The sequence below is a fragment of the Pseudoalteromonas sp. Ps84H-4 genome (assembly GCF_024124645.1).
In the GTDB taxonomy this organism is placed as follows: Bacteria; Pseudomonadota; Gammaproteobacteria; order Enterobacterales; family Alteromonadaceae; genus Pseudoalteromonas; species Pseudoalteromonas lipolytica_C.
This window is the reverse complement of sequence record NZ_JAMXSK010000012.1, coordinates 57,672-115,342: the sequence shown is the minus strand read 5'-3', so window position 1 is coordinate 115,342 and position 57,671 is coordinate 57,672. Positions and strand designations below refer to the sequence as shown.

Below are 57,671 nucleotides of genomic sequence, written 5' to 3'. Positions count from 1 at the left end.
GCACAGCAACGATTGCAGGCTCAATGCTTGGTACTTCAACGACAACGTCATACATTGAATCTGTAGCGGGTGTGTCTGTAGGTGGTCGTACAGGTCTTACAGCTGTTGTTGTGGGTATTTGTTTCTTGTTAATGATGTTCTTTGCACCACTAGCCGGGATGATCCCTGCGTATGCAACGGCAGGTGCGATTTTGTATGTTGCTGTTTTAATGATGCAAAACTTAAAGCTGGTAAATTGGGATGATATGACAGATGCCATTCCAGTGAGCGTGGTATTATTAATGACGCCGTTAACTTTCTCGATTGCGCACGGTATCGCACTGGGTTTTATTTCGTATACTGCGGTGAAGTTGGTATGTGGTAAAAAAGATGAAATCAGTATTAGTGTGTGGGTGTTAACAGCATTGTTTATTGTTAAGTTCGCGTTTTTATCTTAAACACCAACTAAATAAAGAAAGCACAAAGAAAAAGTGGTTTACCACTTTTTCTTTGGTGCGAATAACACGTCTAAGTCGTCTTGCTCTTGCTCTGCTTTTTTCTTAAGTGACGTTGCATTAGATGCTTTCAGTTCAGAGCTTATCGCTTCTAAGTAATTCTCAACTTCTTGTTTTTTACTATTAACATATTCATCGCTATAACTAACAGATGATAGTGTTGCGAGTGCTTTTTCAAAGTATTGTCTCGCAGAGCCAACCATATTGGCAGAGCGAGCAGACATACCTCGCTTAATTTGGCTTTCGACATTAATACGTAATTGAAGTTTTTCCAGACGTTTATCTTCGGCAACAAAAACTTGGCTATCGACTTTGCCTTTACCATGTTCAGAGCGAAGTAAGGTACGCAGTTTCTTTATACCCTGGATAAGTGAAATAAGTTGTTTGTCGTTATCTGGTAATACTAACGCTTCTGTGTTGTTGACTTCGAGAGGAGCGGTTAAGCGTTCTTTTGATTCTTTTAAACGATTTTTTAATTCTCTTGAGTTTGGCGAAAGTTGCACCATGCTTGCTAGTGCATCATAAATACGTCGTTGAATAATGCGTAAGGTGTTTTCAGACATAGGGATGTTCGTACTGTTAAGAAGTACATCTTCTGCCTCTTCGATAATTTTTTTTTGTTTTGTTAGTTCTTTGCGGCGCTCAGCTTCTTGTTTTTCTTTGTGTTGCTGCACAGCACTTACCCACAGTGCGATTACGATTAATGCAACAATGAGCATGATGATGATAGAAACAATCATTACTAAATCTCAGTTTTAACTATCTAATTTTTTTATCTTACATTAAAAAGATTAGATCTGGATAGTTTTGCGGTTACTTATCTAGAATAAACTTCTGATGTTTACTACTTTTTAATGAGTATAGCGTTAAAGCAGCATCTTTATTGAATATTTTGCGAGTAAACACGGCTACCGAGCAGTAATTTAATGTGTTAGCCTTAGAAACAATCGATATAAATGTATAGCGCGATGAAATATCGCTTGGCATTGCGCTTTGCAGCCTTTATAAATAAACAATAACAACGTTTACAATGCAGCCATGAAACTACAACAACTCAGATATATAGTCGAAGTCCAAAATCATAAACTAAATGTCTCTGCGACAGCAGAAAGTTTATTTACCTCGCAACCGGGGATCTCGAAACAAGTTCGTATGCTTGAAGACGAATTGGGTGTACAGATCTTTGGCCGCAGTGGCAAACACCTTACCCATGTAACCAGTGCCGGTAACGAAATTATTAATATTTCACGAGAAATACTGTCGAAAGTTGAAGGTATTAAAGCGGTTGCCAATGAGCATACCTTGCCTGATCAAGGTAAACTTAATATTGCCACCACTCATACTCAGGCGCGTTACGCATTACCGAATGTTATTCAAGGCTTTATGAAAAAGTACCCGGCAGTGTCTTTGCACATGCATCAGGGTACGCCACAGCAAATTTCTGATGCGGCAGCACGCGGTGATGCTGATTTTGCCATTGCGACTGAGGCGCTGCATTTATATTCTGATTTAGTTATGTTGCCGTGCTATCACTGGAATCGCAGTATTGTTGTGGCAAAAACACACCCGCTTGCGCAAAAGGCTGATAATTTAACGGTTGCCGATGTGGCTAAATACCCACTTATTACTTATGTGTTTGGTTTTACTGGTCGTTCTGAATTAGATAAAGCTTTCAATGCACATGGACTTGAGCCGCATATTGTATTTACTGCAACAGATGCTGATGTAATCAAAACTTATGTTCGTTTAGGTCTGGGTGTAGGTGTTGTAGCGTCTATGGCGATTGATCAAATAACAGATACTGATTTAGTGTGTATTGATGCAAGCCACTTATTTGAAGCGAGCACCACTAAAATTGGTTTTAGAAAAGGCAGCTTTTTACGCAGCTACATGTATGATTTTATTGAGCGTTTTGCACCGCATTTAACGAAAGAACTGGTTGAACGAGCAAGCTTATTACGTAACCAAGAAGATGTTGATAAGCTCTTCGAAAACATTGAGTTACCAGTAAAATAAAGATAAAAAAGCCGCTTTGAAGCGGCTTTTTTATTATGCTCAAAACGTGCTGTAAATTAACACTCGATGATATTAACTGCTAAGCCACCGCGAGCGGTTTCTTTATATTTCGTTTTCATATCATTACCTGTGTCGAGCATGGTTTTAATTACCTTATCAAGGGTCACTTTTTGCTCGCCAGAACCACGCATTGCAAGGCGTGACGCATTAATTGCTTTAATTGAGCCCATCGCATTACGTTCAATACACGGTACTTGTACAAGGCCGCCAACAGGGTCACAGGTTAAGCCTAGGTTGTGCTCCATGCCAATTTCAGCGGCGTTTTCAACCTGTACAACATTACCACCCATGATTTCAGTTAGTGCACCCGCTGCCATTGAACAAGCAACGCCCACTTCACCTTGGCAACCTACTTCAGCACCCGAAATTGACGCATTCTTTTTATATAAAATACCAATTGCTGCCGCCGTTAATAAGTAACGAGTCGCGATATCACGGTCTACTTCCTTAATGAACGTGTGATAATACATTAATACCGCTGGTAAAATACCTGCAGCACCATTGGTTGGTGCGGTAACAACACGGCCGCCAGCAGCGTTCTCTTCGTTTACTGCAAGGGCAAATAAATCAACCCAATCCATAGCACGTAATGGGTCGTTGTTTACCTCAATATTTAATTTAAGGTGTAAACTAGGGGCGCGACGTTTTACTTTTAAACCACCTGGTAAGATACCTTCTGTACGCATACCGCGCTCAATACAGGCTTTCATAACTTGCCAAATATTAAACAGCTCATCTTTGATGTCTTTTTCGCTGCGCAGGGTTTTTTCGTTGTGCATCATAAGCGTTGATACACTAAAACCTGACTCACGGCAAAGTTCTAACAGCTCTTTTGCCGTGTTAAACGGATAAGGCGCTGGGTTTTCTTCGCGGATTTCGAGTGCTTTTTGTTTTTCGTTCTCGAACTCATCATCACTCACGATAAAGCCGCCACCGATTGAGTAATACACTTTACTGAATAACTTTTCGCCATTTTGGCTGGCAATGATTTCCATTGCATTTGAATGTTTTGGTAATGTTTTACGACGATGAAATACAATCGCACCTTGCTTAGGGAAATTGGCTTTATGGCTTTGGTTTAAATAAATAACCTGCTCTTTTTCGATTTTCGCGAGGATATCGTCGACTAAATCAGCATCAATGGTTTCTGGATCATAACCGGCAAGGCCTAAGATCACAGCTTTACCAGAGCCATGGCCAATGCCCGTTTGGCCTAATGAACCAAATAGCTCAACTTTAATATCGGTAACGTTTGCAAGTAAGTTTTTTTCTTCTAGTTCGTTTACAAATAAACGCGAAGCGCGCATTGGGCCAACTGTGTGAGATGACGATGGGCCAATACCAATACTAAACATATCGAATGCACTGATCATAATTTGCTACTCATTTTTCTATTAACGGCATACTACCTGCCTTTGAACGGTGCCACATGATAACGTTTAAACGTGCCTGTGTAACCCTAAAAGCAGGATAATTAAACTGGTAGGGCGAGCTGTTTGATAAAGTTATTAATAATGCTGGCTGTTGCTCCCCAAAGCAGACCGTGCGGGGTCATCAAGCCTTGCAAAGTAATGGTTTTACCATTTCGCTCAAAGGGGAGGGGTTGCCAATTTTGTTGATTACTTAAGTAAGATAAGGGCAGTAAAAAACTGGCAGCAACTTCATTGGGATCTGCTTGCCATGTTGTGCCTTCGCTAAGTACACACACAAAAGGCTCAATAGTGAAACCGGTTAGGGTCGCGTACTGATGTAATTTACCGTGGACAGTCACTTGATGTTTGCCAATATTAAGCTCTTCATTGAGCTCTCGAAGGGCTGTGTGCAGTAACGTGTCATCTTGCTCTTCATACTTTCCACCTGGTAAGCAAATCTCCCCTGGGTGATGAAGTAAATAACTAGGTCGCTTGCACAGCAATAAATGCACTTCGTCGTTAACATCAAGCAGAGGTAACATTACGGCACTAGCTCGCTTTTCGGCATTAAAGCGAATGGTAGCTGGGCGCTCTGTAGTTTGACTTAAACTAAAACGGGCAATTATTTGTTGGCTATTCAAGGTAGTTACTTCAACTTTTACTTTAATAAAGGCAGTATCTTATTTACTTTATCGTAAGTTTCTTGGTACTCCAAGTCGACCTTTGAATCAGCCACAATGCCACCGCCAGCCCAGCAATAGATTGCACCTTTGTGGCACACTAAAGTACGAATTGTGATACTGGTATCCATGTTTCCACAGGCACTTAAATAGCCAATTGAGCCGCAGTACACACTACGGCGATGCGGCTCGAGCTCTTCTATGATTTCCATAGCGCGAATTTTCGGCGCTCCGGTAATTGAACCACCCGGGAAAGCGGCATGAATTTGGTCAACGGCATCTTTGCCATCTGCTAACTCTGCGCGCACAGTACTTACTAAATGATGCACAGCCGGAAAGCTTTCAATGGCAAATAACGAGGGGACGGTGACACTACCTGGACGAGCCACTTTGCCTAAATCGTTGCGCAGCAGATCAACAATCATGACATTTTCTGCGCGGTCTTTTTCTGATTGCTGTAATCGAGTTGCTTGCGCTTGGTCTTGTTCAGAGTCAGCCAAACGAGGGAGCGTTCCTTTAATTGGCTTGGTTTCTATTTGGCCCTGATTAATCGAAATAAAACGCTCTGGTGAAATAGATAAAATAGCGCCATCAGGGTGATTTATATAGCTTGAAAATGGTGCTTTATTGGCTTCTCGAAGTTGTTTATATGCTTGCCATGTTGAACCTGAAAATTCAGCTTTAAAACGCTGTGCAAGGTTGATCTGGTAGCAGTCACCACTTTTTAAATAAGCTTGAATTTTCTCGAACTTTTCGCTGTAGCTGGCTTGACCCATGTTTGATTGCCAGTCGCTTTGTAGCGCGAACTCTGCACTTGCTGGTGTTTCGTTTAGGTGCTGCTGATATAGCGCTAAGCGATTATGATTTGGCTGACAGACGTAAAACCAGCTTTGCTGTTGCTTATCATAAATAAGAGCATCTGGATAAAGGCCTACAGCCATTTGCGGCATGTTAATGTCGTTTTCGGCAGTACTTGGCATACTTTCAATCACACGACCTAAGTCATAACCAAAATAGCCAAGCCATCCACCTGTAAAGGGTAGGTTATTAGGGTTAGCTGTGTGATTAAATTCCTGAAGACCTTCTTTCATCAAGCTAAAACAATCACTTGATTGTGCTTTGCCGTCGATAAAGCATGCATTTTCGCGCACTTCTAATTGCTTTAATGGTGCAATAGCAATGATATCGAAGCGGCTATTTACATGCTCGCTATTGGCTGAATCGAGCAACACGGCATGGGGCAAATGAGCAAAATGACTAAATAGCGCGATGCAATCACCACTTAAATCTAATTTAATGCACAAATTTTCATCGTTTATCATCTACATTGCCCTGAATAACTAGCCCGAAACGGGCGAGGAGGGTATCATAAGTTAAATTTGATTGGCAGCGTTATGATTTCCTTTATAGTGATGCCATGACTAACCCGTAGAGTAAATCTTCGTCACCGGTTTACTCAGGATCACGTACAGCGCTACGCGATAAAAACTTAAGGAACCCGTAATGAGTACAATTCGTCAGCAAGACTTCATTGATAGCATTGAAGATGCATTGCAATACATTTCTTTTTATCACCCTCTCGATTTCGTACAAGCCTTAGAAAAAGCTTACAACAAAGAGCAAAGCAAAGCGGCAAAAGATGCCATTGCGCAAATTTTAATTAACTCTCGTATGTCTGCTGAAGGTAAACGTCCACTGTGCCAAGATACAGGTATCATTACTTGTTTCGTAAAAGTAGGTATGGATGTTAAGTGGGATAAAACAGACATGACTGTTCAGCAAATGGTTGATGAAGGTACACGTCGCGCATACTTAAACCCAGATAACCCGTTACGTGCATCAATTGTTGCAGATCCAGCTGGTACGCGTAAAAACACCAAAGACAATACTCCATCAGTTGTTCATATCGACTTAGTGCCAGGCGCTGAAGTAGAAGTTATGGTGGCAGCGAAGGGCGGCGGCTCAGAAAATAAAACGAAAATGGTTATGCTTAACCCATCTGATGATGTGGCTGCATGGGTTGAAAAAACATTACCAACAATGGGTGCGGGCTGGTGTCCACCTGGCATGCTAGGTATAGGTATTGGTGGTACTGCAGAAAAAGCTGCGGTACTTGCTAAAGAATCATTAATGGATCCGGTTGATATTCACGAGCTGATTGAGCGCGGCGCAGAAACAACTGAAGAAAAAATGCGTATCGATATCTTCGAACGTGCTAATAAATTAGGTATTGGTGCACAAGGCCTAGGTGGTTTAACAACCGTAGTTGATGTGAAAGTTAAAACGGCACCGACTCACGCAGCATCAAAACCAGTGGTTATGATCCCGAACTGTGCGGCAACTCGTCACGTTCACTTCACATTAGATGGTTCAGGCCCAGCTGATCTTAAAGCGCCTAAACTTGAAGATTGGCCAGAAGTTACATTTGAAGTAGGTGAAGGTACACGTCGTGTTGATTTAAACACACTGACTAAAGAAGACACGCAAGAATGGAAGATGGGTGAAACGGTTCTTCTGTCTGGTACTATCTTAACGGGTCGTGATGCAGCACATAAACGCCTACAAGATATGATCCAATCAGGTGAAGGGTTACCTGAAGGCGTTGATTTTGATAACAAGTTTATCTACTACGTTGGCCCTGTTGATGCAGTGGGTGATGAAGCGGTAGGTCCTGCTGGCCCTACAACTGCGACTCGTATGGATAAATTCACTGATATGATGTTAGAAAAAACGGGCATCATCGGTATGATTGGTAAAGCAGAGCGTGGTCCTGCAACAGTTGAATCAATCAAAAACAATAAATCTATCTACTTAATGGCAGTAGGTGGTGCAGCTTACCTTGTATCTAAAGCAATCAAGAAAGCACGTGTTGTTGCGTTCGAAGATTTAGGTATGGAAGCAATCTACGAGTTTGAAGTAGAAGATATGCCAGTAACGGTTGCTGTTGATAGTGAAGGCGCCAATGCGCATACGCAAGGCCCTGCTATTTGGAAAGCAAAAATCGAAGAGCTTGATGGCAAATTAAAATAACCATCTTGCAACTCTCTTAAAAAAACGGCGCACCTGCGCCGTTTTTTTTCAGCTCTGACCAGTCTCAGCTATTTCTCTAACATCTCTTTAAAAGCCGATTTTACTTGGCTTGATCGGCACATTTTTCTTGTCACTTTTTCTTTACGCTATACTTTACCTTTACGTTCACGTAATAAAGTTTGTAATGTTAATATTTTGTTTTGAATTAACAATGCTTAATGCGTACATTGATTGGTATATTTTTTCCATAAAGTGTTATTTTTTGAGTTGTTATTTCGGCCTGAGAACTTTGCTTAGTTTTATCATCTCATTTAGTGGCAAGGGAGCAAACGAAGTGATAAAGTCTCGGCACTTTCAGCGCTCACACCCCTTAGGGTAAGAAAATTTCGGAGTATTTTACTGTGGCTGTATTTAATAAAGTCGACTTTGATAACCACGAGCAAGTGGTGTTTTGTTCAGATAAAGAATCAGGCCTAAAAGCTATTATCGCGGTTCACAATACCAAGTTAGGTCCAGCGGTTGGTGGTTGCAGAATGTGGAACTACACAACTGATGAAGATGCTGTTACTGATGCACTTCGTTTATCAAAAGGTATGACCTACAAAAATGCTGTGGCACGTTTACCATTTGGTGGCGGTAAGTCAGTGATCATCGGTAATGCTAAAGAAATTAAATCAGAGCAACTTTTCCGTGCATTTGGTCGCCAGTTAGAGCGTTTAAGCGGTAGCTACTATTCAGCTGAAGATGTAAACATCACTTGTGATGATGTGGCTATCATGAATAAAGAAACTAACTATGTATTAGGCCTTGAAGGTAAAAGTGGTAACCCTTCACCGTTCACAGCGTATGGTACATTCTTAGGTATTAAAGCAGCTTTACAACATCAACGAGGTCATCAAGACCTTGCAGGTATCAAAGTAGCCGTGCAAGGTTTAGGTGCAGTAGCTTATGGCCTTTGTAAACACCTACATGAAGCGGGCGCAACATTATTTGTAACAGATATCAATGAGCAAGCTGTTGAGCGTGTTGTAAATGACTTCAATGCAACGGCTGTGGGTATTGATGAAATCTACGACTTAGATGTTGATGTGTATGCACCATGTGCACTTGGCGCAACGGTAAATGACACGACTATCCCGCGTTTAAAAGCAACAATTATTGCAGGTTGTGCGAATAACCAATTAGCAGAGTCTCGTCACGGTGAGATCATCCGCGAAAAAGGTATCTTATACGCACCAGATTACGTAATTAACGCAGGTGGTATCATCAACGTTTATTACGAAACTGCGCCAGAAGGTTATAGTGCAGAAGCTTCAACTAAGCACGTTGAAGGTATTTACGATACCTTAACTGAAATCTTTGCTCGCTCAGAGAAAGAACAAAAATCAACACATTTAATTGCCGATGAACTAGCATTAGAAATCATCGAAAACGGTTTATAATTAATTAAATTAGTTGTTCAAAAAGGTGCGCAGGTCGCACCTTTTTTTGTGCTCGTAATTTGTCGCAACTAAGTGACGAAGCCATTTTAACTCGTTAAACTCGATTTTTAATCTTCGAGGGTCTCTTATGGATACAGCACTTTGTGAAATCACACCGATTGATTTAGATTCTTGGCCTCGAAAGCAACATTTTGCTTTTTTCAGTGAATTTTCTTTACCTTATTTTAATGTCTGTGTTTCGCTTGATATGGCTGCGCTTTATGAAAAATGTAAAAAATCGCCGTACTCATTTTTTCATACATATGTATACCTGACTTTGGAAGCGTGTCATGACTACGCCCCAATGCGGCAACGTATTATAGATTCTCTACCGGTACAACTGTCATCGGTACGAGGGAGTGTGGTTGAGCTTGCTGATGATGATACGTTCCGATTTAGTTATTTTGAAAAACAGACGTCGATTGAAGCGTTTTCTAAACATGCTATTGAAGTGGGAAAAAACAGTAAAGTACAAGCTTTTTTCTCTGATGCATTTGCTGCAACAGAAGGGCAGCCAGACCTAATTCATATCTCAGTGCTACCATGGTTAAACTTTACTGGTTTTTCGCATGCGGTAAGTGAAGGTCACGGACTTGGTATTCCTAAGTTTGTATTCGGCCAGTTTGATTCAAAAACTGGAAAAATGCCTCTGTCGATTGACGTTCATCATGCCTTGATGGATGGACTTCATGTAGCGCAGTTTTTAAAGGTACTACAAGAAAAAATTACAAATTTTTGTAATTGATTGTTGCTAAATGTGATTAAAGTAAGTAAAAATTGCAACTAATGTAGTATTTTAGCAATTCGCTTAATTAAGTAAGTTGGTTCCATTCGGGGTTTTGCTTAACCCTGAACCTATAAAACTACATCACTGAAAAGAATGATAATAAATATCAGGGTTTTAGTTTTATGGTGCGGGTAGTTAGTTGTATTTTTCTTTTATTGAGTTTCAGCGCTTTAGCTGATTCTGCACGCCTCTCTTTAAGTGATTATTTTACAGAGACTTGGAGCACTCGCGCCGGCCTTCCTCACAATAGCATTAATGGCGTAACGCAAACCAAAGATGGTTACATTTGGATAGCGACTTGGGAAGGGCTTGCTCGCTTTAATGGTCGCGAGTTTAAACTCTTTACTCGAACAGAAATTCCTGGCTTACCTGATTCTGGATTACGCAGCCTGATTCCGATGGATAATGGTGATTTATATATAGTTGGTGCACGAGGTGGTATTGCACAGCGAACTCAAGGGCAATGGCGCGCTTTAGCAACATCGTCAGCTATGATAAATCATGCACTTATAACTGAACAAGGTGAGATTTGGCTTGCCCTCGAAGGAGAGGGGATTGCTTATCGGGCCACAGAGCATGCACCTGAACAAAAACTACTTGATAAACTGAGTGTTTATCGCTTGTTACAAGACCAAGAGGGCGTTATTTGGGCGGCAACCAGTGATGGCTTGTATCAAATTATAGATAACAAGGTTAGTAAGGTTGGCCGAGATTCAGGGTTGCCCGACGCCTCCGTGTTTACTTTACTACTAACGAATTCGGGTACCTTAATTGTAGGCACCGAAAAAGGTGTATGGAAAAAGCAACAAGACAAGTTCACTTCTGTTGACCCCGTCCTTAATAAAGAATCTATCTCTAGCTTACTTGAAGATGCACATGGTGATTTATGGTTTGGTACCATTAATAAAGGGGTGTTTAGGTTAAGTGAATTGGGTTTAGAAAATTTAGCCGCTGACGATGGTTTACCAAATAATCGCATCTTATCGCTAATGCAAGATCGTGAAAAAAGCATTTGGGTCGGAACTAACGCGGGCTTATTTCGATTAAGAGAAGCCCCTTTTACAAATTGGAACAAGAGTAGAGGCCTGGCATCAAATTATGTTCGTACAGTGCTCTCTCACTCAGATGGCAGCTTGTGGGTGGGCAGTAGTAACGGCTTAAATCGTATTGAAAGTGGTGAGTTAACAACGCTTGAGCAAGCTAACGACAAAGACCCTTTATCAGTTTTAAGCCTTACCGAAGATAAACAGGGAGGTGTTTGGCTTGGTACTTATACTGCGGGTTTAATGAAAGTTGCAGATAACAAAATTTATCCCGTTAAAAATCGAAGTAATGGTCTTATTAGTAACGAAGTTCGCGCGGTGCTATTTGATTCGTCTGATAACTTGTGGGTTGGGACTGCAGGTGGGTTAACTAAAATAGATACCTCAGGGCAAACATATTCATATACAACAGTCGATGGTTTAGCTGGCGACTTTATCATGGCCCTTGCTGAAGATGCTTATGGCAATATCTGGATTGGCACAGGCGTTGGCGTATCTATCTTAGATTCAGCTTCTGGACAAATCAGCTCATTAAAATTTCCTGATCAGTTTAGCACTGAGTATGCATTCGGCTTTTATTTGGATGGCGATAAAATGTGGCTCGCCACAGACCGAGGGCTAGTTCGCTACAACCTCAGCACAGATCAAATGAGTTTGTTTGGCCGAGAGCAAGGTTTACCAGTTGATAAACTGTTCCAAGTGATTGAACAAGGTAACTCACTTTGGCTTACCAGTAATCGCGGTGTCATTCAGGTTAACAAAGCACAACTCAATACGTTATTAGATAACCCAGCTAAACCAATGGACGTTTCCATGCAGCTTTATGACGAAGGCGATGGCATGCTAAGTGCGCAAGCGAATGGTGGCTCAAACCCCGCTGCGGTAATACATTCTGATGGTCAAATATGGGTTGCGACCGCTAAGGGCGTTGCTATTGCAGCACCAGAGCGCTTAAAAGAGGCCAGTAAACGCCGTTTGTCGACTGTAATAGAAAGTTTTGAGGTAGATGGTAAATCAATCCCTTTGACTTCTGATACTGATTTTATTAGTTTGCCGGCAGGTGTCTCACGTGTGTCTTTTAATTACGCAGGGCTTAGTTTTATTATGCCTGCTCGGCTTAACTATCAAACTCAATTAAGTGGGTACAATCAACAATGGGTAGACCGGGGGCGTCTGACCATTACCGAGTACACAAATTTACCGCCAGGTGAATATACCTTTAAAGTGCGCGCAGGCTACCCAAATAGTGATTGGCAAAATAATGAGCAAGTATTGCATTTTAAAATTGCTCCTTATTTTTGGCAAAAAACCAGCTTTAAGTTATTTATCTTAATTGCCGTTCTTTTTACCGCGTATGTCATTTATAAATATCGGCTATATCACTATAAGCGAATTGAAATTGAATTAACGGAAAAAGTTGAACAGCAAATGCATGAACTAAAAACACAAGCTGATGCATTTGCCCACTTAGCAAACCATGACCAATTAACACAATTACCGAATAGACGCGCCTTTGATAGTTGGTTAGCAAATAACTTTAACCAGTTTCAAGATGAGGATAAAGCGCTCAGTATTGCGATTATGGATATTGATCACTTTAAACAGATTAATGATGATTTCTCTCATTTAATCGGTGATAAGGTGATTTGTGAAATCGCACGATTATTACAAATGAGTTTTCCAGATGAAGGCTATGCTGCACGATGGGGAGGTGAAGAGTTTACCTTACTATTCCCGCACAAAAATGCTGAACAAGCAGCACTGTTGTGTGAAAATATACGTTTACAGATAGCTGACTATGACTTTGCTGATATCGCAACAGGACTATGTGTTACGGTGAGCTTTGGTGTTGCAGATAATTCAAAAGTCACTGACTATGATCGATTACTATCTAATGCAGACAATGCCTTATACAGTGCTAAAAATAGCGGCCGCAACAGGGTTTTCATGCATAATAAGGGTTGCATGACACCAAGTTAAGGTTTTTGAAAATAAAAAGTGTGCAAACAATTGATCTTTTTTGGTTTGCACACATTAAAGTAACAAGACTGTTTTTTAGGCGTTAGTAATGCTAAACCTGTTGTTGTTAGTTTTTTTAATTATATTTATTGTCTGTTACTGGCGCTGGGATGACATCCGTAACCACTTTTGGCAGAAAAAATACCTTAATTACTCCCTCAATGCTCAGCAAAAAAAACTGCTATTAAACTATATGCCCATCTACCAAAAGATGACGGATGCAGACCGTGAAAAGCTGGAGCGTCACATTGTCTGGTTTTTAAATGAAAAGCGCTTTATTGGCTGTGATGGCCTTAAACTTAATGATGCAATGAAGCTGATTGTAGCGGCCGATGCCTGTGTTTTAGTGCTTAATAAGCCTTGGCCCCTGTATCGCAATGTAAAAGAGATCCTTTTATACCCAAGCGCTTATTATGCGCCGCAAACTTCCCGCGACAATGCAGGGCTCGTAAGCTATCACAATACCGTGCGCCAAGGAGAGTCTTGGCCGGGTGGAACCTTGGTACTGAGCTGGCATGATGTTCTTGAGGGCAATCGCTTACCAAGTGATGGACATAATTTGGTGTTTCATGAGTTTGCTCATCAACTCGACCAAGAAACAGGGCAAACCACAGGCACGCCATTGCTTTCGAGTAATGAGGATTACCAAAAATGGGCGAAAGTATTTAGCCGCGCATTTAATCAACTCAAAACCCACTTAGCCTATGGCATGCCTCATGTTATTCACAGTTACGGGGCAACTAATGAGGCCGAGTTTTTTGCTGTTATCACCGAAACCTTTTTAGAAAAACCTGCAGAACTCAGGCAGTTTGACCCAGAAATTTATCATTTACTGGTTGGCTTTTATCAGTTTGATCCGATTGCGTGGCATTAGTCGTCTATTTACGTCTGTTTAACACGTATTGCTGGAATCTTGCTATGCTATTTGGTGCAATCTTAAAAGTGTGCATATAAGCAAAACAATAAAAAGTGAGATTTCAATGAAGAAAATGCTTCATACAGCGCTTGCTGTATCGATTTCACTTGCTCTATCAGGGCAAGTGGCTGCAACTGAGCAATCAAATGATGACAAATGGCAAGTAGATACACCAAAAGGCCAATTCCTAGACGCTAAAATTAGTGTTGAGCAAGGCACGTGGATGAATGTTGATATTAGCCCTGATGGTAAAACAGTGGTGTTTGACTTACTCGGCGATATTTATACCATGCCAATGTCGGGTGGTACTGCAACGCAATTAACCAGTGATATTGCATGGCAAATGCAACCACGCTTTAGCCCTGACGGTAAGCACATTGCGTTTACTTCAGACCAAGGCGGTGGTGACAATATTTGGGTTATGGATGTAAACGGTGAAAACCAAAAGGCAGTAACCAACGAAACATTCCGCTTGTTAAATAGCCCAGCTTGGAGCCCGGATGGCGACTATTTAGTTGCGCGTAAGCACTTTACTGCAAGCCGCTCTTTAGGTGCTGGTGAAGTATGGCTTTACCACAAAGCGGGTGGCAAGGGTGTGCAACTAACTGCACGCGAGAACGACCAAAAAGACTTAGGTGAGCCAATGTTCTCACCTGATGGTCGTTATGTTTATTTCTCTCATGATGCAACGCCGGGTAAAACATTCCATTACTCAAAAGACTCTGTAGCGGGCATTTATAAAATTAAACGCTACGACCGTGAAACCGGCGAGATTGAAACAATTATAGATGGTATGGGTGGGGCTATACGACCGACACCTTCACCAGATGGTAAAAAACTTGCGTATATCAAGCGTGATGATTTCCAAACAAGCTTGTATTTATATGATCTCCATACCGGTGAGCATACAAAGCTTTATGGTGAGCTTGAACGCGATATGCAAGAAACATGGGCTATTCATGGTGTATACCCGACAATTGCTTGGACACCAGACAACGAACAACTAGTATTTTGGGCGGGGGGGTCAATCCATAAGTTAGATGTGGATGATAAGTCTGTCTCGACTATTCCATTTAAAGTTGAAACCAATAAGCAAATTCAAAAAGCAGTGCGCTTTACACAAAACATCGATAGCGATAATTTTGATGTGAAAATGCTGCGTAATGTACAAATTTCACCAGATGGTGAAACAGCTATTTTTGAGGCGCTAGGTCATATTTATAAGCGTGATTTAGAGTCAGGCAAAGTAAAGCGTCTGACTAAGCAAGACGATCACTTTGAATTATTCCCGCAGTTTTCTCGTGATGGTAAGAAGATTGTTTACACCACATGGGATGACAACGAGCAGGGCTCAGTACGTGTTGTGTCTGCACGTGGTGGTCGTGGCGATACTATTACCAAAGAACCAGGTAAATACGTAGAGCCAACATTTAGCCCAGATGGCAAAACGATTGTTTACCGTAAAGCGTCTGGCGGCAGTATCCTTAATCCAACATGGTCATTAGAGCCAGGTATTTACTCAGTAAGTGCTAAAGGCGGTAATTCAACACTTATCACTAAATCAGGGTATCAGCCGCAATTTGGTGCAGCGAATGACCGTATTTATGTGATGAGTCCTTGGCCAAAACCAACATTAAGTGTTGTTGAACTTGAATCAAAACAAGTTCGTAAACTTTACGAATCAGAACATGCAACAGAGTTTAGAGTATCACCAGATGGTCAATACCTAGCGTTTGCAGAGCGTTTTAAAGTATTTGTTACACCATTTGTTGAGCGTGGCAAAACCATTAATATTGGTCCGAAAGATAGCCAATTCCCAATTGAGCAGCTCTCTGTTCGCGCGGGTGAAAACATCAGTTGGAGTGGCACAAGCGATAAACTTTATTGGAGCCTAGGCCCTGAGTTATATCATGCAAGCCTAGCGGGTTTATTTGATATTAACCAAAATGCAGAGACTGACTTTAAAGTTAAAAGCGGCGATAACATCGGTTTTACAAAAACCATGGCCGAGCCTAAATCAGTATTTGCGTTAACTGGCGCACGTATTATCACCATGAACGGTGAGCAAGTCATTGAAAACGGCGTTATTGTTACTGATGGTAAGCATATTAAAGCGGTTGGCAGTAAAGACAGTGTTGCTATTCCTAAAGGCGCAGAAGTAATTGATGTAACTGGCAAGACGATTATGCCGGGTATTGTTGATGCGCATGCGCACGGCTCGCAAGGCAGCGATGAGATCATTCCACAGCAAAACTGGAAGAACTTAGCTGGCTTAGCGTTAGGTGTGACAACGATTCACGATCCATCAAACGACACCACAGAGATTTTTGCTGCAAGCGAAATGCAAAAAGCAGGCATGATTGTCGGCCCTCGTATTTTCTCAACGGGTACCATTTTATATGGTGCAAATATGCCAGGTTATACATCGCATATTGACTCGTTAGAAGATGCTAAATTCCATCTTGAGCGTTTAAAGAAAGTAGGTGCGTTTAGTGTTAAATCATATAACCAACCTCGTCGTGAACAGCGCCAACAAGTTATTGAAGCAGGTCGTGAACTTGAAATGATGGTTGTGCCAGAAGGCGGTTCATTACTACAGCACAACTTAACCATGGTAGTTGATGGTCATACGGGTATTGAACACTCAATTCCTGTTGCCAATATTTACGATGATATTCGCCAGCTTTGGTCTCAAAGCGATGTGGGTTATACGCCGACACTGGGTGTAGCTTACGGTGGTATTTGGGGTGAAAATTATTGGTACGACAAGACGGATGTGTGGAATCACCCACGCTTAAGTAAGTTTGTTCCAAAGAATCAGCTTTTACCTCGTTCAATGCGTCGTGTTAAGGCGCCCGATCATCACTATAACCACTTCAACAATGCCCGTGTTGCCAAAGAGCTGCAAGACTTAGGTGTGTTAGTAAACCTAGGTGCTCACGGTCAACGTGAAGGTTTAGCGGCACATTGGGAAATTTGGATGTTTGCGCAAGGTGGTATGACACCACTTGAAGCTATTCGTGCCGCAACGTTAGATCCTGCTAAATACATTGGTCTGGATAAAAACATCGGTTCTCTAGAGCCGGGTAAACTTGCCGATTTAATTGTTATTGACGGTAACCCGCTAACTAACATTCGTGATACAGATAAAATAGATTACACCATGATCAATGGTCGTTTATTTGATGCTGCTACCATGAACGAAGTGGGTGAGAAAAAACGCGAAAAGTTATATTTTGAAAAAATCTAACATAGCAAAAATCTAAACAGAAAGCGGCCATTGTGCCGCTTTTTTATTGTTTATTTATTGTTTTAAATAAGGGAATTGTTTAATTCCTACTAGTTTTGCTTGGCAGATCATGCCCTCAACAAGCGTCATCAAATAGTGGCTCTGTGAGTTTAGCTGCGAACTATCCATGTTGTTACAGTTTGATAAACGCTGTTTTATTAACTGCTGCACCGCTATTTTATGCTCTTTGCAGGCTTGATTAATTGGACTTGCAGGATCAGCAAATTCAGCAGCAGTGTTAATAAATAAACAGCCATTGAAATCACCTAACTCTGTTACTTCAGAGTTAAACCAAGCTTCATGGCAGCTGATCAACGTTGCTTTAAACTCTTCAACAGTGGTTTGCTTGCTGGTGGCATGCGTTAACCAATGTATAAACCTATTATGTCGCTCACTGAGGCACGCGAGTAACAATTCATCTTTACTTGCGAAATGGTGGTACATGGTTTTTTTGGCGACACCCGCCACATTAATGATTTCGTTTATTCCCACACTATGAATGCCTTTTTGATAAAAAAGTGACAAGGCGGTCAAAATAATATGTGTTCGTTTATCCATAACAAGGCCTCAATTGGAGATTAATGATAGCTTGACAGAAGTAGACCGGCTTGTCTACCATTCGCGAGGTAGACAATTCGGTCTACTTTGGGAGGTGTAATGGATAATAAAGTAACTAAAGCGGCAATCGCGGGTGTGTTTGCTTGTATGGCAATTTTTGTATTGGCCTATTTACAGCAATTAGGAAGTTATGGGGTGTGGTTGATGGCCCCCTTTGGGGCAACTGCGGTTCTGGTATTTGGTGTGCCACACAGCCCTTTAGCTAAAGCGAAGAATGTTATTGGTGGGCACTTTTTAACTGCACTAATCGGCGTTGTATTTGTAAATTATGTCGGTGTAGGGGCTGTTGAAATTGCTGTAGCTACAGGGTTGGCAATTAGCCTAATGATGTTGACAGATACCGTACATCCAGCGGCAGGCGCAAACCCTATTTTGATTATGCAATCTATGCAAAGCTGGGACTTTTTAGTGATGCCCGTATTAATCGGAGCCGTATTTATTGTATTGTTTGGCTATTTAAGTCAATGGATATTAAGCAACCAATTGAATAGCCATAAAAAAACCGCTAACGAGTAGCGGTTTTTAAAATTGCTAAGTGTAATTTGATTACACAACACCACGCGGTAAACGACAATCGTGGTCTTTTTCAGCTAGGTTAACAATCCAAAGCTCTTCAGCTTTGTAACCATCATCGTTTGCTGTAACAACAGTAAACGGTGCTTTCTTAGCTGTTTTAGCCGGTGCAGCGGTTTTAGTTTTGGTTTTTTTCGCTGGTGCTTTTGGTGCTTCTTCTGCTTTAGGCTCAGCTGTTTTACCAGAAGTGAGCTCTTCAGTCAGCGCTGCAACATCAGCAAGGCGCAAGTTTTTGCCACCATCGATGCTATACCAACCAGGTTTTGTAGTGATTTCAGGTTTCTTACCATTCGCTGCTTCGTATGCTGCTTCGAAGGCATTTAACACTTCTGTTTTGTCTAGTTTGCTCATCAGAGACCCTATACGTTGTAAACACAGATTAAGAATATATATTTATACCTATTTTCAGCTTACTTTTCAATTTTTTGCGATTTTCCTTCCATTTTTCACTCATAAACGCCAAAATTTGCACAAAATAGAGGGTTGAAGGACGATTTTCATATGCAACGCAAACAATTTACTCAATTATTAAACGACATTCTTAAACCTGATTCTATCGCTGACTTTTGCCCAAATGGCTTACAAGTTGAAGGGGCGAGTGAAGTAAAAAAGATAGTGACGGGCGTCACAGCTAGCCAAGCATTGATTGATGCCGCTATTGCAGAAAATGCAGATACGATTCTGGTACATCATGGCTATTTCTGGAAAGGAGAGTCGCAGCCAATCACGGGCATGAAAAAACGCCGCATAGCAGCGCTTTTAAATAATGATATTAATTTATATGGCTATCACTTACCGCTAGATATTCATCCTGACATTGGTAATAACGCACAATTGGCAAATTTACTTGGTATTGAGTTCACTGGTGGGCTTGAATCTGGTCCAAATAGTGTGCCGGTAAAAGGGCGTTTAAAAACACCACTAAGCGGTGAAGAATTTGCCGATAAAATTGCGAAAGTACTTAATAGAGCACCATTAACTAGTTTGGTCAGAAAAGAAAAAATCGAAACCATCGCTTGGTGCACCGGGGGTGGCCAAGGGTATATTGATTTAGCGGCTGCTCAAGGGATTGATGCTTATCTTACAGGTGAAGCCTCTGAGCAAACGATTCATAGTTCACGCGAGCAAGGCATCGACTTTTTTGCAGCAGGACACCATGCTACTGAGCGTTATGGCATTAAAGCCTTAGGCGAACTTTTAGCTGAGCAGCATGGTTTTGATGTAACGTTTATCGATATCGACAATCCAGTCTGATTAAATCTACAGCGCCTCTGGATCAATCCAGCGGCGCACACTTACCCAAGCACTGCCAATTTTTTCATGAGCGACTCTGGTAACGGCAACCAGTACATCATCATCTGGTATAAACTGCTTATACGTCGGATACTGACTAAAATCTTGGAAGTCAGTTGCAGCAGGGATCACATCAACACCTTGTGCATTAAATAAATCTTTCGCTCGTGGCATATGGCTTGCTGAGGTGACTAGGGCTGTTTTTTTATCGACTAAATAAATGGCAAGTCGCTTCGCTTCTTCAGCGGTATCCATAGCGAGGGGATTTTGCTTAATTCGGGAGCCTTTAATGCCGAGCGCTTTTGCTGTTTCAAACATGAGCTGGCTATTGGTGGTGTTAGCAAAACCGCCCCCTGATACATAGAGAGTGGCGTTTGGGTAGTGGTGGGCAAGCTTAACACCTTCAAGTAATCGAGCAAGCGCACAATCGCCTAACTGGTGATTAGCGGCAAGGCGAGAGTTGGGCATTATAGAGCAGCCAAGTACCACAATATTATCGAGTTTAGGGTGTTTTGCTTGGTTAAATTGCCATGCTGGGTTATTGCTTGCAGCTATCAGTGACTGACCAATAAATGGCGTGCTTATCAGCATTAAAGTTAAAATGCTAACAAAGCCCAAATAGAGTGCTTTGCGTTTATGGGCAATGGCTAAAAATACCATCACTAAAGTAAGCAGCCCGAGCAACGGCAGGGGCATTAATAATGAGCCAATGATCTTTTTAATTTCAAACATGTATCAGCATTATTGTTTGTAACAGATGCAGCTATGTTAATTATTTTGCCTTTCTTTAGCGACCGTTATTTTGCTTACACGTATTTAAAAAGTGGCGATAAACAGGGTTATCTTTCATATTCTTTTTCATCGCTAAATACATAGGGCGAGTAAGGCCAAGTGCACCTAACGGAATCGACTTAATGAGTCCTTGGCTTTCATAAGGGGTGACTAGCCAATCTGGTAAAGCTGCAACACCCATTCCAGCGCTCACTAATTGGAAAATCAATAAACCTTGGTCAACAGTTTTAAGCGTGCCATCAAAGCGTGCATTTTGAATAAAATGTTTAAAGATATCTTGGCGCTCTCGCGGGATAGGGTACGAAATAATAGTTTCGTTTTTTAAATCAAGGGCGGTGACATAGGCTTTTTTTGCCAACTCATGATCCGGTGCAACGATTAATTTTAATTTAAAATCAAACAGGTGAGCATACTCAAGCTGATCGGGTTCACGAATATCAGAAGTCAGCACAAGATCTAACTCATCATTAATTAAATCTGGAATGGCGTCGTAGCTAAAGCCGCGCTCATAATCAATTTTGATATCAGGCCAAAAGTTATTAAATTCTTTGATAGTTGGTAGCAACCAATGAAAGCATGCATGACACTCAACACTTAAACGTAAATTTGAAATTGGCTGATTCAGGCTTTCTTTTAAACGACACTTTGTCGCTTCAACCCTCGGTAAAACCTCATTAGCAAGCTCCAGCAGTAACATGCCTTGCGGTGTAAAACGCACAGGCTGCGTCTTACGTTCGAACAGTTGGCAATCTAGCTTATTCTCGAGATCTTTAATTTGATGTGATAAAGCCGATTGAGTTAAAAACAACTCGCGGGCGGTATTGACCAATGAGCCTGTCTCTTTAAGGGTCGCTATGGTTTTTAGGTGCTTTATATCAATCATCTTTAAAAAATCTCATGAAAAATGTGAGCCAAACTCAGATTACGAACATAGTACGCTTAAGAATTTGTTTTTTCAACGTCTAGACGTCTAAAATTAGTGATTGCTTTAACTTTTTTTTTACAATACGCTTTTTTACTGTCAATTGACATCGCTGTCATTGTTTTTTTACTTAACTTATATCAAAAAGCTATGAATATACCTCAAGTTGGTTTTTGGAGATCTCTTTAGGTTTTTGATTAGGGTTAACTCACTTCTCACTTAGGCAAAGCGACCTGACTTACAACTAAGATATTATTTTTAAAACTGTTATTATCGTGCAATCAGTACGATTTTATTTTTCAAAGGGATACCAGTGTTACGTACACTACTTTTAACCTGTGCTTGTTGGGTTATGCCTGCTCTCGCTGGCACTATTTACAGCCAGTTTCCAACAGAGATTGATCCGCATGAGCACTATGTTTTTTATTCCCATGGTTTTATCGTCGAAGGTAAAAACCCTAAGCCTGTTCACAAAACCTTTGGTGTTTATGACTTTATTTCGGTAAAAGAAGCACTTGCAGATGATAGTTATCATTTAATTGCCTATCACAGGCCAAAAGACACTGAACCATTTGCATTTGCGAAAAAACTTGCTGCAGATGTTGAAGCATTGATCAGCGCCGGTGTTGATGAGTCGAATATTAGTTTGGTTGGTTTTTCACGGGGTGGGGCATTGTCGATACTGGCAGCCAATGAGCTTAAACGCACACATATTAACTTAGTTATATTGGCAGGTTGTGCTGGCCTAATAAAAAAGAACTCATCAGTTAAAGCTTACGGCAAGGTTTACTCTATCTTTGAACGCTCAGATCAGGTTGGCTCTTGCCAGTTTTTAATTGATAGAAGTGCAGTAACTAAGTTCGAAGAACTAAGCATCAATACGGGGCTCTCCCATGGTGCATTTTATAAGCCAAAAGATGAGTGGCTGTTACCAATTAAGAAGTGGCTGAAGGATTAACTATGCCTTATTTATTGCTATTGCTCGTTTTTGTGATCAGTGTTTTCGGCGTGAGCTCAGTAAGCCATGCTGAGCCATTTACTTTGCCACGCACTAATACTGTTTTAGTTAAAGGTAAACATACCGAAAACGAATACCCCATTACAATTAAACTCCCACGCAGCTACCAAGCACAAAGCCAGAAGCGCTACCCAGTTGTTTACTTGTTAGATGCAAACTACAGTTTGCCAATTGCCTCTGGTGCTAGTCGCTTTATGATGAATTCGGGGGCGATGGAAGAGGTGATTATCGTCGCAGTAGGGTATCAAAAAGGTGTTCCGGGGCTTAATAGCCGTATTTATGACTATACGCCATTTAAAGATAAAAATTGGCAACGTAAAACTGGCGGAGCAAGCCAGTATCTAAACTTTCTAAAACAATCTGTATTGCCATATATTAAGGCTCACTACAGAACAAACCAAAAAAGTACATTAGTCGGTAACTCGCTGGGTGGTTTATTTGCTTCCTTTAGCTTATTTACCGAGCCTTCGCTTTTTTCAAGTTACATTATCGGCAGTCCTTCAGTGTGGTTTAAAGAAAACTCAATATTAGCTATGGCTGTAAAACCAGCTGCCAACACAACAAAAGTTTACATCGCAGTGGGAGAACTTGAAGAAAGCGAAGGTGAAAAAATGGTGTCGGGTGCGAGGCAATTAGCAGCTAAAATTAATAAACAAAGCGGCGCGCTTGTTACAACAAATTTATTTGTTATTCCTCAGGCACGCCATGCAACCGCATTCCCAACAACGATTACCCAAGCCCTAGACTGGATTTACCAGACCAATACCAACCCGCAATAATACTTAATTAAGCGGATTGGTATAAGAGCAATTAAAGAGCGTGACACTTTTTATATTTTTTACCGCTACCACAAGGGCACTCGTCATTACGGCCAATTTTAATATCTGCAACTGGCGTTATATCACCATCTAGGTAACGCCATAGGCCATCTTCTTTAATAAAACGCGACTTTTCGTGTAACTCACAATACAAGTTTTGGTAAAAGTAATTTGCTTTAAATTCTACAAAACCTTCTTGATCATTATGTTCTGTATCTAAAACACTGAGTTTGGTAAAACGGCAGCTATTAGCAAAATCTTTAATTTCGCGAACCGGGTTTGCGGCTTGTTGGCTTTGTGCATAGGTGCTAAATACATATTTTGCATCTTTCAGCGCGTATGCACTAAAACGAGAACGCATAAGTTGCTCTGGCGTATCAGCTTGGCTTGCACCTGTATGAAAAGGTTGGCAGCAAAGCTCGTAAGTCGATTCGCTGCCACAAGGACAAAGGGGGTGGGTGAGTGATGTCATAACAACTTACCTAAAACTATAAATTGTTATTTTAACAAGCCTATTGTGGCTGCGGTACTAAATTGTTTAATTGAGCGCTTTTTGTAAAACAATAAAACTTAGCAGATGCTTGCTCAAGATTTAGATTCATCGAATCAAGTTGATGATTGTTTACAATATCTGTCCAAGTGATCACTGCGGCAAAATTACCATTATGTAATGCAGAGCTAAGTACGTACTCAAGGTTAACTAAATGCTTTTGTCTGATCACAAGTAGTTTGCTGGTATCAATCGAACACGAATCTAATAATGCTTTGCTAGGAACATGATCAGGGGCAATTAATAGTGTCCATGCATTTTGGCTATTGTAATGATGCAATACTTTTAATAGCTCAAAGGTTGCTGATATTTCGTCTTCAATTTGAATTAAATTAACAGACGCTTTGTCGTTATCTTGTTGGTAGCTTTTAACTGTTCTTAAGGTAATTGGCTGTAACATAACTTTCACTCACTGGTTGTTTATACAGTATGTATATACAGTAGTTTATACAGTGTTTTTGCGCAAGTACTTTTTTGCTATTTTTTAACCGATTATTCAGTTTTATGTTAATTGAATTTATTTAGTTCATATTAAACAATGGGTTACTTTTTGTTTTGGAAGGTCAAAAAGGTGAAAAATTTATCATTAAAATTATACAGTATTCTATACAGTACTGTATGAGCTGCTATATTTTGCTTCTATACAGGTGTTTTGCATAAAAAAGCCGGTTTAAAAACCGGCTCTTTACCTTTGCAATTTTGCTATTTGTCTAAGTAGGTATTTAAAAACTCAAGATATGCGTTTGAGGCTTTTATGCGGTTTTCCTTTTTAGTAAAACCATGGCCTTCATCATCGAATAATACATATTCGACAGGCACACCATTTGCCTTTACAGCGGCAACGAGCTCATCGCTTTCAACTTGTAAAACGCGTGGGTCATTAGCACCTTGGATCACCATTAATGGCTTAGTGATGTTTTTAGCATGAAATAGTGGCGAAATTGCACGGTGACGCTCACTGTCTGTCGCGGGGTCGCCCATTTCATCGTACAGTGCCTTTTTAAAGCTTTCCCACCATGGTGGAATCGAGTTTAAGGTTCTAACCCAGTTTGTTACACCAAAGATATTAATGCCTACTTTGAATTCTTCAGGTTCAAAGGCAAGTGCTGCGGCGGTCATAAAGCCACCGTAGCTGCCCCCCATGATACCAATTTTATCGGCATCGACCCAATCTAGGCTTTGCAGGTGTTTTTTACCGTAAACAATATCTTGTAAATCATCAGTGCCATGTTTTTTATCATCTAAATGGAAGAAGGTTTTACCATAGCCTGAGCTGCCTCGGTTATTAACCGCAAAAATGGCATAACCATGATTGACTAGATGTTGCTGCATCGCACTATATCCAGTACGGCTTTGTCCACCAGGGCCGCCATGCACCCAAACTAAAGCAGGTACTTTATTGTTGCTGTTGGCTTGCTTAGGTTTATATAAAACCCCCGGGATTTCTAAGCCATCGAAGCTCTTAAAGCGCACAATTGTGCTCTCAACTAAGTCACTTTGATTAATTGCATCACTTAATGTGTTAGTTAATTGTTTAGCTTTCGGCTCACCGACTTGCCACACAAATAAATTGCTTGGCGAGGTGTCTGAATTTAAATAAAACGCCATAGCTTTTTCATCAGCTGAAAAATTAACACCACGTAAGTTACCTGCAGGCAACGATGGCATAGCAATACCTTTACCTGTGGTGGTATCGATTATCGACACCTTAGTGCTGGCGTCGGCATTAACACCACTTACTTGATAACGGCCAGATTTAGAGAAGTATATAAAGCTGACATCCCACTCATCTTTGAGGGCAGGGCTGTGCTCGCCGGTCGTTAAGTCATAACGCCACACTTGTGCAAACTCACCTTTAGCATCGGTTGAGTAATACAATGATTTACTGTCTCTTGAGAAGGTTTCTGGGCCATACTTAGCGTCGTCGTCATGACGGGTGATAAGCTCTGGTTTAAGGGTTTTTTTACGCGTATCGAGAATGAACACATCGCTGTCTTTGTTCGAATTGTTTTTCGATAAAGCAATAAAGCGGCCGTCAGGGCTTATAGCACCGACATCCAGCCCCATGGTATTTTGATAAACCGGCGTTACTTCATAGCTGTTAGCATCAACACGATATAGGTCCATAAACTTAGCATCACGCTGATTGCTGGTTATAAAAAAGTGTTTACCGTCTTCTGTGAAGCCTGCAAATCCTGCACGGGTTTCTTCACCTGGGGTGAGGTCTTTAACTGTGCCGTCTGTTTCGCGAACATAGATGTGATAACGCTCGTTACCGCCTGAGTCTTTAGTAAATAGTACGCGCTCATCTTTAGGGAAATAAGCCACTGCATAAGTACTGTCTTCAAAGTCTGTTAAGCGGTTTTTTTTGGCGGTTTTTATATCTACTTCATACAGGCTATAAATGCCGCTTTCATCACTGCTAACGAGTATTTTGTCGCCTTTTGGTGAAAAGCTGCTGCCCATAATTGAGGTTGTATCAAAAAAGGTTTCAGCATCATACTGTTTAACAGTTTGGCTTTGTTGCACGCTTTCGGTGCTGCTTGTTGATTGGGTTGATTGTGAACATCCTGCAAGTGCAAGGCTGAGTGCACATGCCACGGCTGCTAGTTGAAAACTCGGTTTCATTGTAATTATTCCTTGTTAATTTTTCGTTATAAAGTGTTGCCTGTTCATAATCTAAACGCAAGTTTTACCCGTTCGATATTTGTTACAAATCATGTAAATAAATAGGGATATGAGTGTGATATTATTTTTCCACTATTAAAGGAAGTAAACATGATTGCAATAAACAACCTCAATAAACGTTTTGCATCAGCCCACGTTTTTGAAAACTACAATAAGCAATTACAAGGTAAAAGAGTTTGTTTACAGGCAGCCAATGGCAGAGGAAAAACAACGCTACTGATGATGCTCGCTGGCCTAGAAGAGCCACAGTCAGGGCAGATTTTATACAATAATGAGGCATTAAAATCACCGCAAAACGATGTTTCAATTGCTAGCGACCGTATTGTGCTGCCTGATTTTTTAACTGCGAGGCAAATTATTGAACTTAGTTGCAAGGCATTAAAGAAAGACATACCAGAGCAGCTCATTACAGGTTTTAACTTTACAGAGCATCTCAACACTCGCTTCAGTTCTTTATCTAGTGGAAACCAAAAGAAATGCCAGCTCATTACTGCTTTTTTAAAGCAAGCCCCATTTTTACTATTAGATGAACCGAGTGCAGCGCTTGATCAAACAAGTATTCAATTTTTGCTGACCTTACTTGATGACTACCTAGATGATAAACCTAATAGGCAAATCATAATTACAAGCCACGAACCTCAGGTGTTTATACAGCACGGTTTTGAGTGTACAGCATTATGATTGACTCTCTTGCTAGCTACGCGTCATTCCTTGCTTATCGATACTTAGCATATACGACTAACCTTAAAAGCATGCTGTCTCAGTTAAAGAGCTTTAGCTTGTTGCTCGCACTGTTACTTGGCCCTGCATTTCTTGGTATGGTTTTACTGTTGTTTTTAGGGCTAGGGAAAATAGTCGATAGCCATGCAGAACCCGCTTCTGGCGCCAAATTAGCATTGGTTTATCTTTTACTTGAATCGGTGATGTTATGGGCCATGGCGCCAGCCATTAAAAATGTGCAAAACAGGGCATTTCAGCGAAGCCTTTATAAACCCTCTTGGCGAGTATGTGTTGACTGCAAGTTATTATTTTTAAGTAATGTTTGGCTCATTGCGAGTTTATTAATAGCTGTAGATTTATCGTTGAAACAATGGCTACAAGTGCCTCATTTTATGATTTTTGTGTTTTTGCAGTGGCTATGTGGGGTATTTGTTCTTTATAGGCCAATTGCACTTTTTTATAGCTTGTTAATAAGCTCTGTATTGATATTACTGCCTGTTAGTTTATTTTCGCTGCAATACTATCTAGGATTTATTGCTATTTTCAGCTGTTCGACTTTAATCCCTTCTGTAAGAATTAGCCATAAGTTGAAAGTACACTCGTTTGCTTTATTTTGGCTTAGTTACTTTTTACAACACAGTTGGTGTTTAATATGGCGTGGCTCAGTTTTAGTTGCATGTTTGTTTTCTTTATTACAGCTAATAACAATTCGGAGTGACTTTAGTGATCTGATACAGGCTGTAGCTTTATCAGTATGTGTGTTGCTAACTAGCTCGTTACAGTTCGATTGCATGGCTGTTTTTAAAAAATATCGGTTATTCTTTCAAAGTAATAACCAAGACAAGCAGTTTTATGTAAGCCATTTTATACCGAGTCTTATATTTTTTGCTGTGGCTTTAATGGTAGTTATAAGCATGCTTGGCACTAACTTGATTTACATACCCATTGGCGCAGGCTGGTGTTTATTACAGCAATATATAGCGCAAAAAAAACCAGCGCAATTTGCGCTGGTTTGGTTTTTCATAACAATTGGAATTGTTTTGCTAGCTTAAGCAGCGTCTGCTTTTTTATCGCTTTCACTACGGGCTACTTTACCAGCAACTAAGTCTGCTGGGTCAAAGTCGTCAACGTTAATAACGTCAAGACGGGCTTTTTCAACAGCCGCTAGTTTGTCGGCTTCAGCTTGGCTTAAAATGCCTGCTTCTAGGCCCATTTGCGCTACTTTATCAAGCTGGAAGAAAGGCAGTTTTACGCCTTTTTCACGGCATACCTTGTCAAACAGCGGCTCAACTTCAAGAATGTCTTTAAGCGTTTGCTCTTGACGACCAACAAGGTTAAGTGGCTCGTTTTTAAGGTAAATGTAGTTAGCTAAACGGTTACGAGTTTCGCTTGGTACTTGTAATAAGTGCGCAAGTTTATGCTCAAGCTTATCAGTAGGTTTACGAACTGGACGACCGAATGGGAATAACATAATTTTTAGCATTGCACGAAGTGGTGCAGATGGCATGTTATTGATTAGGTCAGCAAGAGCTCGTTGGCAGTGGTAAAGGTGATCTTGGCAGCTCCATTGAACTAGCGCAAAATCTTCTTTTTTACGGCCTTCGTCGTTGTAACGTTTAAGTGTTGCAGATACAAGGTATAAGTAGCTTAGTAAGTCACCTAAACGTGCAGAGATACGCTCTTTTCGCTTCAATGAACCACCAAAAACCGCCATGCTGATATCTGACATTAATGCTAATGATGCACTGAAACGTGACGCAACTCGATAAAACTCAGCTGTTTCGTCTTTGTACGGCGTACTTGTGAAGCGAGCATTCGTTAGTGCTAACCACTTAGTACGAACAAGGTTCGAAATAGTAAAGCCAACGTGACCCATTAATGCTTTATCGAATACTGCAAGCGCTTCTTCGCGGTCTTCAATTGCACAAGCGCCTAGCTCAGTTAACACGAATGGATGACAACGAATTGCACCTTGACCATAAATGATCATGTTACGCGTTAAGATGTTTGCACCTTCAACAGTGATTGCAATTGGCGCACCTTGATAACCGCGACCTAGGTAGTTGTTTGGACCAAGCATGATGCCTTTACCACCATGAACATCCATGCCGTGAATTGTTGCTTCACGCATTTGTTCAGTTAAGTGGTATTTGATAATCGCAGATACAACCGATGGTTTTTCACCAAGGTCAACAGCACCGGTAGACATGCTAACGGCAGCATCAGAGCTATAAGCGTAGCCTGCAAGTTTTGCCATTGATTCTTCAACACCTTCCATTTGACCAATAGGTAAACGGAATTGACGACGAATACGGCTGTAAGAACCTGTTGCAAGCGCAATTGTTTTAATGCCACCTGTTGAGTTAGACGGCAAGGTGATTGCACGACCAACAGATAAACATTCAACTAGCATACGCCAACCTTGACCAGCCATTTTCGGGCCACCAATGATGTAATCAAGTGGTACGAAGATATCTTTACCGCGAGTAGGACCATTTTGGAATGGTACATTTAGCGGGAAGTGACGACGGCCAATTTCTACTCCAGGAGTATCTGTTGGGATTAACGCACAGGTAATACCAGGTTCTTTATTATCACCTAGTAAACCGTCTGGATCTTGTAGTTTAAATGCAAGACCAAGTACAGTCGCAACAGGAGCAAGAGTAATGTAACGTTTGTTCCACGTTAGGCTAATACCAACAACTTCTTCGCCGTTCCATTGACCTTTACAAACAACACCGTAGTCAGGAATTGCACTTGCGTCAGAACCAGCTTCTGGTGATGTTAAAGCAAAACATGGGATTTCTTGACCACTCGCTAAACGTGGTAAGTAATGATCTTTTTGCTCTTTAGTACCATAGTGCTGAAGTAATTCGCCCGGACCTAATGAGTTCGGTACACCTACGATAGATGAAAGTAACGTTGATTTACTTGTTAGCTTTTGCAGTACACATGATTGTGCATAAGCAGAAAACTCTAAACCGCCGTATTCTTTTTTGATGATCATGGCAAAGAATTTATTATCTTTTAGATATTGCCAAACATCTTGCGGTAAATCAGTTAATTCGTGCGTTGCGTGCCAGTCATCTAACATGCTACACACTTCTTCAACTGGGCCATCAATAAACGCTTGTTCTTCGATAGTCAGTTTTGGTGCTGGGTATTGGTGTAATTTGTTCCAGTCAGGACGACCACAAAATAGATCCGCTTCCCACCACGTAGTACCTGCATCGATTGCTGATTTTTCAGTATCCGACATTGTCGGGGTTACTTTTTTAAATGCAGCAAAAATAGGTTTGATGATGTATTGTTGACGAATGCTTGTCACAGAAAGTGGCACAGCAATAAGTAAGAATAGTAGCCAACTGATTGCACCAAACGCGCCAGCAAAAGTGCCAACAAGTAAGGTCGCAATGGCAATACCTAAACAGGTATTCCAGCTCGATCTGTGGTAACTCGCCACACTAAGTAGCACGAGTAAACCAAGTAAAAATATGAGAGTCATTGATTATTCCTTAATAGAGGTCAGACCACCTCTTTTAGAGTAGCGCTACAACCATGAATTATCAAGAGGGGAACAAAGATAAAACGATGCTTTGTAAAACCTTTTAATGAGTAAACTGTATGAACAGTGCAAAAAAATTTACAGTGGGCTTATGACTATTTAGTTTATGTAAATGGTGCACATAAAAAGGTGTGTAAAATATGCACTATTTATCAGATAGTTCTGAAAATCTCAGCATAGCAGTTGCCATCTTTAGCGCTATGTACAACAATGAGCGCAGGCAGGGATCAGCCCATCATGCCTTTTACTTCGATTAGTTTTATAGGTTAATAGTTCTATGTGTGAGTTGCTTGGCATGTCAGCCAATGTACCAACGGATATTTGTTTTAGTTTTTCGGGCTTATTAGAGCGTGGTGGAAACACTGGCCCGCATAAAGATGGTTGGGGCATCACCTTTTATGAGGGTAAGGGCTGTCGCACATTTAAAGATCCCGAGCCAAGTTGCCAATCAGAAATTGCCAAACTCGTTAAAGCGTATCCTATTAAAAGTATTTCGGTGATAAGTCATATTCGCCAAGGGAATCGTGGTCGTGTATGCCTTGAAAACACGCATCCGTTTACCCGCGAGTTATGGGGCCGTGAAATTACGTATGCACACAACGGGCAATTATCTAATTATCATGATTTAAAGCCAGACTATTATCGACCTGTCGGTAACACTGACAGTGAACTGGCGTTTTGTTGGCTGCTCGATAAGATCCGCGAAAAATACCCTAAGCGGCCATCAAATATGGCGTCTGTATTTCGTTATGCGGCAAAGCTTGCCCATACCCTGCGCGAAAAAGGCGTATTTAATATGTTACTTACCGATGGTGTTTATGTGTTAGCTTATTGCACCAATAACCTACATTGGATCACACGCCGTGCACCGTTTGGCAAAGCGACATTAATTGATGCAGACATGGTAATTGATTTTCAAAAAGAAACCACACCGAACGATGTGGTTACCGTTATTGCAACACGGCCTCTCACTAATGATGAACGCTGGCAGAAAATGGAACCCGGTGAGTTTGCACTGTTTAAAATGGGCGAAAAAATTTAAATAAAAGATGAAGCGCTATTAAGGCGCTTCATTACTCACTTCATTTGTTACGGCGACTGGTGTGGTCACAGTGAATGAATTAAGCTGCACTTCAAATTGCTCTACGCCTTTTTCACCTTTCCACATACGCACGAGCATGTAGTCCATTTCTGGGGCAAACCAAGCAAGTGCTTGACGTTTATCGTTATCGTATAAACGTTTAACTTTAATTGCTTCTACATTACCAACAGGTAGCGAGATCACTTCGGTGCCGATGACTTCAAAGTCGTAATTGCGAAGGTTGCCTTTTTTATCAATCAATGGATACGATAATTGCGTTTTACCTTGTTTTAACTCTTCGCGCACTTGCACTTGGTAAGACAGTGAATCTTGAAAATCGTCAGACCAATCAAGCTTTAATGGGTATTTACTTTCGCTGCTTTGAACTTGCTTTTGCGCCGCATCAAATTTTAAGCTGTATTCTTTATCAGGCCCTGTGCCTGAGCGCTCCATGGTGTAACTTAGCGGAGAAATTTTTTGATCATGGTACGTAAATTTAGATGTTTCTTTTCGTGAGTCAGAAAAAATCATCCATTCGATTTCGCTGTGATAAGTGATCACGTAGTTACCGTCTGCGGCTTTTTTCAGCTCGCGGATTGCTTTACCATGGGTTTCGCCTTTACGAAGTACATCGTATTTGGCTTCATATTGAGTGAGATCGCCAGCTAAAACACTGGTAGGAAGTAATAAAGTGCCCACACAAGCGAGTAGGGCACTTAAATTTTTATTCTGGATAGTGCGCGCCGTGTGCAGGAAGTTTCTTTTCGTCAAAAACTGCATAATCTGCTTCCATCTTGAGTCGTTGTTCACTGAACCACTTGACCACCAATGGATAGATTATATGTTCTTGCTGATGAACACGTTGTGCGAGTGTCTCTGCGGTATCGTTTTCGAGTACCGGCACTTTGGCTTGAAGAACAACGGGACCGCCGTCTAGCTCTTCTGTGACAAAGTGAACACTGACACCATGAACGTCATCTTTTGCATCTATCGCTCGTTGGTGGGTATTCAGCCCTTGGTACTTAGGCAACAAAGAAGGGTGAATGTTCAACATTTTTCCCTTAAATTTTTGCACTAAGCTAGGAGTAAGAATACGCATAAAACCAGCTAATACAACTAGATTTGGTTCAAAATTGTCAATAATGTCCATTAACTCAGCATCATAGGCCTCGCGCGAGTCAAAATCTTTATGGCTAAGTACACGTGTTTGTATACCTGCATTTTTTGCTCGCTCAAGGCCATAGGCGTCGGCTTTATTACTAATTACAGCGGCGATTTCGGCTTTTATCTCACCACGCGCACATGCGTCGATGATGGCTTGAAGGTTTGAACCGCTACCAGAAATTAATACAACAAGACGACAAGGGGTCATTAGTCACGACCACCTAAAATTTCTACTTGCTCTTCGCCTGCTTTCGCATCTTGGATCTCACCGATATGCCATGCATTTTCGCCAAGATCTTTAAGGATTGTTAAGCTTTGCTCAAGTTTGTCTGCTGGAACAACTAAAATCATACCAACACCACAGTTGAATGTACGGTACATTTCGTGTGTTGTGATGTTGCCGTTTTCTTGTAACCAGTTAAAAACAACAGGCCATTCCCAGCTGTCACCTTTGATAACTGCTTTTGCAGATTCAGGAAGTACGCGCGGGATGTTTTCCCAGAAACCACCACCCGTGATATGAGATAACGCGTGTACGTCAACCTGCTTGAATAGCTCAAGTAGTTGTTTAACGTAGATACGAGTTGGTTCTAAAAGGTGATCGCCAAGTGTTTTGCCTTCAAGCTCAGCGCTCGTGTCTGCGCCAGATACTTCAAGAACTTTACGAATTAATGAGAAGCCGTTTGAGTGAGGACCACTTGATGCAAGGGCGATTAATTGGTCGCCTGCAGCAACTTTAGTACCGTCGATAATTTTTGATTTTTCTACAACACCAGTACAGAAACCAGCCATGTCGTAGTCTTCGCCGTCGTACATACCTGGCATTTCAGCAGTTTCACCACCGATTAATGCACAGCCAGAAAGCTCACAACCTTTACCAATACCTGTTACAACATCAGCCGCAGTGTCTACGTCTAATTTACCAGTTGCATAGTAATCAAGGAAAAATAGTGGCTCTGCACCTTGTACAATAAGGTCGTTTACACACATAGCAACAAGGTCGATACCCACTGTGTCGTGCTTTTTAAGATCGATTGCTAAACGTAGTTTTGTACCAACGCCGTCTGTGCCAGCAACCAGTACAGGCTCTTTATAGCCAGTTGGTAGTTCGCAAAGTGCGCCAAAACCACCGATACCGCCCATTACTTCAGGACGTCTGGTTTTTTTAACTACGCCTTTAATACGCTCAACAAGTGCATTACCGGCATCGATATCTACGCCCGCGTCTTTATAGCTAAGAGACTGTTTTTGTTCGCTCACAGGTTTTCCTCAAAAAAGTTGCATGTGGGTTGCTTAGAAACGCGCGTATTTTACAACAATTGCAATGGCGCGGCTAGTTGAAAAATCACTTTAACCGACTTGACAAGGACAGTTGTCCGGTTTTTTTGCTTTCAAGTTACAAGGCAAAAGTATCAAGTAAATGTCACTTTGGCCTTGTAACTAGAGACTTCTCACTATTTGTTAAGCTTTCGCTGTTAAAATAGCGCGTAGAGGGGCTGGGTAACCTTCAATGGTTTTGCTGGTGTCATTTGGGTCTAAAAAGTCGACCAATGATTCGTTTTCCATCCACTGGGTTTTACGTTGTTCTTCAAGCGTTGTGATTGCACAGTCTTTAACTTGTACATCTTTAAAGCCAACGCGCTCCATCCATAGTTTTAATGCCGCGGTGCTTGGGATAAACCACACATTACGCATTTTTGCATAACGGTCGGTTGGCACTAAAACTGTATGCTCATCACCTTCAACAACCAGTGTTTCAAGGACTAACTCACCGCCAGGACGAAGCTGCGCTTTTAATTGCGCTAAAAAGTCGATTGGTGAACGACGATGATATAAAACACCCATCGAAAATACCGTATCAAATGCTTTTAGCTCTGGCAGAGCTTCAACACCTAATGGCAATAAATGCACGTTTTCATCTTGGTGATAATGCTTTATCGCTTGAAATTGGCATAAGAATAAATCAGATGGATCGATACCTACCACAAAATTAGCGCCTTCACCTCGCATACGCCACAAGTGATAACCAGAACCACAACCAATATCAAGCACAGTGCGGCCTTTTAACGGTTCAATATGAGGCAGTAAACGATCCCATTTCCAATCACTGCGCCACTCAGTATCAATCTCGATACCGTGTAAGCTAAATGGCCCTTTACGCCATGGCATCATGCGCTTTAATAAATGCGTTAACTGTTTTTGCTGACCTTCAGATAGCTCATCACCGGTGCCGATTTGTACTTTATCCTGCAGGTTTACATGGTTTGTGCTTACCTCAGGTAAGTTTTTCAGCACTTTTTGCCATTTAGGTAAATCGCCGTGACTGGCTTCGAGTTCCCAGTGCTTTAATTGGCCAGGTAAAGTTTCGAGCCAGTGACTAAGCGGACTTTGTGCGATAGCAGCATAAAATTGGTTAAACCATTGAGACATGAAATACTCTTTATATCGTTGTGATGATTACTTGATTGCAATCATCGAGCAGAAGTTAAAACATTGATACCACACTTGCGTTTGGCTAAAACCAATTTCACTTAATCGGTTTAAGTGGGTAGATAAATGATCAGGGCGCATGACATTTTCGATAGCTGTGCGCTTTTGGCTGATCTCAAGCTCTGAATAGCCGTTATGACGTTTAAAATCATGATGTAAATCAATGAGCAAATTATCGCATTGCTCATTTTCACCTCTAATTTTTTCGCTCAGTAGCAAAACACCGCCTGGTTTTAAATTTGCGTAAATCTTTTCAAGCACCGCTTGGCGCTTTTCAGGTGGAATAAACTGTAGTGTAAAGTTCATCGCGACCACAGAGGCATTCTCGATAGCTAAATCATTGATATCACCCAGTGTAACCGTGACCGGCACTTCAGAGCGAAAACCTTGTAAATGTAATTTACAGCGCTCAACCATCGCTTCTGAATTATCAACAGCAATGATATTACAGTTATCAGTGCGAATATTGCGGCGCATACTTAACGTTACAGCACCAAGAGAACAGCCTAAGTCGTATAGGTTTGAATTGCTTTGCGCATACTCGCCAGCCAGTTTACCTATGGTGCTAACAATGGTTGCGTAACCCGGCACCGAGCGCTGGATCATATCTGGGAAAACTTCTACTACATGTTGGTCAAAGCTAAAGTCTTTAACCGCTTGCTCAGTGGCATAAATACTGTCTTTTTGCGTCACTTGAACAGTCTCTTTAAAAAATAATACCGCTATTTTAGCATTTTTAACTGGATAGTCAGTGATAAATTCAGTAGCTTGGCTAGAATTATCAATAACAAGTACAAAAAAGAGAAGTTTAATGACAAAAAGCAAAGTGATCAGTACAGAAGATATCTTATCAACTCTGTGTCATTCAGTGACTGGAGTTCTGTCTTCAGCAAGCGGTAACAGTATTAGTTATTCTGCTATGGTTCAAAAAATCACCCGCACCTGTATGCGCCCAGATATTGGCTGTTTTGTATTGTTCGATGGTGGCTTTACCGGTCTTGTGGTAACAAACTTCACAGCGCAAGCAGCCATGGAAATTTACCATGACTATATGCGTAACATGGGTATGCCTGAGGACGAAATTGCACAAAGCCATTTATCAGATGATGTGGCAAACGTACTTGGCGAGCTGATGAACCAAATCGTTGGTGACTTTACGTCAAAAGTACGCGACCAGCTGCATACTTCTATCACGCAAAACCAACCTAAGATGATGGCGATTAATAAACAGGTGCAAATCTCTGTTGATACTACCATGGATAGACCACAAGCGCGCCGTGTGACCTTCACTACAGCGAAGCAAAATATCTTCTATCTAGAACTGGCAATGGATAAAACTGAATTTATCAAACTACATGATTTTGATATTTCAGAAGCGGTTGACCCTGATGACATCATCGAAAACGAAGCCAAACAAAAAGCTGAAAAGCAAAAAGCATCATCACAAGCTGACGATGCAGATGATGATTTTATGGCAGAGCTTGGTTTGTAACCTAACGACTTGAGCTGTCAGCCATCAGCTATCAGCCGTCAGATAAAATAGAGGCGCGGGTCAGACCGCGCTTTTTTGTGCTTTAGAGCAATTGATAACATCTTTGTCAGGGATCCCAATTAACTTAATAGTCTCATCGTCTATTTTTTTGATTTTCGATTTAACTGTCACTGAAGGCCCTCGAGTGAAGCTTTTAACAGACTCTGGTGAAAATAAATTTAGATCGTCTTTGATTAAATTTGTTTTATGGGTTTTAGAATTAAAGCTGATCATGATATCACCCTCGAAATCCATTTTTTCTGAGGATTCAACAGAGATAACAGAGACCAAATCAGGGTTTTGTTTAAAATAAAATTTAAAAAAGCTTTTTGAATATGAGTTTAAATCTTTAATTGAAGTAGTTATGTGGCTATCAACTTCTAGTATTGCATCGTTTGGTAATACTGATTTCATTTTGCAAGACCATTCACCATTTAAAAAACTATAATCTTCAAATGCGTTTGCAGTTGTACACTTAGAAATTAAGAAAAGTATTATCAATACTCTATATAACATTCCATTTTTTCCTTTTAGAAAATACTCTATGATTGTTCACTTCATCTAAATACCTTACAGCTTAAAGCTTTGAACTTAAAGCTCGTTTTAAAGCCTACATTCATCCAATTTATGCTTTACTCATAAAGCCTTAAATGGATTTGATGATTGCATGAATTACTTAAAAAACTTTATAACTAAATTTGTTTTCATGATGCAGAAGCGGCCGGGGTTGATGGCGGTGTTGGCTTTTTGTAGTGGTGTAGCGAGCTATGTCTTTGTTGAGCGAAAAGAATCGTTTTCGCAACTTATCTCTATTTTGTTATTAGTCACTTGGTTGTGGTTGTTAATAGATAACTGGCTAAGAGATAAAGTAGAGGAACGTTTTGGTGTGGCGGTGTCGCCCAACGTGATGCGCTTTGCGCTGCAAGTTGTGCAGCAAGAAAGTTTGTTTTTTGCTTTACCATTCTTCTTGGCGGTGACTACTTGGGACCATGGTCAGGCCGCGTTTACCGCTTTAATTATTCTTTGTGCGTTTGTTTCTGTTGTTGACCCCCTCTATTATAAAAAGCTTGCAAGGCACAGTGTCTGGTTTAGTGTGTTTCATAGCTTTTCTTTGTTTGTCGTGCTGTCGGTTACCTTGCCAATTTTATTAAAGTTAACGACCAGCCAAAGTTTTGAAATTGCGCTGATCACGGCTGTTATTTTAACTGTCCCTAGTCTTGGTAATTTGATGCCGAATGCGAAATGGTGGCGTTTTCCGTTGTTGGTGTTATTGCTTTGTGCATTAGGTGTTGGGCTTTGGCAATTGCGTAGCTTTGTGCCACCTGCGGCACTGCGTTTAACCGATATGAGCATGTCGTATCAGCTTGATGAACAAGCCCGTAAACCGCTTTCGCCAATAACAGAACTCACCGAGCAGAGCTTGCATGAAAAAGGTCTATATAGTTTTAGTGCAGTAAAAGCACCGCGAGGGCTAAATGAAAAAATCTTTCATGTTTGGGTGCATAATCGTAAAGAAGTTGACCGCATAGCCTTGGATATTTCTGGTGGTCGTAAAGAGGGCTATCGAGCGTGGAGCCATAAAACGAATTTTCCTGCAAATGCCGCAGGAAAATGGGTCATTAAAGTAGTTACCGAGTCTGGGCAGCTGATAGGGCAAAGAAGGTTTGAGGTTACTGAAGTTTAGCAGATAGCTTCAGTACGGATTTTTCCCTTCACCTACCAGCACACTGAATATTCTTAAATCCAGTTCTAGTTGATGGTATTGCGGCTCCATGTGGCAGCAAAGTTGATAGAAGGCTTTGTTGTGGTCTTTTTCCTTAAAATGAGCCAGCTCGTGTACGACGAGTGCTTTGAGAAGTGGCTCAGGTGCGCGAAGTAGGTCGCTATTAATGGCAAGATCGTGTTTTCGGGTTTTACCTTGCATACGAAAAGTATGGGTCCCTAAGGCATTTGTGACCATATCGCCTTGTTTTTTGAATGCGGCACGGCCAAAAGGCAGGGCATTTTTAAGGTAGCGCTTTTTCAGCTCAGTGGCGTAATTGTATAAAGCTTTATCGCTGGTAATGCTATGCGCATCAGGGTATTTGCCTTTAAGGTATTTTGCGGCTCTGTCACCATTAAATAGCTGTAACACTTGCTCAATGATGTGGGGCGGGTAACCTTGAAAATAACGGCTGTAATCTTTCATATTTTCTCTGATAAATCGGGCGCTAAAATAAACTGCTTTGGCTTGCTTCGCGTTCACCTATAAAAGGTGCAAGCACGGGGTGATTGTAACCTAAATCTTGGCAAAACTGTCTTGCTAAAAGTGGTGACTGGCGATTATCTGCGGTATGAAAAAACAAATAGGGCGATTTACCTTCATCAAGCCATTGCTTTACTTTTTTCAGCCATGGCTGGTAATACGACTTGTATTCGTGTTCAAGACTGGCAATCACAAACCGTAGCATTGGCTTATTTCCTGTTGCAATAGCATGCACAGGTAAATAAGGCTTTTTCTTTTGCGCATCGATGAGTGCGTCGGTATCGGCGGGTACCGCAAATAAAGCGCGGGTATCCATGCTGATGCGATCTATATTATTTTCAATTAATAGCTGATTTAAACGAATTTCAGCATCATCTTTATTAAAGAAGCCGGGGTGACGTACTTCTACACCGTAACTAAGTTGTTTAGGTAGTTGTGCAATAAAATTAGCAAGAAGGGGTAGGGCATCAGGGCCAAAGGCACGGGGTAGCTGCAACATGATTTGCCCCGTTTTAGCAAAAATGGGCTCAAATAAGTTTAGCCACGCATTAAGCTCACTAGTTATATTCGTCAGTTGTAATTCGTGACTAAAACGCCGGTGAAACTTAAAAGTAAATTTAAAGTCTTCGGGGACCGCATCATGCCAGCGCACTAATGACTCATGACTTGGGTCTGCATAAAAACTGGTGTTGCCCTCGACTGAGTTAAAGCATTGCGCATACTCACTGAGCATGTCGGCGCTTTTACAGTGACTAGAGAGCAAATTTCCTTTCCATGCGGTGCTAGACCACTGCGGACAACCTAAGTACAGCATTAAATCAACCAATAAATTTAAATTATGTCTAGTGTAACAAAAGAAATGTTTGCTCAGAAGCCGGGGCATATATTTAGCCCCCCGACAGGCACTGCTGGCACTCGCATTTTGAGATGGTTTGGGTATAATGCTCTGCCTTAAATGATTACTTTGTATAGTGGCTTTTGCTCTCAAAATAGCGAACTCTTAAGAGCAGGCGGCTATAAGTCTTTAACTGACAGGAATACTATGCGCTCTATATATTGCGGACAGCTAAATAAATCTCACGTAGATCAAGAAGTTGAACTATGTGGTTGGATCAACAAACGCCGTGACCTTGGTGGCCTTATCTTCGTCGATTTACGTGACAGAGAAGGTTTAGTACAAGTTGTTTTTGATCCTGAAGTAGAAGGATTAATGGATACTGCGAATAAACTACGTCAAGAGTTTTGTGTGCAGTTAAAAGGTGTTGTTCGCGCACGCCCTGAAAGCCAAGTAAATAAAGACATGGCAACAGGTGAAGTTGAAATTTTAGGCACAAGCTTAACTATCATCAACCGTTCAGAGCCATTACCACTTGATTTTAATCAGCAAAACTCTGAAGAGCGCCGCTTAAAATACCGTTACCTAGATTTACGTCGTCTTGAAATGAGCGACCGTATCAAACTTCGTGCAAAAGCGAGTAGCTTTGTGCGTCGTTTCTTAGATGACAACGGTTTCTTAGATATCGAAACACCGGTACTAACAAAAGCAACACCAGAAGGTGCGCGTGACTACTTAGTACCTAGCCGTGTTCACAAGGGTAGCTTCTACGCTTTACCTCAGTCACCACAGTTATTTAAACAATTATTAATGATGTCGGGCTTTGACCGTTACTATCAAATTGTTAAATGTTTCCGTGACGAAGATTTACGTGCTGACCGTCAGCCAGAATTCACACAAATCGATTTAGAGACGTCATTCATGAGCTCTGATCAAGTGCGTGCAATGACTGAGAAAATGATCCGCGAAATGTGGCAATCATTACTAGACGTTGACTTAGGCGACTTCCCAGTTATGCCTTACAGCGAAGCAATGCGTTTATATGGTTCTGATAAACCAGACCTACGTAACCCAATGCAGCTTGTTGACGTTGCTGATTTAGTAAAAGACGTTGAGTTTAAAGTATTCTCTGGTCCTGCTAATGACGAAAAAGGCCGTGTTGCTGTATTAACTGTACCAGGCGGTGCTGAGCTTTCTCGTAAACAAATCGACGATTACACTAAATTCATCGGTATCTATGGCGCGAAAGGTCTAGCATGGATGAAAGTGAACGACCGTGCAGCGGGCGTTGAAGGTGTTCAATCACCAATCGCTAAGTTCTTAAACGAAGAAGTGATCAACCAATTACTTGAGCGTACTAACGCACAATCTGGCGACATCATTTTATTTGGTGCTGACAAGCGCAACGTTGTAAACGAAGCAATGGGTGCGCTACGTCTTAAGATTGGTGTTGATTTAGGCATTACTGATCTTGATAGCTGGAAACCATTATGGGTTGTTGACTTCCCTATGTTCGAAGAAGACGACGAAGGTACATTGCATGCGGTTCACCACCCATTCACTGCACCAAAAGGTATTTCTCCTGAAGAGCTTGAAGCAAACCCAGCAGGTGCACTATCAGATGCATACGACATGGTATTAAACGGCTACGAAGTTGGTGGTGGCTCGGTACGTATTCACAATGCAGACATGCAAGAAACAGCATTCAGAATCTTAGGCATCAATGCGCAAGAGCAACAAGACAAGTTTGGTTTCTTACTTGATGCACTTAAATACGGTACCCCACCGCATGCGGGTCTTGCGTTTGGTCTTGACCGTTTAGTTATGTTGCTATGTGGTACTGATAATATTCGTGACGTGATTGCTTTTCCTAAAACAACTCAAGCATCATGTTTATTAACAGATGCACCAAGCAAAGCAAATGCAGATGCATTAACTGAGCTTGCAATTGATGTTGTAGCGAAAGACGCTGAATAATTGGTAAAAGCCTGATTTACGAAAACCCTAAGGTGTATGCCTTAGGGTTTTTTTGTGTTTAAATAAATTCTTAGTATGTTCTTCAAGGAAAGAGTGTGAATATCAGTGCAACTTTAATCGGGCAAATAATTGTTATTTTAATTCCTGTGTTTGCCGCTATCAGCTATTACTTAGGTAAGCGCAAAACCTCAACACCAATCGTGGTGGCCGTTATTGGTGGGTTACTAGCGCTAATTCCATTGTTCGGTCTTATTTTTATTGCTGTACTTGCGCTTAAACAAGATATTGAGACCACCGCGTGATCGCAAGCCATTCCCTTTATTTTGAACACACTTTTGAAGTAAACCTAGCAGGGCAAACATTTTCACATTGCGAATTTGAGCAATGTGAATTTATCGACTGTGACTTTAGCAATAGCCAGTTTGAAAACTGCCGGTTCATAGAATGTGAGTTTAAAAACTGTAATTTAGCTGCGCTTGGTCTTAGATACACCTCACTTGAAGAAGTGAGCTTTAAAGAGTGTAAATTAACCAGTGTACGCTTTATTGATGTTGATTGGCCGCTACTCGCCAGCCGTGCCCCAGTGAGTTTTGTTGGCTGTGAACTGAGCCACAGCAGCTTTTTTGAGCTTAGTTTAAAGGCTTTAAAAATGCGCAGCTGTTTTGCCAAAGATGTTGATTTTAGACATGCAGATTTAACATCTGCTGATTTTACTGATACGGATTTTCGTGACAGCTTGTTTCAACAAACCAACCTCAGTAAAGCTAATTTTATAGGTGCTAGTCACTTTGCCATTGATATAACTGCTAACAATATCAGTAAAGCCAAATTTGAACGTTATGCCGCTTTGGACTTATTAGCAGGGCTCGATATAGAGCTGGTGGATTAAATATTTTTGCTAATTAAGGTTAAGGAAAGTTATGGATTTAAGTCCCATCACATTAGAAGGTCAATTTGTTAAATTAGTGCCGTTAACGCTTGAGCATCGCGATGCTTTAGTAAACGCCGCTACCGATGGAAAGCTTTGGGAATTGTGGTTTACCTCGGTGCCCAATGAAGCACGTGTTGACGATTATTTAAACATGGCGTTTGAACAACAGTCACTTGGTCGCGCATTACCATTTGCTGTTATCGATAAACACACCGATGAGGTGATAGGCTCAACTCGCTTTTGTAATATCGACAGTAAAAACCGCCGTTTAGAAATTGGTTACACCTGGTATGCCAAGCGCTTTCAGCGAACTGGGGTTAATACTGAGTGTAAAAAACTGCTACTGAGTTATGCATTTGAAACACTTAATGTGATTGCTGTTGAGTTTCGTACCCATTGGCATAATCAAGCTTCGCGCAATGCCATTGCTCGCTTAGGGGCGAAGCAAGATGGGGTGCTTCGTAATCATCAAATCATGGCCGATGGATGCGTACGCGATACTGTGGTGTTTTCAATTATTGATGGTGAGTGGCCGATGGTAAAACGTAGCCTAGAATTCAAATTAGCGCAGTCATAAAATGTTAGATATTAAAAAGGTTGCGCTAATACTCGCTTTAACTCTTAGCGGGCAAACAGCCTTTGCAAACCAAACAGAGACACTGTTTGATACACAGCGAGCACGCCATATTCCGGTGACCATTACAGCAGCCGATAGCGAATGCACGGTAAAGAAAAAGTGCCCCGTGGCATTTATAGGAGCAGGCTATGGTATGGCACACACAGACTATCAATTTGCCCAGCAGGTCTTTCATCAGCATGGTTATTTTACGGTTGAAGTTGCTCATGAGTTAAAAGGTGATCCGAGTTTAAACCCTGAGCCACCCTACATGACCACACGCATGGAAAACTGGCACCGTGGTGTACAAACCCTCGAGTTTTTAGCTACAGAGCTTGCAAAGCGATATCCTGCGTATGACTTTAATCAGCTTACTTTATTTGGTCACTCAAATGGGGGTGATATTGCAGCATTATATGCCGCTATTTATCCCGCTAAGGTGTCTATGCTGATCACCCTTGATCATCGCCGTATGCTGATCCCGCGAAACAAAAATATTGCTGTACTGACACTACGCGGTAGCGATTACCCAGCAGATGACAACGTATTGCTAACGCCGCAAGAGCTCGCTGTATACCCCGTGACGCAAATTAAGCTTAAAGATTCGCGCCATAACGATATGTATGATGGTGGTCCAAAAGCGCTTGTAGCACGTATGAGTAAAGAACTTAACGCGTTTTTATCTCGCTTTTGATGCTCAGTTAAAACTGAGCATCGATATCGCTGCGAAAATTAAAATAGCCCATCTCGACAAGGTTGTTATACACACCCTCAATATTCAGTGGTAGCCATTGCTGGTACATTTTTAAATGGCTGTATTTAGGTAAGCTTATTTCTTTTTGTAAGGTCGCAAGATTTTTACCTTGTAACATGCCATCGCGAACGGCAGCGTGTAAGTCTTGAATATAGTGTAAGTACGAGACAACATCATCGCGGTTGCCAGTATCTGCATGGCCACCTATAAATGCAGCAAAAGCAGGCTCATTTAACACCGCTTTGGTTGAATGCAGCATGCCATTGATATCGTAACCAATCAGATTTTTATATGGCATGCGGCCAAGTACAATCCAATCAACAACAAAAAGTACATTGGCAGGCATAAAACGCATACTGACATTACCACGGCCATTATTGGGCCCATAGTATTTCAGTTGCACGTAGTTATCACCTAAATCGACTTTGAGTGTATCGGTAAAAGTAAGATCAGGCAGAGCCGTAGGCACTTTATTTAATTTAAGGTCCTCAGCTGCAAACTGATGAGCAACGATAGTTGTGTTGTTATCGATTAGCTCATTACCGCCCATCACATGGTCAACATGGCTGTGGCTGTACAGCATATATTTGATATCGGCGTTAAAGGTTTTCTTGATATAGCTTTTTAAGTATTTTGCGGCATCGCTATTAATAGGATCAGTCACTAAGGCAAGGTTATCAACAATCATAAAAGCGCTGTGGTAATGGCCAGCACTAAAGCGATATACGTTGTCTTTAATGTTTTCGACTTTATAGTTTGCTTGTTCTGCTGAGCTGACCTGATTGGTAACGAATATGAGCACACTGAAAAGTAAGATTTGCAGACTTTTGAACATTAGCGATCCTTTTGCGTTGAAATGTGTCTAGTTGGTCATACCTAAGTTTAGATGATAGTACATATTATACTACTTAAATGCTTAGTTGATCTGTATCAAACTTAAGGAGTTAAGCAAGGTAGGGGCGGACATAAGTCCTTATGTTTTTGCCTGTGTTTCTCTATCCTCGCGAAGCGCTATAATGAAGAAATGCTATGCTTAGCACAGACTTCTAGAACCTTATTCACTGGAAAAGACAATGCAACATTTACCTACCGTTGATTATAAAGCGAGCGATGCGGCCGCTCAATTTGTTGAGTCACTAAGAAACACAGGTTTCGGTGTATTAAAAAATCACCCAATCCCTCAGTCATTAGTTGAGTCTATTTACAAAAATTGGCAAGAATTCTTTAATTCTGAGCAAAAGCACGAGTTTTTATTTTCAAAAGAGACACAAGATGGTTATTTCCCACCATCAGTGTCAGAAGTTGCAAAAGGCTTTACCGTTAAAGATATTAAAGAGTACTACCACGTTTATCCAAAAGGCCGTGTTCCAGCACAGCTAGAAGAAGAAATTCGTGAGTACTACCGTTTAGCTAATGAGTTTGCAGCTACATTATTAAGCTGGGTTCAAGCTGAAGCACCAGAAGAGGTGCGCGCTAAGTTCTCTATCGATCTTAAAGATATGATTGCTAACTCAGAGCAAACACTCCTGCGTATTCTTCATTACCCACCAATGACTGGTGATGAAGAGCCAGGTGCAATCCGTGCGGCAGCGCATGGTGACATCAACTTACTAACTGTATTACCTGCGGCGAATGAGCCTGGTTTACAAGTACAAACAACGGATGGCGGTTGGTTAGACGTACCATGTGATTTTGGTAACCTGATCATCAATATTGGCGACATGCTTCAAGAAGCGTCAGGTGGTTACTTCCCATCTACGATTCACCGCGTGATCAACCCAACGGGTAAAGCGTCAACGAAATCACGTATTTCGTTACCATTATTCTTACACCCGCGTCCTGATGTTGTGCTATCTGAGCGCTACACAGCAGACAGCTACCTACAAGAGCGTTTACGCGAACTTGGTGTTAAGTAAAGATTGGTTATAAAGAGAAAGCGGCATTTGAGCCGCTTTTTTTATGCCTTAAATTAATCGACCAAGCTCATTATAAAATATGAGTTTGTAAATAATTCCATGCATTATTGACTATCCTAGGTATAATGCGCGCACTTCGCCGTATCGGCTGAATTTTTTAAAGAGAGATAGTATGAGTTTTGATGGGTTAGGTTTATCACCAGCTTTAGTAAATGCAGTTTTAGAAAAGGGCTATGAAGCACCAACGCCTATTCAATCACAAGCTATCCCTGCGATCATTGAAGGCCGCGATGTTATGGCTGCAGCGCAAACGGGCACAGGTAAAACTGCGGGTTTTACGCTGCCGTTAATTGAGCGCTTGTCAAAAGGCCCTAAAGCGGGTGGTAATAAAGTACGAGCATTGGTACTGGCACCAACCCGTGAGCTTGCTTTACAAGTAAGTGAAAATGTTGAGCAATATGCAAAACATTCAAATGTCAGCTCATTTGTTGTTTATGGTGGCGTTAAAATTAACCCACAAATGCTGCGCCTTCGCAAAGGTGTTGATATTTTAGTGGCAACACCAGGTCGCTTGTTAGACCTACATAATCAAAATGCTGTTAAGTTTGATGATTTAGAAGTGCTGATCCTTGATGAAGCCGACCGTATGCTCGATATGGGTTTTATTCATGACATCAAACGTATCATTGCTAAATTGCCTGCTAAACGTCAAAACTTGATGTTTTCAGCGACTTTCTCTGATGAAATTCGTGAACTTGCAAAAGGGCTAATTAACGACCCAGTTGAAATTTCAGTCGCAGCAAAAAACACCACAGCTAAAACGGTTTCGCAGTCTGTTTATGCGGTCGATAAAACACGCAAAACAGCACTACTTAGTCATTTGATCCGTAGCAATGATTGGCAGCAAGTATTAGTATTTTGCCGTACCAAACATGGTGCGAACCGCTTAGTTAAGCAGCTTGAACGCGATGATATTGTCGGCGCTGCCATTCACGGGAATAAATCGCAAGGCGCTCGCGTTAAAGCGCTCGAAGGCTTTAAATCGGGTGAAGTGCGCGTACTAGTTGCAACTGATATCGTTGCTCGTGGCCTAGATATTGTTGAGCTGCCTCACGTTGTTAACTACGATTTACCGAATATTTATGAAGATTACGTACACCGTATTGGCCGTACGGGCCGAGCGGGTGCATCGGGTCATGCTATTTCGTTTGTTACAGCTGATGATGCCGATGATTTATATGGTATTGAGCGCTTTATTGGTGAGCTTATTCCGCGTGCAACAGAAGCTGGCTTTGAGCCGAGTAAGCCGGTTGCTGAAAAGCCGCTAGATACGCGTCCAATCAAGCCTAAAAAGCCAAAGAAACCGAAAAAGCCAAAAGCACAAGATGATCAAGGCGCAGCAAAACCTGCACAAAAGCCAAAACCTAAATCGCAAAAGCGACCTTCACAAGGTAAATGGCAGGGTAAAGGTAAAGAGCAGGGCCAAAACCAAAAAGGCAGTAATAACGCTAATAAATCGAATAACAACAAACCCACAGGTAATAAACCTGCGGGTAATCGTCAGCGTGTGTCTGGGCCATCTCGACCAAGACGTAAACCCGCTGCGGATAGTTGATAACAGTAAAAACAAAAAACGCGCAATTGCGCGTTTTTGTTTTTCTAAGCGATTAAAAGAGTTTAATGCAATACAAGGTGGCGACACCAATGAAGAGTGTCACGGTGACACTTAATAAAGTGCCCAGCATGACATATTCGGTGAGTTGTTTTTCGCTACTTTCTTTTAAATCACCAAAGCGAAAGATAGATTTTGCTGCCAGTAGAAAGCCCACACCGCCGTATTCACCCAGCAAGATAAAGCTCAACATTAATACCCGCTCTAGCAAGCCAATAAAATGACCCGCAGCAGGAATACTGCCTTCATTGTTGATCTGGATATTGATTTTTTCTAGCATCATGCGAATAAACACAGAGCTTGGGTTAAGCACCAACAAATAAGCTGCAATAACAAACAAGGTATCGAGGGCAATCAGCTTCTGCCACGCTAAGCTATAAAACTCATTCTTATCACTAAGCCAAACGCTTAGCATTACAATCACAACAAGATGTGCCAACTGGTCGAGTAAAAACGGCACTACGCCTTTATTTGAATACGATTTTGCCAAGTCAATGACATAGTGGCTTAGCATAATCGCAACCGTTGCTAACAATACCCGAGAGAACTCTTGCCAGCCGTAGGTGTATTCCCACAGTGTTAGCACAGCTAAAGAGGTCACGCCATGTGTTAATACGTGCAAGTAGAGTTTGCTGGCACGAAAGTGACGGTTGTTTCTATCATGCACCCAGCTCATTGGTTGCCAATAAAAGTCAGCAAGTAAGTGACCCAGTACTAACGTGGTGAGTAATAGAGCAAAACTGGTCATAACAATCCTTTGAGTGTGGTTTGGCTGTAATTTATAAAGCGCTCGATAAGTTGATAATGGGCTAGGTTGAGTAACTTAGTGACGTTCTCTCGGCTAGTATTAAGCTCTTTGGCAAGCTCTGCATGGCTGTTATTTTCGACGGTTAAATAATAAAACAGCGCATTGGCCTGCTTTTGACTCATTTTTTCAAGTAGTACTTCGACAAAAGCAATATTAAGCGCAAAGCCTTCCTCTAGGGTGTTATTTTCAATATTGATCACCAAACGTTGCTGGCCGATGTTATCTAAGCCGCGACCAGATAAGGTATAAGCACTGCCTGTGGCTGTTTTTATATCGGCGCGGGGGTTGTCGAGTGAGCCAATAGCCAAACTTTGTCGTAGTTCGTAATTGGCTGATTTCATTTGCAAATACAACAAGATGGCAGCATGACACACCAGCTCAGGCTCTGATAGCTGTACTTGCAACGCATCACCTCGGTAAATGGTGAAGCTTGCATTAAAACGCTTGGCAACAAAGCGTAAGCTTTGATCAAGCTGATACAGCATGGCATCGTATTCTTGTTGTGGAATTTTTTGTGATTTAATTAAATCACCACTGATCACCGCAATCATTATGATCCCTTAGATTAAGTAACTTAATTTAGTTACATCGCGATAAGTAACCAAATTTGGTTACTTTGTTTTATGTAACCAATTTAGGTTACTTTTTCGTAAATATCAACCTAGATATGCTACAGTGAACACAAATCACTAAAAACAGAATAATTATGTCAGCAGTTGATAAGCCAAGAGTCGGTATCTTTGTAGATGTACAAAACATTTATTACACCTGTAAAGAAAGCTACAAGAAAAACTTTGATTACAATGTCTTTTGGGCACAGATGAGCGAACGCTACCAAATTGATTGTGCTATTGCGTATGCAATATACCGAGGTGACGAAAAGCAATCGCAGTTTCAAAATATTCTGCGCGCAATTGGTTTTGAGGTAAAACTAAAACCTTTTATTCAGCGCAGAGATGGTAGTGCGAAAGGGGACTGGGATGTTGGCATTACCATTGATATGCTAGAGCATGCCAAGCAGCTTGATAGAATGGTATTACTTTCGGGCGATGGTGATTTTGCGTTATTGCTTGGTCACTTAGCGAATAATTATCAGCTACCGTGTGATGTCTATGGAGCAGAGCACCTCACTGCCGATATATTAAAGCAAGCCGCTGCTGAGTTTCACTGTATTGATGATTCACTGTTGTTATCAAGATAGAAAAAAATATTCCATTCTAAATAAAATGTTTAACTAAAGTATTATTTGCGCTAAGCTAATATTAGATACAATACTGAGTATATAAAAGCACAGTAACATGGAGCTTTGTCGCTAATTTGCACTCAAAAAAGTAGCGAGAGTAAGTTCAAAAGTGATTACTGGACGATTTTTTATTTATTACTCTCGAATAATGCTCTTTAGTTTCAAAGTGTTGTAGGTAAATTTTAAACTAATGTGCATTTTTATAAAAAAAGTAATGACAACGCTGTCATTTGTTGTGTAACATTAAATCAACAAAGGTTGAGATCATTTCGCATTCTTAGAATAAAAATAATGCGATTTAAATAAAAACTAAACGAAGGCTAGGGGTCGTTAAATGATGGCGAAGAGTGTGAGTGAGGACCAATTGTTTATTGGTATTGATGGTGGCGGAACAAAATGCCGAGCTACTATCTACTCTGTTAAGCAAGGTGTATTAGGAACCGGCCTTGGTGGCCCCGCGAACCCATTACATGGTTTAGAACGCACACTTGAATCAATAATGGTCTCAACACAGTTAGCTCTTCGAGATGCTGGATTACCACTTGAGACAGTTCATCAACTGTATGCTGGTTTGGGTCTGGCTGGTGTAAACCTACCTAGCTTGTACGACAAGATTATGGAATGGGACCATCCATTTAAACAAATGTTTCTCACTACCGATTTACATACTGCTTGTATTGGGGCACACGAAGGTAGCGATGGTGCGGTAATTATAACCGGTACGGGCTCATGTGGATTCTCTTGTGTTGCGGGTCATACCACAAACTATGGTGGTCATGGTTTTGCTCTTGGTGATAAGGGCAGTGGTGCATGGATGGGGCTTGAAGCTATAAAAAACGCATTACTTGATTTAGATGGTTTGGGTGAAAAAACAGAGTTAACAGATGTGATTTGTCAGCATTTCTCGGTGGATAATGCCATGGGGATTGTCGAGCAAATGTCAGGGCAGCCTTCGAGTAGTTTTGCCAAATTAGCACGTTATGTATTTGAAGCAGCAAAAAATAACGACCAAGTAGCGATTGAAATTGTTAAGGAAGGAGCTAATTACGTCAGTAAATTAGCACACCGATTACTTGAAAATAACCCTCCACGTTTATCTATGATCGGTGGTTTAGCTGAACCATTAAACTGTTGGCTTGATGAAGATATAGCGAAACGAGTTGAAGCGCCGATTCAACCACCCGAAATGGGCGCTGTGTATTTTGCTCAGCAATCTGTGCTTGAACAAAACCAAGAGGTAAGTTTGTAATGTCGATTTATCATGCAAGTAAATTGTTTACCGGTGACGAATTCTTATCTGACGTATATTTTAGCGTCGACAATGGCGTGTTTAAGCGTGTTGAAGCACATGCTGATGCCGTTGCATTAACGGGTTTAGTCGCGCCTGGTTTTATTGATGTACAAGTGAATGGCGGTGGTGGGGCGTTTTTTAACGCTGAACAAACACCAGATTGTTTAGATAAAATAGCCAAAGCACATGGTCAGTTTGGTTCAACAGCGATTATGCCAACGCTGATTACCGACAAAGTCGAAGTCATGGCAAAAGCCGCGGATGCCACTGCACAAGCAATTGCTGAAGGGATCCCGGGCGTTATGGGCGTACACTTCGAAGGACCGCACCTTTCATTAGGGAAAAAAGGCACCCATAGCGAGCAGTTTATTCGTCCAATCACAGAGCAAGAATTTGCGATTTATGCACGCCAAGATCTAGGCATTAAAATGGTTACCTTAGCGCCTGAGAATGTTAGTGCTGATGATATCGAGCGCCTAGTTGAGTGTGGCGTAAAGGTATCTATTGGCCACACTAATGCGGATTTTGCGACTACCAATGCTGCACTTGCAGCAGGAGCTAATGGATTCACCCATTTATTTAATGCGATGTCAGCGTTTACATCACGAGAGCCGGGTGTTGTTGGTGCTGCACTTTGGGATGATAACAGCTGGTGCGGCTTAATTGTTGATGGTCATCATGTGCACCCTTCATCAGCAAAATTAGCAATTCGCAGCAAACAGCGCGGAAAAATTATGTTAGTCACAGATGCAATGCCACCTGTGGGTACTGACGATATGGAGTTTGATTTCTTTGATGGTCGTAAAGTTATTCGTACTGGCGATCGATTAAATTCAACGACCGGTGAATTAGCAGGCAGCGTACTTGATATGGCAAGTGCGGTGCGTAACACAGTGAATACATTGGATGTTAGCCTTGCTGAGAGCTTACGAATGGCATCACTTTATCCTGCACAATATTTAGGTTTACATAAAAAAGGTCGCTTGCTGAGCGGTTTTGATGCTGATTTTGTTGTGCTAGATGATAATCAATATGTAAAAGCGACATATATAGCTGGTAAAGCTTTGTAAGAACTTCCCTGGAAAAATCCCCGCCGAAGTATCGCGGGGCTTTTTGTATTAAAGGTAAACAATGACAACAACACAACCAACAAGAAAACGATTGGCATCGCTGGATGCACTGCGCGGCATGGATATGTTTTGGATATTAGGTGGACAGTCACTATTTGCAGCACTATTCGTTTTAACTGGCTGGACTGGCTGGAAAGTTTTTGAAGCGCACACAGTGCATAGTGTTTGGCATGGCTTCACATTTTACGATCTGATTTTCCCATTATTCATATTCTTATCGGGTGTGGCGATGGGGCTAGCCCCCAAACGCATTGACCATTTACCGTTTGATGAGCGCAAAGTGTATTACCGCAAGGCGGGTAAGCGTCTTTTGCTATTGTGCTTATTAGGTATTTTGTATAACCACGGCTGGGGCACAGGGATGCCAATGGCGTTGGATGAAATTCGTTATGTCAGTGTGCTTGGACGTATCGCTATTGCATGGTTTTTCTGTGCAATGTTGGTTTGGCACACTAGTTTGCGAACACAAATTATTACTGCAGGTGCTATTTTAGTGGCTTATTGGTTACTGCTTTGTTTTGTGCCAGTGCCGAGTGGCAGTGCTGGCGACCTTTCGGCTGCAGGTAGTTGGAATGCATGGTTTGATGCGCACTTACTACCGGGTATTAGTTATCAAAACCGTGTGGTGGACCCTGAAGGTGTATTGTCGAATATACCAGCGATTGTTAATGCATTGATGGGCGTGTTTGCAGGGCAATTAGTTGCTCGTGCTCAGCAAATTGGCGAGTGGAAAATGGCCGCATTACTGTTCGCCGCAGGGGCGGTAAGTGTATGTTTAGGTTGGTTATGGGATTTACAGTTCCCAGTCAACAAAGAACTTTGGACCAGCTCATTTGTGCTTGTAACCGTTGGCTGGAGTGCCATATTGCTCGCCGTATTTTATGCACTGGTGGATATTCTGCCAGGGCAACGCGCCGCGTATCCCTTTGTGATCATAGGTGCAAACTCAATTATTATTTATTTAGCGTCAAGTCTAGTGAATTGGGGTTATGTAAGCCAAAGCGTATTTGGTGGGGTGGTTCGAGCTGTGCCAGAAGCATGGCAACCTCTGATGGCGGTGATTGCGTTATTAGCAGTACAAATGCTGGTATTACATTGGATGTATCGCCGTAAGATCTTTGTTAGTGTTTGATAATTATTAAACACCAACAAAAAGAGTAATTTTTTATTCACTTTTACTTTACAGAGATAAGACTAAAAGTGATAATGACAGCGTTGTCATAATGGTTTTAACTACTGTAATGTATCCTGGCAGTGGTTAGTCTAAAACCCAACTCGATTGCACGTGGGGTTGGGTTTTAGAGCCATTTTTTTCAATTTAAATAATTAGAGCTAATCGATATGCAAATAGTAATTCTTGATGATGCAGCCCAAGTTGCAGCGTATGGTGCTAACATCTTTGCTAAACAACTATTAAAAAAACCTGCATCAGTACTAGGCCTTGCAACTGGTTCAACGCCGGTTGCTTTATATCAAGAGCTGATTGCTAAAAATAAAGCTGGCGAGATTTCGTTTAGCCAAGCGACAACATTTAATTTAGATGAGTATTTAGGTTTAACTGGCGAACATCCACAAAGTTACCGCTACTTTATGAATGAACAGCTATTTAACCATGTAGATATCGACAAACAGAACACCCATGTACCGCCGGGTGATGCAGTAAATCCGCTTGTTGCTTGCACTGAATATGAACAAAAAATCACAGCAGCTGGTGGTGTTGATATACAGCTACTTGGTATTGGCCGTAATGGTCATATTGGCTTTAACGAACCTTCTTCAGGTTTGACATCACGCACCCGAGTTAAAACACTGACAAAAGCGACGATTGAAGACAATGCGCGATTTTTTGCAGAAGGTGAATATCAACCGCATTTATCAATCACTATGGGTATTGGTACTATTTTAGAAGCCAAAAAAGTAGTGCTTTTAGCAACCGGTGCAAGTAAAGCTGATGCCGTTCACGCCATGGTAGAAGGCCCGTTAATGGCCAAATGCCCAGCTTCGGCTCTGCAACTTCATAAAGATGCTGTGATCATCATTGATAAAGCTGCCGCAAGTAAATTAGAAGATTTAGAGTTCTATCAGCATATTGAAGCTGAGAACCAAAAACTACAAGCGCACCTCGCGACCTTGTAAAATTGTGAGAGAGAATAAAAAAGCCCTGGTTGGGCTTTTTTTATGCCTGTAATAAATTGGGTTTATCATCAGCTTATGGTAGTTTTAGCGAGTAAACTATTTTCAAGGAACGCCATGCTGAATTACTCTCAAATGCCATTGGATCGTGCATCAAATCGCCGTAAAGATCCTAAGTGGTTAAAGGCTCAAATGAATTCTCAGAGTCGCTGGTTATTGGTCAATAACAATCAAAGTTTATTTGTTAAAGACAGTCCTGAAGTGTGTTATTTACGCTTATCTCAAGTGGATCACCTCGATTTATCAAAAGGCATTTTATTGGGGTTAGACGACGATAATGTGGCTCACTTTGCATTAGATGTCAGCCATGAACCAGACTCACTCATTGAGCCTATGCTCAATGGCGCTGAGTTTGTTGATATTCGCAAGTTAGGCCCACAAGTTGAGCTTAAACAAGGGTCTATTGCGGCACTGGCAAGGGGCTTGTGTTTTTGGCACGCAACACACCGTTTTTGTGGGCGTTGTGGTCATGAAAATAATATGGTTGAAGCAGGGCATTCACGTTTATGTGAAAACCAAACTTGCCAGCATCAAACTTTTCCGCGTACCGATCCTGCCGTGATTATGATCGTGACTAAAACCTTTTCAGACGGAGTTGAGCGCTGCTTGCTAGGCCGTCAAGCTAGCTGGCCAGAAGGTGTTTTTTCAACACTTGCGGGCTTTGTTGACCCAGGTGAAACACTAGAGCAAGCCGTGGCTCGCGAAGTTATGGAAGAAGCTGGTGTTGCGGTGACAGATATTCAATATATCGCTTCACAGCCTTGGCCTTTTCCGTCATCAATTATGTTTGGCTTTATGGCCAAAGCGGTTTCAGAAGATATTCAGGTAGATAAAGACGAGTTAGATGACGCAAGATGGTTTAGCCGCGCTGAACTTAATGAATTCGGCCAATGGCATGAACAGGGTAGTCATCTTAAACTAACCCGACAAGATTCTATTTCTCGATTTTTGGTTGAGCACTGGCGCAACCTGTAAAGTACAGCTTGGATAAATTATGACAAAGACAAATAAAAATACCCAAATCGTCTCTGCAGGGCGTAAAAAAGCGTACACACAAGGGGTTGTGAACCCTGTGGTGCAACGTGCATCAACGGTAGTATTCGATTCAGTGGCTGACTTAAAAGCAGCGGCGAAGAAACGAGGCGACAAAACGTTATTCTATGGCCGTCGTGGTACGACGACACATTTTGCTTTGCAAGAAGCGATTGCTGAACTAGAAGGCGGTGAAGGCTGTGCGCTTTACCCATCAGGTGCGGCTGCAATAAGCAATGCGCTGTTATCGTTTGTGAAAACGGGCGATCATATTTTAATGGTGGATACTGCCTACGAACCTACCCGGGATTTTTGTGACAAAATACTGGCTGGATTAGGGATTGAAACAACCTATTACCCGCCGGGAATTGGTGCAGGGATTAGTGAACTTATTAAAGAGAACACGCGCGTATTGTTTTTAGAATCACCGGGCTCAATCACCATGGAAGTGCAAGATGTGCCTGCGATGGTTGCTAAGGCAAATGAGCGCGGTGTTATGACTATGTTAGATAACACCTGGGGTAATGGCCTGCATTTTAGGCCGCTTGAGCATGGTGTTGATATTAGTATTCAAGCTGCTACAAAATACATTGTTGGTCATTCAGATGTGATGATGGGTGTGGCGGTCGCCAATAAAAAGTATTGGCCAACCCTTCGAGAAAATTCATACCTACTTGGTCAATGTACTTCTGCGGATGATGCCTATTTAGCGCTACGTGGTCTACGTACTATGGCTGTGCGTTTAAAACAGCATGAACAAGCAGCCATTGAAGTGGCTAAATGGCTTGAAACACACCCATTGGTTGATCATATTCGCCATCCGGCCTTTGCAACGTGTCCGGGTCATGAGTTCTTTAAACGAGACTTTGATGGCAGTAATGGCTTATTTTCATTTGTAATGAAGCAAGGTAATCAACAAGCGATTGATGCGTTTTTAGATAGCCTGCACCATTTTAAAATGGGCTTTTCTTGGGGCGGTTATGAGAGCTTAGTCACGGCAAATCTGAGTATGAAAGGGCTTCGCTCTGAAACAGGTTGGTCGCAAGGCCCGGTAATAAGGCTACACATTGGTCTTGAAGATGTGGCTGATTTACTAGCCGACCTTGACCAAGCGCTTGCAGTGTACGAAAGCCACCTCTAGGTTAAAAGTTTATACTTTGTTACATAAGACCCGCTTGTCGGGTCTTTTTTTTCTGGTAATTCAAGCTGTTTCAACTTAGTGTAATTCTAATAATAAAATTCATTAAGGATTATGAGTGACGCAGTTACATCCTAAACGTCTTGCACAAATTGCCCAATTTGAGCTGGTACGACTATTTCTGACCAAACGTGGTTTGTTGGCGGTTGCCGCTTTTGCCATTTGTTGGCTACTTATTTTACGCTATCCCATTGCCCAATCTGTGACCTTGATTAGCTCACCTGATTTTGCCGATTTTGCCAGGCAAGCATTTGGCGCCATTGGCATCAGTAAATTACTTGATTGGCCTGAATCTGAACTGGCCGTTTATTGGTTGATTGCTTTATTTAGCTTTCCAAGTTTTTGTTTGTTTTTATGTAGTGACCAAACAGTGGGCGACAGACAGCGAGGTACGTTACGCTTTTTATCACTTAGAGCCACTCGTTCAGAAATTATTATTGGCCGCTTTTTAGGGCAGCTACTCATTTTAGCGGCATTGTTATTTGTTACCTTGATGGCAACGGTTGCGATGCTTGGCTATCGTGAGCCAAGTTTGCTGCTTTCAGGCTTATCGCGAAGCTTTATGTTGTTATTTTATTTGCTTGTTGCGGTTATGCCATTTATTGCCTTGATGAGCTTTTTGAATACCTTTGCCCGTTCATCGCGTCTTGCATTTGTATTGGCTATTTTGTTCTTTGCTGGCGGTAATATTGTGATTGGCTTACTGACGTGGCAATGGCCTGAATTTGAGGTTTTAAATTACATATTTCCGGGCTATCAACTTGATTTAATGGCAGGTCA

General features: G+C 41.5%; 55 protein-coding genes (2 of these 55 cut by a window edge). 32 read left to right on the top strand and 23 right to left on the bottom strand.

The features are described from left to right. Window positions 1–437, top strand: partial view of an NCS2 family permease gene (locus NH454_RS12185; protein WP_168246726.1) — the 3' portion only. 856 nt of this gene lie to the left of the window's left edge; the window shows 437 of its 1,293 coding nt (coding positions 857–1,293); its start codon lies beyond the left edge, outside the window; the stop codon is at window positions 435–437. A gap of 38 nt (window positions 438–475) precedes the next feature. Here the strand turns inward: NH454_RS12185 and NH454_RS12180 are convergent, their stop codons facing one another. Beyond that, the gene (locus NH454_RS12180; protein WP_135924162.1) at window positions 476–1,234 is read right to left on the bottom strand and encodes a hypothetical protein; all 759 of its coding nucleotides are present in this window, start codon (window positions 1,232–1,234) and stop codon (window positions 476–478) included. Between the two features lie 298 nt (window positions 1,235–1,532). Here NH454_RS12180 and cysB point away from each other — a divergent pair, with 298 nt between their 5' ends. Then, window positions 1,533–2,510, top strand: a complete 978-nt coding sequence (gene cysB / locus NH454_RS12175; RefSeq protein WP_054551618.1) for an HTH-type transcriptional regulator CysB — start codon at window positions 1,533–1,535, stop codon at window positions 2,508–2,510. A gap of 56 nt (window positions 2,511–2,566) precedes the next feature. Here the strand turns inward: cysB and NH454_RS12170 are convergent, their stop codons facing one another. From NH454_RS12170 to pabB, 3 genes are all read right to left on the bottom strand, one after another. Next, on the bottom strand, window positions 2,567–3,943 hold the full coding sequence (locus tag NH454_RS12170) for an L-serine ammonia-lyase (protein ID WP_062566218.1): 1,377 nt from the start codon (window positions 3,941–3,943) through the stop codon (window positions 2,567–2,569). A 101-nt stretch (window positions 3,944–4,044) separates the two neighbouring features. After that, a complete protein-coding gene (locus NH454_RS12165) occupies window positions 4,045–4,623 on the bottom strand; it encodes a CoA pyrophosphatase (protein ID WP_253039207.1) in 579 nt (192 codons plus the stop codon). Window positions 4,624–4,640: 17 nt separating this feature from the next. Further along, window positions 4,641–5,984 (bottom strand): aminodeoxychorismate synthase component I, encoded by a 1,344-nt coding sequence (gene pabB, locus NH454_RS12160; protein WP_253039206.1) that lies wholly within the window; start codon window positions 5,982–5,984, stop codon window positions 4,641–4,643. Window positions 5,985–6,165: 181 nt separating this feature from the next. Here pabB and NH454_RS12155 point away from each other — a divergent pair, with 181 nt between their 5' ends. From NH454_RS12155 to NH454_RS12130, 6 genes are all read left to right on the top strand, one after another. Then, entirely contained in the window at window positions 6,166–7,692 is a 1,527-nt protein-coding gene (locus NH454_RS12155; RefSeq protein ID WP_054551614.1) for a fumarate hydratase, read from the top strand. A gap of 401 nt (window positions 7,693–8,093) precedes the next feature. Beyond that, a complete protein-coding gene (locus NH454_RS12150; RefSeq protein WP_253039205.1) occupies window positions 8,094–9,134 on the top strand; it encodes a Glu/Leu/Phe/Val dehydrogenase in 1,041 nt (346 codons plus the stop codon). Window positions 9,135–9,282: 148 nt separating this feature from the next. After that, on the top strand, window positions 9,283–9,918 hold the full coding sequence (locus tag NH454_RS12145) for a CatA-like O-acetyltransferase (RefSeq protein ID WP_235403869.1): 636 nt from the start codon (window positions 9,283–9,285) through the stop codon (window positions 9,916–9,918). Between the two features lie 164 nt (window positions 9,919–10,082). Continuing rightward, window positions 10,083–12,983, top strand: a complete 2,901-nt coding sequence (locus NH454_RS12140) for a ligand-binding sensor domain-containing diguanylate cyclase (protein WP_253039204.1) — start codon at window positions 10,083–10,085, stop codon at window positions 12,981–12,983. Window positions 12,984–13,071: 88 nt separating this feature from the next. Next, window positions 13,072–13,896, top strand: a complete 825-nt coding sequence (locus NH454_RS12135; RefSeq protein ID WP_199525812.1) for a M90 family metallopeptidase — start codon at window positions 13,072–13,074, stop codon at window positions 13,894–13,896. A 106-nt stretch (window positions 13,897–14,002) separates the two neighbouring features. Then, entirely contained in the window at window positions 14,003–17,188 is a 3,186-nt protein-coding gene (locus NH454_RS12130; protein WP_235382903.1) for an amidohydrolase family protein, read from the top strand. 54 nt (window positions 17,189–17,242) lie between these two features. Here the strand turns inward: NH454_RS12130 and NH454_RS12125 are convergent, their stop codons facing one another. Next, the gene (locus NH454_RS12125; RefSeq protein WP_235382904.1) at window positions 17,243–17,785 is read right to left on the bottom strand and encodes a TetR/AcrR family transcriptional regulator; all 543 of its coding nucleotides are present in this window, start codon (window positions 17,783–17,785) and stop codon (window positions 17,243–17,245) included. 99 nt (window positions 17,786–17,884) lie between these two features. On the opposite strand from NH454_RS12125, the gene NH454_RS12120 reads away from it, so the two are divergent. Continuing rightward, a complete protein-coding gene (locus tag NH454_RS12120; protein ID WP_235382905.1) occupies window positions 17,885–18,361 on the top strand; it encodes an HPP family protein in 477 nt (158 codons plus the stop codon). Between the two features lie 30 nt (window positions 18,362–18,391). Here the strand turns inward: NH454_RS12120 and NH454_RS12115 are convergent, their stop codons facing one another. Next, entirely contained in the window at window positions 18,392–18,769 is a 378-nt protein-coding gene (locus NH454_RS12115; protein WP_063706001.1) for a hypothetical protein, read from the bottom strand. A gap of 150 nt (window positions 18,770–18,919) precedes the next feature. Between NH454_RS12115 and NH454_RS12110 the strand changes: the two genes are divergently transcribed. Beyond that, window positions 18,920–19,672: a Nif3-like dinuclear metal center hexameric protein gene (locus NH454_RS12110; RefSeq protein WP_138556787.1), complete on the top strand. Its 753-nt coding sequence runs from the start codon at window positions 18,920–18,922 to the stop codon at window positions 19,670–19,672. Between the two features lie 6 nt (window positions 19,673–19,678). Here NH454_RS12110 and NH454_RS12105 read toward each other — a convergent pair whose 3' ends face one another. Both NH454_RS12105 and NH454_RS12100 read right to left on the bottom strand, forming a co-directional pair. Next, complete coding sequence (locus NH454_RS12105) at window positions 19,679–20,443, bottom strand: YdcF family protein (protein ID WP_135924174.1); 765 nt, start codon at window positions 20,441–20,443, stop codon at window positions 19,679–19,681. Window positions 20,444–20,498: 55 nt separating this feature from the next. Next, entirely contained in the window at window positions 20,499–21,386 is an 888-nt protein-coding gene (locus NH454_RS12100) for a LysR substrate-binding domain-containing protein (RefSeq protein ID WP_054551603.1), read from the bottom strand. 352 nt (window positions 21,387–21,738) lie between these two features. Between NH454_RS12100 and NH454_RS12095 the strand changes: the two genes are divergently transcribed. Both NH454_RS12095 and NH454_RS12090 read left to right on the top strand, forming a co-directional pair. Next, on the top strand, window positions 21,739–22,383 hold the full coding sequence (locus NH454_RS12095; RefSeq protein WP_235382906.1) for an alpha/beta hydrolase: 645 nt from the start codon (window positions 21,739–21,741) through the stop codon (window positions 22,381–22,383). A gap of 2 nt (window positions 22,384–22,385) precedes the next feature. Beyond that, complete coding sequence (locus NH454_RS12090) at window positions 22,386–23,222, top strand: alpha/beta hydrolase-fold protein (protein WP_253039203.1); 837 nt, start codon at window positions 22,386–22,388, stop codon at window positions 23,220–23,222. Window positions 23,223–23,253: 31 nt separating this feature from the next. Here NH454_RS12090 and NH454_RS12085 read toward each other — a convergent pair whose 3' ends face one another. The 3 genes from NH454_RS12085 to NH454_RS12075 all read right to left on the bottom strand — a co-directional run bounded on the left by NH454_RS12085 (window position 23,254) and on the right by NH454_RS12075 (window position 26,439). Then, window positions 23,254–23,733, bottom strand: coding sequence for a YchJ family protein (locus tag NH454_RS12085; RefSeq protein WP_235382908.1), 480 nt, complete (start codon window positions 23,731–23,733; stop codon window positions 23,254–23,256). A gap of 40 nt (window positions 23,734–23,773) precedes the next feature. Continuing rightward, window positions 23,774–24,211: a SulA-like leucine-rich domain-containing protein gene (locus tag NH454_RS12080; RefSeq protein ID WP_054551944.1), complete on the bottom strand. Its 438-nt coding sequence runs from the start codon at window positions 24,209–24,211 to the stop codon at window positions 23,774–23,776. Window positions 24,212–24,513: 302 nt separating this feature from the next. Beyond that, entirely contained in the window at window positions 24,514–26,439 is a 1,926-nt protein-coding gene (locus NH454_RS12075; protein ID WP_253039202.1) for a S9 family peptidase, read from the bottom strand. Between the two features lie 150 nt (window positions 26,440–26,589). Between NH454_RS12075 and NH454_RS12070 the strand changes: the two genes are divergently transcribed. Next, window positions 26,590–27,180, top strand: a complete 591-nt coding sequence (locus NH454_RS12070; RefSeq protein ID WP_253039201.1) for an ATP-binding cassette domain-containing protein — start codon at window positions 26,590–26,592, stop codon at window positions 27,178–27,180. Further along, window positions 27,177–28,271, top strand: coding sequence for a DUF6136 family protein (locus NH454_RS12065; protein WP_290442611.1), 1,095 nt, complete (start codon window positions 27,177–27,179; stop codon window positions 28,269–28,271). Before NH454_RS12070 ends, NH454_RS12065 begins: the two co-directional genes overlap by 4 nt. On the opposite strand, the gene fadE is transcribed toward NH454_RS12065, so the two are convergent. Further along, window positions 28,268–30,724: an acyl-CoA dehydrogenase FadE gene (gene fadE / locus NH454_RS12060; protein WP_253039199.1), complete on the bottom strand. Its 2,457-nt coding sequence runs from the start codon at window positions 30,722–30,724 to the stop codon at window positions 28,268–28,270. The two genes, NH454_RS12065 and fadE, sit on opposite strands and share 4 nt — an antisense overlap. A 337-nt stretch (window positions 30,725–31,061) precedes the next feature. Here fadE and NH454_RS12055 point away from each other — a divergent pair, with 337 nt between their 5' ends. Continuing rightward, a complete protein-coding gene (locus tag NH454_RS12055) occupies window positions 31,062–31,826 on the top strand; it encodes a class II glutamine amidotransferase (RefSeq protein ID WP_054551596.1) in 765 nt (254 codons plus the stop codon). 18 nt (window positions 31,827–31,844) lie between these two features. Here NH454_RS12055 and NH454_RS12050 read toward each other — a convergent pair whose 3' ends face one another. The 5 genes from NH454_RS12050 to cmoA all read right to left on the bottom strand — a co-directional run bounded on the left by NH454_RS12050 (window position 31,845) and on the right by cmoA (window position 36,212). After that, window positions 31,845–32,645: a DUF3108 domain-containing protein gene (locus NH454_RS12050; protein ID WP_135924182.1), complete on the bottom strand. Its 801-nt coding sequence runs from the start codon at window positions 32,643–32,645 to the stop codon at window positions 31,845–31,847. Continuing rightward, window positions 32,590–33,237, bottom strand: coding sequence for a phosphoribosylglycinamide formyltransferase (gene purN / locus NH454_RS12045; protein ID WP_054551594.1), 648 nt, complete (start codon window positions 33,235–33,237; stop codon window positions 32,590–32,592). The genes NH454_RS12050 and purN overlap by 56 nt, the downstream gene beginning before the upstream one ends. Continuing rightward, window positions 33,237–34,289: a phosphoribosylformylglycinamidine cyclo-ligase gene (gene purM, locus NH454_RS12040; protein WP_063705981.1), complete on the bottom strand. Its 1,053-nt coding sequence runs from the start codon at window positions 34,287–34,289 to the stop codon at window positions 33,237–33,239. The genes purN and purM overlap by 1 nt, the downstream gene beginning before the upstream one ends. A 201-nt stretch (window positions 34,290–34,490) precedes the next feature. Further along, the gene (gene cmoB / locus NH454_RS12035; RefSeq protein ID WP_054551592.1) at window positions 34,491–35,459 is read right to left on the bottom strand and encodes a tRNA 5-methoxyuridine(34)/uridine 5-oxyacetic acid(34) synthase CmoB; all 969 of its coding nucleotides are present in this window, start codon (window positions 35,457–35,459) and stop codon (window positions 34,491–34,493) included. A 27-nt stretch (window positions 35,460–35,486) separates the two neighbouring features. Beyond that, a complete protein-coding gene (gene cmoA, locus NH454_RS12030; RefSeq protein WP_235382916.1) occupies window positions 35,487–36,212 on the bottom strand; it encodes a carboxy-S-adenosyl-L-methionine synthase CmoA in 726 nt (241 codons plus the stop codon). 118 nt (window positions 36,213–36,330) lie between these two features. Here cmoA and NH454_RS12025 point away from each other — a divergent pair, with 118 nt between their 5' ends. Beyond that, complete coding sequence (locus NH454_RS12025; protein ID WP_054561772.1) at window positions 36,331–37,011, top strand: DUF3334 family protein; 681 nt, start codon at window positions 36,331–36,333, stop codon at window positions 37,009–37,011. Window positions 37,012–37,071: 60 nt separating this feature from the next. On the opposite strand, the gene NH454_RS12020 is transcribed toward NH454_RS12025, so the two are convergent. Then, entirely contained in the window at window positions 37,072–37,464 is a 393-nt protein-coding gene (locus NH454_RS12020) for a hypothetical protein (protein WP_253039197.1), read from the bottom strand. A gap of 253 nt (window positions 37,465–37,717) precedes the next feature. On the opposite strand from NH454_RS12020, the gene NH454_RS12015 reads away from it, so the two are divergent. Beyond that, complete coding sequence (locus NH454_RS12015) at window positions 37,718–38,734, top strand: DUF5924 family protein (RefSeq protein ID WP_235382918.1); 1,017 nt, start codon at window positions 37,718–37,720, stop codon at window positions 38,732–38,734. 9 nt (window positions 38,735–38,743) lie between these two features. Here the strand turns inward: NH454_RS12015 and NH454_RS12010 are convergent, their stop codons facing one another. Further along, window positions 38,744–39,238 (bottom strand): YgjP-like metallopeptidase domain-containing protein, encoded by a 495-nt coding sequence (locus tag NH454_RS12010; protein WP_130167071.1) that lies wholly within the window; start codon window positions 39,236–39,238, stop codon window positions 38,744–38,746. Between the two features lie 22 nt (window positions 39,239–39,260). After that, window positions 39,261–40,109 carry a DUF72 domain-containing protein gene (locus NH454_RS12005; protein WP_235382919.1) on the bottom strand — a complete coding sequence of 283 codons (849 nt, stop codon included), beginning with the start codon at window positions 40,107–40,109 and terminating at the stop codon, window positions 39,261–39,263. Between the two features lie 228 nt (window positions 40,110–40,337). On the opposite strand from NH454_RS12005, the gene aspS reads away from it, so the two are divergent. The 5 genes from aspS to NH454_RS11980 all read left to right on the top strand — a co-directional run bounded on the left by aspS (window position 40,338) and on the right by NH454_RS11980 (window position 44,348). Continuing rightward, window positions 40,338–42,107: an aspartate--tRNA ligase gene (gene aspS / locus NH454_RS12000; RefSeq protein ID WP_253039195.1), complete on the top strand. Its 1,770-nt coding sequence runs from the start codon at window positions 40,338–40,340 to the stop codon at window positions 42,105–42,107. A 95-nt stretch (window positions 42,108–42,202) separates the two neighbouring features. Then, entirely contained in the window at window positions 42,203–42,409 is a 207-nt protein-coding gene (locus NH454_RS11995) for a hypothetical protein (protein WP_199525781.1), read from the top strand. After that, a complete protein-coding gene (locus NH454_RS11990; protein WP_253039194.1) occupies window positions 42,406–42,996 on the top strand; it encodes a pentapeptide repeat-containing protein in 591 nt (196 codons plus the stop codon). Before NH454_RS11995 ends, NH454_RS11990 begins: the two co-directional genes overlap by 4 nt. Window positions 42,997–43,027: 31 nt before the next feature. Next, the gene (locus NH454_RS11985; protein ID WP_063705963.1) at window positions 43,028–43,615 is read left to right on the top strand and encodes a GNAT family protein; all 588 of its coding nucleotides are present in this window, start codon (window positions 43,028–43,030) and stop codon (window positions 43,613–43,615) included. Window position 43,616: 1 nt separating this feature from the next. Continuing rightward, complete coding sequence (locus NH454_RS11980; protein ID WP_253039193.1) at window positions 43,617–44,348, top strand: alpha/beta hydrolase; 732 nt, start codon at window positions 43,617–43,619, stop codon at window positions 44,346–44,348. Window positions 44,349–44,355: 7 nt separating this feature from the next. Here NH454_RS11980 and NH454_RS11975 read toward each other — a convergent pair whose 3' ends face one another. Beyond that, window positions 44,356–45,243, bottom strand: coding sequence for an MBL fold metallo-hydrolase (locus tag NH454_RS11975; RefSeq protein ID WP_253039192.1), 888 nt, complete (start codon window positions 45,241–45,243; stop codon window positions 44,356–44,358). Window positions 45,244–45,481: 238 nt separating this feature from the next. Here NH454_RS11975 and NH454_RS11970 point away from each other — a divergent pair, with 238 nt between their 5' ends. Then, window positions 45,482–46,324: a 2OG-Fe(II) oxygenase family protein gene (locus tag NH454_RS11970; protein WP_135924192.1), complete on the top strand. Its 843-nt coding sequence runs from the start codon at window positions 45,482–45,484 to the stop codon at window positions 46,322–46,324. Window positions 46,325–46,496: 172 nt separating this feature from the next. Then, window positions 46,497–47,939, top strand: a complete 1,443-nt coding sequence (locus NH454_RS11965) for a DEAD/DEAH box helicase (RefSeq protein WP_253039191.1) — start codon at window positions 46,497–46,499, stop codon at window positions 47,937–47,939. Between the two features lie 52 nt (window positions 47,940–47,991). On the opposite strand, the gene NH454_RS11960 is transcribed toward NH454_RS11965, so the two are convergent. Continuing rightward, a complete protein-coding gene (locus NH454_RS11960; RefSeq protein WP_253039190.1) occupies window positions 47,992–48,744 on the bottom strand; it encodes a DUF3307 domain-containing protein in 753 nt (250 codons plus the stop codon). Next, complete coding sequence (locus NH454_RS11955; RefSeq protein ID WP_253039189.1) at window positions 48,741–49,355, bottom strand: hypothetical protein; 615 nt, start codon at window positions 49,353–49,355, stop codon at window positions 48,741–48,743. The genes NH454_RS11960 and NH454_RS11955 overlap by 4 nt, the downstream gene beginning before the upstream one ends. A 155-nt stretch (window positions 49,356–49,510) precedes the next feature. On the opposite strand from NH454_RS11955, the gene NH454_RS11950 reads away from it, so the two are divergent. From NH454_RS11950 to NH454_RS11915, 8 genes are all read left to right on the top strand, one after another. Further along, window positions 49,511–50,005: an NYN domain-containing protein gene (locus tag NH454_RS11950; RefSeq protein ID WP_253039188.1), complete on the top strand. Its 495-nt coding sequence runs from the start codon at window positions 49,511–49,513 to the stop codon at window positions 50,003–50,005. Between the two features lie 376 nt (window positions 50,006–50,381). Further along, window positions 50,382–51,296, top strand: coding sequence for an N-acetylglucosamine kinase (nagK, locus tag NH454_RS11945; protein WP_135924197.1), 915 nt, complete (start codon window positions 50,382–50,384; stop codon window positions 51,294–51,296). Next, window positions 51,296–52,408: an N-acetylglucosamine-6-phosphate deacetylase gene (gene nagA, locus NH454_RS11940; protein WP_253039187.1), complete on the top strand. Its 1,113-nt coding sequence runs from the start codon at window positions 51,296–51,298 to the stop codon at window positions 52,406–52,408. Before nagK ends, nagA begins: the two co-directional genes overlap by 1 nt. A gap of 61 nt (window positions 52,409–52,469) precedes the next feature. Beyond that, the gene (gene nagX / locus NH454_RS11935) at window positions 52,470–53,600 is read left to right on the top strand and encodes a transmembrane glucosamine N-acetyltransferase NagX (protein ID WP_253039186.1); all 1,131 of its coding nucleotides are present in this window, start codon (window positions 52,470–52,472) and stop codon (window positions 53,598–53,600) included. A gap of 209 nt (window positions 53,601–53,809) precedes the next feature. Beyond that, window positions 53,810–54,604, top strand: a complete 795-nt coding sequence (gene nagB / locus NH454_RS11930) for a glucosamine-6-phosphate deaminase (protein ID WP_138558935.1) — start codon at window positions 53,810–53,812, stop codon at window positions 54,602–54,604. A 114-nt stretch (window positions 54,605–54,718) separates the two neighbouring features. Beyond that, window positions 54,719–55,636 carry an NAD(+) diphosphatase gene (gene nudC, locus NH454_RS11925; RefSeq protein WP_253039184.1) on the top strand — a complete coding sequence of 306 codons (918 nt, stop codon included), beginning with the start codon at window positions 54,719–54,721 and terminating at the stop codon, window positions 55,634–55,636. A gap of 19 nt (window positions 55,637–55,655) precedes the next feature. Then, entirely contained in the window at window positions 55,656–56,834 is a 1,179-nt protein-coding gene (locus tag NH454_RS11920; protein WP_135924202.1) for a cystathionine beta-lyase, read from the top strand. Window positions 56,835–56,949: 115 nt separating this feature from the next. Continuing rightward, on the top strand, window positions 56,950–57,671 hold the 5' portion of the coding sequence (locus tag NH454_RS11915) for an ABC transporter permease subunit (RefSeq protein WP_253039182.1). It continues 97 nt past the right edge of the window; the window shows 722 of its 819 coding nt (coding positions 1–722); it begins with the start codon at window positions 56,950–56,952; its stop codon lies off the right edge, out of view.

What these genes read in the sequence shown, in the direction of transcription:
- NH454_RS11965 (WP_253039191.1), top strand. Translation starts at nt 46,497, where the DNA reads ATGAGTTTTGATGGGTTAGGTTTATCACCAGCTTTAGTAAATGCAGTT.
- aspS (WP_253039195.1), top strand. Translation starts at nt 40,338, where the DNA reads ATGCGCTCTATATATTGCGGACAGCTAAATAAATCTCACGTAGATCAA.
- NH454_RS12115 (WP_063706001.1), bottom strand. Translation starts at nt 18,769, where the DNA reads ATGAGCAAACTAGACAAAACAGAAGTGTTAAATGCCTTCGAAGCAGCA.
- nagX (WP_253039186.1), top strand. Translation starts at nt 52,470, where the DNA reads ATGACAACAACACAACCAACAAGAAAACGATTGGCATCGCTGGATGCA.
- NH454_RS12105 (WP_135924174.1), bottom strand. Translation starts at nt 20,443, where the DNA reads ATGTTTGAAATTAAAAAGATCATTGGCTCATTATTAATGCCCCTGCCG.
- NH454_RS11975 (WP_253039192.1), bottom strand. Translation starts at nt 45,243, where the DNA reads ATGTTCAAAAGTCTGCAAATCTTACTTTTCAGTGTGCTCATATTCGTT.
- cmoB (WP_054551592.1), bottom strand. Translation starts at nt 35,459, where the DNA reads ATGTCTCAATGGTTTAACCAATTTTATGCTGCTATCGCACAAAGTCCG.
- fadE (WP_253039199.1), bottom strand. Translation starts at nt 30,724, where the DNA reads ATGACTCTCATATTTTTACTTGGTTTACTCGTGCTACTTAGTGTGGCG.
- NH454_RS12170 (WP_062566218.1), bottom strand. Translation starts at nt 3,943, where the DNA reads ATGATCAGTGCATTCGATATGTTTAGTATTGGTATTGGCCCATCGTCA.
- NH454_RS12080 (WP_054551944.1), bottom strand. Translation starts at nt 24,211, where the DNA reads ATGTTACAGCCAATTACCTTAAGAACAGTTAAAAGCTACCAACAAGAT.
- nagB (WP_138558935.1), top strand. Translation starts at nt 53,810, where the DNA reads ATGCAAATAGTAATTCTTGATGATGCAGCCCAAGTTGCAGCGTATGGT.
- NH454_RS12135 (WP_199525812.1), top strand. Translation starts at nt 13,072, where the DNA reads ATGCTAAACCTGTTGTTGTTAGTTTTTTTAATTATATTTATTGTCTGT.
- NH454_RS12140 (WP_253039204.1), top strand. Translation starts at nt 10,083, where the DNA reads ATGGTGCGGGTAGTTAGTTGTATTTTTCTTTTATTGAGTTTCAGCGCT.
- NH454_RS12155 (WP_054551614.1), top strand. Translation starts at nt 6,166, where the DNA reads ATGAGTACAATTCGTCAGCAAGACTTCATTGATAGCATTGAAGATGCA.
- NH454_RS12075 (WP_253039202.1), bottom strand. Translation starts at nt 26,439, where the DNA reads ATGAAACCGAGTTTTCAACTAGCAGCCGTGGCATGTGCACTCAGCCTT.
- nudC (WP_253039184.1), top strand. Translation starts at nt 54,719, where the DNA reads ATGCTGAATTACTCTCAAATGCCATTGGATCGTGCATCAAATCGCCGT.
- NH454_RS12015 (WP_235382918.1), top strand. Translation starts at nt 37,718, where the DNA reads ATGAATTACTTAAAAAACTTTATAACTAAATTTGTTTTCATGATGCAG.
- NH454_RS12055 (WP_054551596.1), top strand. Translation starts at nt 31,062, where the DNA reads ATGTGTGAGTTGCTTGGCATGTCAGCCAATGTACCAACGGATATTTGT.
- NH454_RS12070 (WP_253039201.1), top strand. Translation starts at nt 26,590, where the DNA reads ATGATTGCAATAAACAACCTCAATAAACGTTTTGCATCAGCCCACGTT.
- NH454_RS12050 (WP_135924182.1), bottom strand. Translation starts at nt 32,645, where the DNA reads ATGCAGTTTTTGACGAAAAGAAACTTCCTGCACACGGCGCGCACTATC.
- NH454_RS12025 (WP_054561772.1), top strand. Translation starts at nt 36,331, where the DNA reads ATGACAAAAAGCAAAGTGATCAGTACAGAAGATATCTTATCAACTCTG.
- NH454_RS11985 (WP_063705963.1), top strand. Translation starts at nt 43,028, where the DNA reads ATGGATTTAAGTCCCATCACATTAGAAGGTCAATTTGTTAAATTAGTG.
- NH454_RS12110 (WP_138556787.1), top strand. Translation starts at nt 18,920, where the DNA reads ATGCAACGCAAACAATTTACTCAATTATTAAACGACATTCTTAAACCT.
- NH454_RS12100 (WP_054551603.1), bottom strand. Translation starts at nt 21,386, where the DNA reads ATGATTGATATAAAGCACCTAAAAACCATAGCGACCCTTAAAGAGACA.
- NH454_RS12085 (WP_235382908.1), bottom strand. Translation starts at nt 23,733, where the DNA reads ATGACATCACTCACCCACCCCCTTTGTCCTTGTGGCAGCGAATCGACT.
- NH454_RS12065 (WP_290442611.1), top strand. Translation starts at nt 27,177, where the DNA reads ATGATTGACTCTCTTGCTAGCTACGCGTCATTCCTTGCTTATCGATAC.
- NH454_RS11950 (WP_253039188.1), top strand. Translation starts at nt 49,511, where the DNA reads ATGTCAGCAGTTGATAAGCCAAGAGTCGGTATCTTTGTAGATGTACAA.
- NH454_RS11980 (WP_253039193.1), top strand. Translation starts at nt 43,617, where the DNA reads ATGTTAGATATTAAAAAGGTTGCGCTAATACTCGCTTTAACTCTTAGC.
- NH454_RS12090 (WP_253039203.1), top strand. Translation starts at nt 22,386, where the DNA reads ATGCCTTATTTATTGCTATTGCTCGTTTTTGTGATCAGTGTTTTCGGC.
- NH454_RS11970 (WP_135924192.1), top strand. Translation starts at nt 45,482, where the DNA reads ATGCAACATTTACCTACCGTTGATTATAAAGCGAGCGATGCGGCCGCT.
- NH454_RS11955 (WP_253039189.1), bottom strand. Translation starts at nt 49,355, where the DNA reads ATGATTGCGGTGATCAGTGGTGATTTAATTAAATCACAAAAAATTCCA.
- nagK (WP_135924197.1), top strand. Translation starts at nt 50,382, where the DNA reads ATGATGGCGAAGAGTGTGAGTGAGGACCAATTGTTTATTGGTATTGAT.
- NH454_RS12125 (WP_235382904.1), bottom strand. Translation starts at nt 17,785, where the DNA reads ATGGATAAACGAACACATATTATTTTGACCGCCTTGTCACTTTTTTAT.
- NH454_RS12130 (WP_235382903.1), top strand. Translation starts at nt 14,003, where the DNA reads ATGAAGAAAATGCTTCATACAGCGCTTGCTGTATCGATTTCACTTGCT.
- pabB (WP_253039206.1), bottom strand. Translation starts at nt 5,984, where the DNA reads ATGATAAACGATGAAAATTTGTGCATTAAATTAGATTTAAGTGGTGAT.
- NH454_RS12005 (WP_235382919.1), bottom strand. Translation starts at nt 40,109, where the DNA reads ATGCTGTACTTAGGTTGTCCGCAGTGGTCTAGCACCGCATGGAAAGGA.
- NH454_RS12020 (WP_253039197.1), bottom strand. Translation starts at nt 37,464, where the DNA reads ATGAAATCAGTATTACCAAACGATGCAATACTAGAAGTTGATAGCCAC.
- NH454_RS11920 (WP_135924202.1), top strand. Translation starts at nt 55,656, where the DNA reads ATGACAAAGACAAATAAAAATACCCAAATCGTCTCTGCAGGGCGTAAA.
- nagA (WP_253039187.1), top strand. Translation starts at nt 51,296, where the DNA reads ATGTCGATTTATCATGCAAGTAAATTGTTTACCGGTGACGAATTCTTA.
- NH454_RS11960 (WP_253039190.1), bottom strand. Translation starts at nt 48,744, where the DNA reads ATGACCAGTTTTGCTCTATTACTCACCACGTTAGTACTGGGTCACTTA.
- NH454_RS12120 (WP_235382905.1), top strand. Translation starts at nt 17,885, where the DNA reads ATGGATAATAAAGTAACTAAAGCGGCAATCGCGGGTGTGTTTGCTTGT.
- NH454_RS12180 (WP_135924162.1), bottom strand. Translation starts at nt 1,234, where the DNA reads ATGATTGTTTCTATCATCATCATGCTCATTGTTGCATTAATCGTAATC.
- NH454_RS12010 (WP_130167071.1), bottom strand. Translation starts at nt 39,238, where the DNA reads ATGAAAGATTACAGCCGTTATTTTCAAGGTTACCCGCCCCACATCATT.
- cysB (WP_054551618.1), top strand. Translation starts at nt 1,533, where the DNA reads ATGAAACTACAACAACTCAGATATATAGTCGAAGTCCAAAATCATAAA.
- purN (WP_054551594.1), bottom strand. Translation starts at nt 33,237, where the DNA reads ATGACCCCTTGTCGTCTTGTTGTATTAATTTCTGGTAGCGGTTCAAAC.